This is a genomic window from Maricaulis virginensis, from assembly GCF_027922185.1.
GTDB lineage: Bacteria > Pseudomonadota > Alphaproteobacteria > Caulobacterales > Maricaulaceae > Maricaulis > Maricaulis virginensis.
The window spans coordinates 1-57,671 of the sequence record NZ_BSFE01000009.1; the positions used below are offsets into that span (position 1 = coordinate 1).

A 57,671-nucleotide genomic window follows, 5' to 3' on the forward strand; every position below is an offset into this window, starting at 1 on the left:
CGCAACGCGCTACGAAAAACACGCCGATAACTACCTTGCCCTCGTCAAACTCGCCGCTATCCAGATATGGCTCAGAAATTATGAGTCTGTGTCCTAGGCAACAATGCCCCTTTCATCCCTATGATGCCTAGCTCTAATTCTCGGAAATTCTCGGCCCCGTGGGCGTCGAAAAATTTACCCATCGCTCGGATTTGGGAGCGCCAGTACTTCAATGTTGGGCCAATGCGCACAAAGAGCTCTCCATTATGAGGTGTTAGAGCGCCACCATGCAGCGTCCAGAATTCTCCAGTTTCATCAAACCACATAGAGAGATTGTGAACGAGGTGTTTTCCATCAGCGTTTTGGCCTGCATACCAAACCCGCACGAAGCCTTCTTCACAGATCCCAAAACTGCCTGAAGCGCCGGCGTCGGTTGCTGGCCAAGCTTCTTGATCCTTTGGTAGAGAATGATGAACTGCAACTGCAGGCACTACGTTTTTCCAACCGCTAGGAATGTACCGTAAATACGCCCGCGGCTGATCGGGAATTTCAATCTCTTCCTCTCCGCCGAATGCTCCACCCTGAAAAACAAGATTGCCCTGATAGCTAGACCATATCGACGGGTTCTCTTTTGCCGCGGCAACTTTTTTAAATTCCGTATCCTTCGAAATTTCCTCTAGCGCCACGCCGAGATTACTTTTCAGCGCTGCCGTGAGAGCTTTAATAAGATCGCGTTTTGCTGAAGTACGGTCCTTGGCGCTAGCATCGTTGGCAAGCGTGTAAGTCAGAACGCGCCGATGGCGGATGTCGAATGGCAGATCGTCCGGCTTGAATCCTGAAGCCAAATTCAGAATTGGTATGAGCCTTTCGTACCCTGTTGCGCTCAAGGCCCAGCCCAATTCAATCATTACATTCGGATTTGGTAGCGGCTTCACACTTTTATCTTCGCCATCGCAAGAACTGTTCGAGACCCCGATGGGGGTTACATCTGCTACGAAGACGGCGGCTTCAGATATCTTGCGGAATATCGTAGCGACGATATCTGCCATGCCAGCTTCATTCTTGGTGTCATGATCCAGCTCAGCGCGATCTGCATCTTCCAGACCCAACTCTTCACTGACACTATCAACTGCCTGCTTTAGGGCGTCTCTAATAAAATGCCTGTTTGACTTAGGGCTGTAATCGTTCTGCCATGACCAAAATACTTTCATACTCACCTACCAGGAAGCCTTCTTGCTTTCGGAAATATTGTATCGGATTCAACGCACTGAGCGCCACAATAAGTTGCATTTATTCTTCACAAACGTGGTCACAATGGATACACTCGAAAAATGTCGGGCAAAGATTCCGGTTTCCGTATCCGCGTTGAGCGAGACCTCCGTGAAAAATTCATAGAAGTCTGTCGTGCGCAGGATCGCCCAGCGGCGCAAGTCCTTCGGGACTATATGCGGGCCTATATCCGGAATCACGACATAGCGAACGAACGACCGAAATTGCGGACAAATGAGGAGAAGCCGTGAGCGACATAAAGAGTTTAAGTGGATTTGTATGGTCTATCGCCGAAATTCTGCGCGGCGACTTCAAGCAATCCGAATACGGTAAAGTCGTTCTGCCCTTCGTGGTTCTGCGTCGCCTCGACTGTCTTCTCGCAGGTAGCAAGATAGCCGTCCTCGACGCCGCGAACTCGCTTCCCGAAGGTGCCGATGACGCCACACGCGACATGATCCTCTTCGGCGCGGTTGGTGGCAATGTGAAGGTGTACAACCTTTCGCGTTTCACCTTTGATACCCTCAAGGGCCAGGAACCCGGCCAGCTTCACCAGAACCTGATCGACTACCTCACACAGTTCTCGCCCAACGTCCGCGACATCTTCCTCGACAAATTCCGATTCACCGATCAGCTCAAGCGCCTGAAAGACGGCGGTATCCTCTGGAACGTATTCGAGCGCTTTTGCGAGGTTGATCTTCACCCTGACAGCGTGTCGAGCCTTGAAATGGGTTACCTCTTCGAGGACCTGATCCGCCGTTTCTCAGAGATATCAAACGAGACTGCAGGGGAGCATTTCACTCCGCGCGAGGTCATCAAGCTTATCGTTGATCTTCTTATTGCGAATGACGACGCCAAACTCACGGGTCGCGGGATAATCCGCCAGGTTTACGACCCGGCGTGCGGGACGGGTGGCATGCTCGCGCTGACGGAAGGGGCTCTGAAAGAATTTAACCCCTCAATCCGCGTCGAGTTATTCGGCCAAGAGCTGAACGACGAATCTTTCGGTATCTGTAAATCCGATATGCTGGTCACGGGCCATGACCCGGAGCAGATCGCCTTCGGCAACACACTTACGCAGGACGCCCACGCAAATAAGAAATTCCACTACATGCTGTCCAATCCGCCCTATGGCGTGGACTGGAAGAAATATCAGGACCCGATAAAATCTGAAGCCGAGAATATGGGCTCCGAGGGCCGTTTTGGCGCGGGTACACCACGCATTTCCGACGGTCAGCTTCTCTTCCTTCAGCACATGATCTCGAAAATGCGCGATGACGAGGACGGCTCGCGCATAGGTATCGTCATGAATGGCTCGCCGCTCTTCACGGGCGGCGCGCAATCGGGTGAGAGTGAAATCCGCCGCTGGATGCTCGAAAATGATTGGGTTGAGGCGATCGTCGCTCTACCCACTGATCTTTTCTACAACACCGGCATTCAGACCTATGTCTGGCTTCTCACCAACCGGAAGCCCGCCAGCCGTCGCGGTAAGGTGCAATTGATCGACGCCAGCGGCGAGCGCTTCTGGAATTCGATGCGCAAATCTCTGGGCTCCAAGCGCCGTGAAATCCCGGACGAGGCCCGCGCAGAGATCGTCCGGCTATATGCCAACTTCCTGAATGGCGAGAGCGGCCAAGACGACGTTTCAAAAATCTTCGACACCACTGAATTCGGCTATCGCGAAATCCGGGTTGAGCGTCCCCTTCGCCTGAACTTCCAAGCGAGCGAGGAACGCTTCGCGCGGCTGCATGACGAAAAGGCATTTCAGAAGCTCAAAGATGCTGAGCAGCAAGCGGTGCTCGATGCCTTGGCCGGTCTTCCGGACCGCATCTTCACAAACCGCGATGTGTTCACCGATGAACTGACCGAGGCACTGGCCTCGCTCGACTTTAAGATTGGCGCGCCGCTGAAAAAGGCAATCCTGTCAGCCTTGTCCGAGCGCGATGAAAATTCCGATATCTGCACAGACAACAAGGGCAAGCCCGAACCCGACACAGACTTGCGCGACCATGAACTTGTGCCGTTGGGTGAGGATTGGCGGGAATATATGAAGCGCGAAGTGCTTCCCTTCGTACCCGATGCCTGGGTCGATGAAAGCTATACCGACGCCCGCGACAAGCAGGTTGGCCGCGTCGGCTATGAGATCAACTTTAACCGGTATTTCTATCGCTACGTCCCGCCGCGTCCGCTCGAAGAGATCGACGCCGAGCTGAGAGCACTTGAAGCTGAGATCGCCGGGCTCCTAAAGGAGGTGGCGGCGTGACAGATATTATGACGCTTCACGAGGCACCAAATTGGCAACTCTATCGGCTTGGACAGCTTTTCGACGAACGCAAAGAAAAGGTTAGCGATAAAGATTACCCGCCCCTTTCAGTGACGATGAATGGCATCGTCCCCCAGTTGGAAACCGCCGCGAAGAGCGACGACGGGGACAATCGTAAGCTCGTCAAAGTCGGCGACTACGTGATTAACAGCCGTTCCGACCGTAAGGGGTCTGGCGGAATTTCATCGCATGACGGATCAGTGTCACTGATCAGCATCGTTATTAAACCGAAAGGCGTTCATCCACGCTTCGCCCATCACCTTCTCCGCTCTACAGCTTTTCAGGAAGAGTTCTATCGATGGGGTCACGGAATCGTGGCCGACCTTTGGACAACGCGATACCCGGATATGAAGAATATCCGCCTGTATCTACCAGACCTCGACACCCAAAAAGCCATCGCAGATTTTCTCGACCGCGAGACTGCTCGCATTGACCAACTGATCGAGAAAAAGCAACGATTTCTTACTGTCCTCGATCAGAAATGGGCAGCGACAGTCACCTCCACAGTGACGAATGGATTGGGCTCTGATGTGCGGCTGAAGGACTCTGATTTATCATCGGTCGGAAAAGTTCCTGAGCATTGGACAGTGGCGCGACTTGGTCACATTGGGCGCTGCGCAAATGGGATCAACATTGGCGGCGATGCATTTGGTAGTGGCACGCCTTTCGTAAGCTATGGTGATGTCTACAAAAACGCAGAACTTCCAACTGAGGTCTCCGGATTGGTTCAGGCGACCTCAGAAGATCGATCTCGCTACTCAGTGAAAAAGGGCGATGTCTTTTTTACACGCACCTCAGAAACAGTTGAAGAAATAGGATTTTCGAGCGTCTGCACGCAAGATATGGAGGATGCCGTTTTCGCGGGGTTCTTAATCAGATTCAGGCCGTTCAAGAAAAAACTAGTTCCTCAGTTTTCGAAATATCTCTTTCGCAATCAGGCGCTGCGTTCGTTCTTTTCAAAAGAAATGATGATTGTCACGCGAGCCTCGCTTAGCCAAGGTTTGCTACAGAAGCTTCCAGTTCTTCTGCCTCCGCTAAAAGAGCAGGAAGAAATCGCATCGTATCTGCATCACGTTGAGGCAAAACATCTATCGATTTCTGACAAGACCCAGGAAAGCATAAATGGCTTGAAAGAGTTCCGCTCAGCCCTGATCACCGCCGCTGTCACGGGACAGATCGATGTGACGAGCTGGGGCAAGCAGGGGCAGACCGACCGCCGTCTTGATCAGATTGAAGAAGATATGGCTCTTCGGGAGGCGCGCGCATGCCAGTAAGAGACCCCTATCACCATCAGTTGTTCTGGGAAGGTGACAAAGAATTTCAGCGGGAAGACGAGTGGAGTTTCCCAAAATGCTTTGCATTTGGCGACATGGATGTTCTTGAAGAGCACAATCTTGGGGTCATTTCAGACAACTACTTTCGATGTGCAGAAGCCTTAATCGAGCATATTTACAGAGGCGATATTGAGGATTTTGTCGCGCAATTCCCAATCATTTATTTGTTTAGGCACGCCTTTGAAGTCAAGCTCAAGGAGATTATCAATACGCAAACAGGTAAGTCTGTCGAGCATGATCATAGCCTCCACGGGCTGATGAACAAGATTGAGGGACTAGAAACGTGGGCGCGCAAGCGACTGTTGGAGCTGCATGAAATCGACCCTCGTTCGACTATGCTTCGTTATGGCGGCATTGGAACAAAAGCTCGGAACTTCCTAGGCACGGATGCGCGGTTTTTCCACGAAGCGATGCGCGCGTTGCGCGACTACCTCTCCGCATTCGCGGCAGCCGAGGTAAGGAGGAGTGCCGCATGACTGAACACGCCGCCTCCAATGTTCATAAGGAAGATGTCCTCCAAGAACATTTGATCCAAAGTCTGATCCAGGGCCAAGGCTATGAGCGCCGTGTCGGATCGGAAAAAAGCCGTGCCTATGAAGGAGAAATTCATTTCGACAAGTCGCTTGCGATGGATCGCGAGCTTGTTGTCCGCTTCCTGAAGGAAACCCAGCCAGAATCTTGGGAAAAGTTGGAGCAGCACTACACTGCCTCTGCCGAAGATGTTCTGTTCAAACAACTCGACAAAGCTCTTAAAGATCGCGGGCTTCTCGACGTGCTGCGCCAAGGGATTAAGATCGTCCCCGGCATACCATTCACGCTTTGTTATTTCCGGCCTGCCAGCGGGCTGGAGCCCAAACGGATGGTGGAATACCAGGCAAACATCCTCAGTGTGATGGATGAAGTCGTTTATAGCCAGAAGAATGGCAACCGGCTCGACGTAGTGCTTTTCTTGAACGGCTTGCCCGTCGCATCGATTGAGGCCAAAAACCTTCTTACTGGAACAACTTTCAGGCACGCTGAGCGACAATACAGACAAGATCGTTCGCCGTCAGGCGAGCCCCTGCTCACCTTCAAGCGCGGTGCGCTCGTTCACTTCGCGATTGACGAAGACAATGTGTCTATGACTACGCGCCTTCAAAATGGGAAGACGCGCTTTCTACCCTTCAATCGCGGGCGCGATGGTGGTGCCGGGAACCCGGATGTCGAGGGCGAGCACCGCATTGCCTATCTCTACAGTGATGGCGATTGGGGTTCGGCTATCTTCTCTCGTAGCGTTCTGATCGATGTGATCGGCCAGTTCATTACGCTTGAAGTCAGCGGCAAGAATGAAGTGATGATCTTTCCGCGCTTCCAGCAGCTCGATGCGGTGCGCAAGATCATGGCGCACGCCAAGACGTGTGGCGCAGGAAAGAATTATCTTGTCCAGCACTCTGCCGGTTCAGGAAAATCGAACACGATCGGCTGGCTTGCTCACCATGCGATCAATCTGCATGACCAGGATGACGCGCAGGTCTTTCATACCGCGATAATCGTAACCGACCGCGTGGTTCTCGACCGGCAACTTCAGGGGACGGTGGCTCAGTTTGAGCAGACACAGGGCGTTGTTAAAAAGATCGACGGCACATCACGCCAACTCAAAGACGCGATCGCCAAGGGCGCGCGTATTATCGTCACAACAATTCAGAAATTTTCGACCGATCACCTCAAGGCGCTATCCGGCCAGGGCAAACGAAACTTCGCCGTGATTATCGATGAGGCGCATTCAAGCCAGTCAGGAAAGAGCGCCCAGGCAATGACCGATGCGCTCACGCGTGAAGCGACTTCTAGCGACGACATCGAAGACCTCATCGCCGAGTATCAAAAAGCACGTGGTCCGCAATCCAACATCAGCTTCTTCGCCTTCACGGCAACGCCCCGTAATGTGACACTGGAGCGCTTTGGGGTTCCTGGGCCGGACGGCTTGCCGCATCCGTTCCACCTCTACTCGATGCGCCAGGCGATTGAGGAAGGGTTCATTCTGGACGTTCTCCAGAACTACATGACATACAAAGCCTATTATCAGCTTGAAAAGACGATCGAAGATGATCCCGAGCTGAGTGGACGGCGCGGCCAGCGTAAAGTCGCTCGCTATGCGAACCTGCATGCTACCGCGATCGGGCAGAAGGTTGAGATTATCGTCGAGCACTACCGCCGCCACGTCATGGGCATGCTGAATGGTCAGGCGAAGGCGATGATCGTAACGCAGAGCCGCGAACACGCGCTCAAATACTATTTTGGCGTCAAGAAATACATTCGGGAAAACGGCTACCAAGACCTGAAGGCGCTTGTTGCCTTTTCGGGTGAGCTTGAGTTGGACGGCCAGACCTACACCGAAGCCGACCTCAACGATTTTTCTGAGACCGAGCTTCCTGGACGTTTTGATGGCTTCAAGCCGGACGGTACGCCCTACCCAGAGAGCTATCAAATCCTGATCGTTGCCGAGAAATACCAGACTGGATTCGACCAGCCTAAGCTTTGCGCAATGTATGTGGATCGCAAGCTGGCTGGCCTTCAAGCTGTACAAACACTCGCGCGGCTTAACCGAACTCGCGCAGGCAAGGATCAGACGTTTATCCTCGATTTCCAGAACACGATTGAGGACATCCAAGAAGCCTTTAGGCCATTCTACGAGGCAACCACTGTCGAGGCGATCTCCGACCCGAACATGGTCTATGACTTAGAAGGTCGTCTCTACCGATTTGGATATCTCGACAAAGACGAAGTCGAACGGTTCGCTCAAACGTACTTCAAAGGACCTTTGAGCGGTGCTGATCGAGCGCTTCTTGAGGGGCTCGTTAAGCAGGCTGTGGCTCGCTTCGAAACAGATGACGACGAAGGTCGCCAGGAAGAGTTCAGACAGCTCCTAAGGAGCTACGGACGATTCTATGCCTTCATCGCTCAGGTGATGCGCTTAGAGGATACAGACCTAGAAAAGCTTTCTGCTTACGGCAACTGGCTCTCACGCCTATTGCCTAATCGTGAAGTGCCACCGGAGATCGAAATCACCGACGACATGGTCAGGCTCCAAGCCTTTAAGGTCGAGCAGAAAGAAGACGGTGATGCATCGCTTAGTGCTGGCGATACCCAGGCGCTAAAAGCCATCAGTGAGTTTGGGGCGAAGCCTTACACCGAGGACGAGAAGAAAGAATTGTCGGAGATCGTTAAAGCCTTCAACGATCGTCACGGAACAGAATTTTCGGAAGCAGACATGATCCGCTTTGAACAGGTCAACCGCGAGATCATGGATGACGATATGACGGAGATGCTCCGAAATAATCCACCAGATGTAGTCTATGCGGCTTTCCGTGATGCTTTCTTCCAGGGAGCCATCAGAATGTTTCAACGCGACAATGAAATGAAGAATATCGTGCTCACGGATGCGGAGGCACGAGACAAAGCGACGAGGCACTTCTTCAATCGAGCGATAAGGGAGGCAAGGGAAACAATATGACCTCTCTCCAAGGCGATATTGTCAATCGAGTAAAGCGCTTCCCAAAGCCATCACAAGCTGCGGAAGCGCTGCAACCGGTTTTTGAGGCAGTAAGCAATGCCCTTCATGCGATCGAGGACCAGCATGGAGAGAACTTTCAGGATAAAGGTCGAATTGTAGTAACCTTTGCCAATGTGAGCGACGCTGACAAAATAGAGATTACGGTTTCGGACAACGGCATCGGTCTAGATGGTGACCGCTTTGATGCCTTCTGCAAGACAGATACCCCCTTTAAATTTGATCGCGGCGGAAAAGGCGTAGGGCGGCTTTTGTGGCTAGATGCATTCAATGAAATTTCCGTAGTCAGCCATTTCGAAAACGACGGTCGCTTATATCGCCGGAGTTTCAAGTTTGGTCTCCGAGATACCGATCAAATCTATGAAGAGGAACTGACGGAGATTGGCTCTGGCTCGATCGAAGCCGGGACGGTAGTTAAGTTTTCGGGGCTTCGTGAAAGCGCATATCGGGGAAAATTTCCTGTTCAGCGCGCTACTATCGTGAAGCATTTCGGCTCCCATTTTTTTGCCGATTTCATTCTTGGTCGTTCCCCTAACATCGTCGTCGATATAGATGGTGAAAGCGCGGAGTTTCCTGAAGAAATAAAGAAGCTTCAGGTGGAAGATCGAGGTGTCGCAAGCCTCGAAACCGAAGAATTCGGTGAGCTCAATCTAGCAAGCTTTATCTGTCTTAAGCAGGCTAGCGCGAATTTCGATGGCCAACACCAACTTCATTTGGTTGCAAATGGCCGTACAGTTACTACGCGAAAGATTGATGGTCTAATTGGCATTGGGCGATTTGGCTCGGATTCTGACCAAGTATACCATGGTTGTATTTCTGGTGAATTCCTCGACGCCAGAGTCAATCAGGAGCGAACACAATTTAATTTTGATGAAAACATAGTCGATCAGATCGTCAAAGAATGCGCCGAACATGTTCGGACCAACGCTCTTCACGAAGAAATAGATCGTTTCGACTCTGAACGATTGGGCGGCCTGCGAGAATTTATCGGTGATTATCCTTCGTTTGGGTTTGAAGAAGCTGAGGCTCTTCTCACTCGAGTTCCGAAGAATGCTGTTAAGGACGAGCAATATGCACAGGCGCTAATCCCGATACGCATCAGACGGGACAAAGAACGTAATCAGAAGATTCAGTCCATAGTTTCGCAACTCGAAGCTGGAGAGGACGTTCCTGATAACTTCGCTGAAACCATACAATCTGCCGCGAATGAAGTCCGGGCAGAGGAGCAAAGGCAACTTACAGAATATGTTCTGAGAAGAAAAATCGTTCTTGACGTGATGCACGTTCTCATAAGGCGAATTCGTGATCGCGGGGATGACAAAACTGATTTCCACTTGGAAGAAACGCTTCACAAATTTATTTGTCCGATGCGAATGAGGGGCGATGATCCAAGCCGCGTTGAAAGTGCGGAACACGATCTGTGGGTGATAGATGAGCGCTTCACATTCACGAAGTATTTCTCATCGGACATGGAATTCAGAGACATCATCGATGAAGAAACCGGCCGTGAGCGTGCCGACCTACTTATTTATGACCGCCTTCACGGCCTGGGCGCAGAAGGAGAAGACCCGCTTCGCCGTATGATGCTCGTGGAGTTTAAGAAGCCAGGCCGAAAAGACTATTCTGAAAGATATTCCCCACTCAATCAGGTTAGCGAGTACATCTCTAAGCTGAAAAACAATGAAATCGAAGATTACCGCGGTAGTCGCATCAGGATTGCAGATGACTGTGTGTTTTACTGTTATGTTGTAGCGGATATCGTTGGCAAACTGGATATTCATACAAGTACATGGCGTACGACTTCGAATGGGCGAGGTAGAATTCAACCTCTTGAAGGGAAATTTCGTGGTGTAATTGAGATCGTCGAATGGGCCGATCTCCTCGATGATGCGCGTCTCCGCAATCTCGCTTTTCTGGATGCCGCTGGGCTTAATTTTAAAACCTAGCTGCGTACTAGGAGAGGTCATCTCTCAGGGAGCGTTTTGCGTTTTTGCCGAATTTCACAAGCTCGTTTGGCTACCGTTCCCTGTCCAGATTCCGCGATGATCGTGCTTTCCTGGAGCGTTGCAGATGCATGCGCATTTGCTCATATCTACGTTGATCATCAGTGAGAGCACGTTTCACGTCCGCCTGATGCTGATGCTGTTGTTTCTGCTCACGGTTCAATTCGTGGCGCTGCTCCAAATGCTCGAAGATAAGTGCATCCAATTCGGAACGGTCACGAACCTGGCACTGCCAAGCCTCTAGTTCATTTTGTTTTTTAAGCCGACGCGTCTCGCCCCTTAGCATGTCCCACATACCAGCGATTCCGGAGCGATAGCGGTCTTGCCGTCTTTGGGATTCGACAATCGTCCGCTTGCGATGACGTTCCTGTAGCGCTTTCCTTTCCGCGATTTGAGTGCGGACAAGCTCTTTGCGCTGCTTGTTTAGAGCCTCACGCTCCACTTTCGCCTTGGCGCGCCGTTCAGCTTCCAGGCGTTGCATCGCCGGTGTCATGGCCAATGCGATCTCGGCCTTAGCCGCCTCGACGCTCTTTAGAGCGGCAGAGGGTCCGACCTTTTCGCGAACGGCCTTCGTTTTGATGCCAAGCCACTTAGGCAGGGAATAAATTTCGCAGTCCCGATCGAGGACAACAAAACCACGTCGATCGCCTTTTGCGAGGGTGAACCCCCGTTCTCCAAGCGCTTGCAACAATGCCAACTTGGAATCAGAGATGGCCCAAGCATCTTGCAGCGCTGATTTGATCGCTCGTGGGTCCTTCCCAATGCGCCGAGCCTGTTGCCATTCGGCGAGCGAGAAGTTCTTCGGATCACGGGCGTCGCGATCAACGAGGCCGGAAGGCAACTCCCAACCATGTTCTCTGTAGATTTCACGGGATACGTCTCGCAGCTTTCGATGAGAATGAGAAAGCTGAATCGCTTTCATATTGATTGTGTCGATCCGGCTCCACACAGCATGAGCATGACGACGCCCATTCTTTTCGTGAAAAACGATGGCGCGAGGCTGGCCCTCCAGTCCAAGCTTTTTCTCGACCTTATCGATCGCGGCCTCAAACTCTGAAACTGCCACCAATTCCTTTTCGGGTGGATTCAGGCTCAGCGAAAACAAGAACTGTTTGCAACGCGTGCCCTTGCTGATCGCCTGTGCTTCACCAAAAGCGCCCAGCAGGTCATCGGCGACAAAGCCGCGAAGCTCATAAAGCTCCACGTGATCGTTCTCCTCTTTCATGAGGTGAACCGCCAGGTCTTTCGCGCCGCCGCGTTGATTGCCATTGAGGATCATGACGGCCCCCCAGTGCCCGTCCGAAGTGCCCTCATGAGTTCTTCGCGCATGGTCTGAATATCAGCGCATGCGCTTACCAGTTCAGCTTCAAGATCAGGCCCCAACGGCAGTGTTCCGTTGTTGATGCCTTTTGCAATCTGATTGAGATTGGAGGCGAGGCGTGAATTGCCCAAGATGCTCAACGCTCTTGCCAGAGCTATACGGTCAACAGTTGGCCTGCGTTGGCGTGACTTTCGCGGCTCTGCATCATCACCGAACAGGCGCTTTCTCATGTAAGCGCCGAGGGACATGCCATTGGCCATGTGTTCGAGCTTTGCGCGCTCTCCAACGGTCAAGCGCAGGGAGAATGGCGGTGCGGGCTTGGATTTGTCTTGTTGCGCCGCAGCAGTCTTGAAACGGGCGCTAACGCCCATCTTTGCTGCTTTCTCTAGGCCGCTCATAGGTGCGGCCCCTTTGGCTTCTCAGAGATAGCCTTGAAGTCTATCTCAGAGTGTTTGAGTTGGTGCTCCCAATCCTGTAATGTTTCAAATAGCGCGTTCGAAGAATTACCTTCAAGGCGCGCCATTTTTCTGATCTCACGACAGTTCGCTTCGCGAACGTCTCCGATGGGGCGGCCTGACCGGCCGGCGCGCGGTCGCGCTTGCGAACCCTTTGGGTTCGGAATGGCTCCTTCAAGGCGCGCCATCTCTTTCTTTGTTCCCGTTCCGCTCGACCCGAGCCTGTCGCCGATCCCGGCGTCGGGGTCGATGCTCACATGGAACGCGCTCAGGGCTGCGGGATATGGGCTCGATCTCGCCCGATCCGCCATCTCTTTCTTTGTTCCCGCTCCGCTCGACCCGAGCCTGTCGCCGATCCCGGCGTCGGGGTCGATGCTCACATGGAACGCGCTCGGGGCTGCGAGGAGCGCACCCGTCGGGTTCGGAAGCCTGCTTCTTTCCCCCGTTTGACCTGACCGAAAAAGAAACGGCGGGCGCATGGCCCGCCGTTTCCCAGCCCGGTGCCGCCGTCAGGACCGGCGGCATCCCCCCGGTCTAGAAGGTCCAGCTCAGTCCGAAGCGGACAGAACGCGGCGCCTGATAGGTCCGCGGCGCGCCATAGTTCGGATCCGGCACGTTGAGCGCCGTCTCGCCGATTTCGCGGATGTCGGTGACGCCCGAGCTGTCGAAGACATTGAAGATGTCCATACGCAACACGGGTTCGCCGCCCAGCGGCAGGTCCACCGGCCGGTAGATGAAGGCCAGATCGACATTATAGATCCAGTCGCTCTCCAGCTGGCTGCCGCGCGGGGTCGGCTGGCTGTTGCAGAAGAAGGACTCGGACTCGTAGGCCTGCGCGAAATCGTCCGTCGGGTGGAAGCCGATACAGCCGAAGCGCCGCGGCGAGGTCGCCTGCATTGCCGCACCGACGGAGAACTGGTCGGTGAAGGCATAATTCCCCCACAGCTTGATCTTGTGGGCGCGGTGGTTGGGCAGCAGGCCATCGGAATTGTCGGTCAGACCCGGCTGGTCGAAGGAGGTCGTGATCCCCGCATCGTCCTGGCCATTGTCCGACTTCACCGTCCCCTCGTAATTGCCCTCGCTGCGCGACAGCGTCCAGGACCCGTGCAGGTCCCAGCCATTATCGAAGGCCCGGTCGAAGGTCAGCGTCAGGGCTTCATAGGTCCGCGTCGGCGTGGGATAACCGAGATCCGCGGCGCTCAGGTCGACGGTCTCGTCCAGCTCGGGCAGGTAGACCCGCATGTCCTCGCCGGGGTTGGTCAGCACATACTGGTGGAAACCCGTCCAGACATCCTCGCAGGGCGTACCGCCCACCGTGATACCGTTGGCATTGCAGTAGGCGATGACGGCAGCATCGATCGCCACGTCTTCCAGCGTCACGCCGAGGTCGCGATAGGTGTAGCTGGCGCTGAAGTCCCACAGATCGTTCATCATCCAGCGCGCACCGATGATGAATTCATCCACATACATCGGATCGAGATACTGATCAGTCACCGCCCGCGTGTCCGGCACCGTCCCGTCACCGAACAGCTCTTCCAGGAACGGTCCGCCTTCGAGTTGCGGTACGTCGTTCGCGTCCAGCCCGGTGAACTGGTACCAGTCCTGGGTGAAGAGCTCGGCGCCCGCCATGCGGATATTCGTGTTGGTGGCGACAGGCAGGAAGTAGCGGCCATAGAAGCCGAACAGCTCCAGCGATCCGTCTCCGAAATAGTCGTAGGACACGCCCAGGCGCGGGGCCAGCTGGTCCTCGATCCGGGTGAAGGTGTCGCCACTGGCATTGCGATTGTCGAAGGTCTCGTTGCGCAGCCCGATATTGACGTTCAGCTGATCCGTGACCTGCCAGGAATCCTGGATGTAGAAGGCCGTCTGGATCGTCTCGAACGACCCGCCACGATCAAGCTGGCGAACGCGGACACATTCGCGCCCAGCCTGACCGCCCTGGGCTTCGCAGGACACAGGGTCATAAAGACGATAATAGACGCCGCCCGAGTAGAAGGAGCGGTCTTCGGCCGTCAGCGTCTCCCGGTCGACGCCGATGCGGATGTTGTGCTCTCCGAAGAAGTTCGCATAGATGTCGGCATCGGCCCGGATCAGTTCGCGCGTGTCATTGCCTTCGGCCGGGACGAGCTCACCCCAGTTGCCCAGCTGAATGACCGGGCCGCTGGTATCCCGGGCATCCAGGATCGCCGGATTGCCATCCGTGCTGCCCGCAATGGTCTGGTTGAACGTCTGGCGGCCAGCCGTCACGGACACGGTAAGCCAGTCGGTCATGGCACCGGAATAGCGCAGGATGTTGACATCCCCGCCTTCCAGGAAGTTGGTCTGGGCGACGGGCGTGCGGCTTTCGATTTCGGTCCGGTCTGCGTTGAAGGTGACATCGCTGGCCTCGCGCACCGTTGCACGATCGTCGGAAAAGCTCGTCCAGGCGAAGGTATGCCCCTCGAACAGATTCACATCGAGACGGAAGCCGAAGAAGGGGTCGTCCGTGCGATCGACTTCCTCGCGGCCGGCCTCGGTGATGTTGATCGCCTCGATCAGGCGCGGCGAATACAGGCCGTAGATGAAGACCCGGTCTTCAATGATCGGCCCGGAAACCCAGAAATCGCTCTCCAGCGTCATGCGCTGATCGAACTGGTTGGCCTGGGCATAGGTCGTCGGCGAATCCTCGCGAAGCTCGTCCGGCGAGTAGAAGATATTGAACCCGTAGTGCCATTCATTCGTGCCGGAGCGGGTCACGGCATTCACCACCCCGCCGGTCGAACGCCCGAACTCGGCCTGATAACCGCCGGACTTGATCTCGAGCTGGTCATACAGCTGGAAAGGCACGGCCGACGCACCGAGGAAGTTCCGGAAGTCGGTGATATTCATGCCGTCGACATAGAAGGCATTCTCGCCCGGCGAAGCCCCGGAGATCGAGGCGAAACCCGTGCTCAGCCCCTCCTCGAAATCATTGTCGCCGATCACCGTGCCTGGTGCGAGCAGGGTGAGCGACGTGACGTCACGGCCGATCGGCACCTGTTCGAACACCGCCTGGACATCAATGTCCAGCCCGGTCTCGGAGGCCTGGAACACATCGACCTGCACCGCCTGACCCGTCACGGTAATCACGTCCTCGGCCATCCCCGCCGGCAGGACAAACTCGTAGGCTGCCGACGAGCCCACCGAGACCCGGACACCATCATCGGACACAGTCTGGTAACCGGCCCCGGCGGCCGTCAGTGTGTAATTTCCAACCTCCAGGCGGCCGATGAAGAAGCGGCCATCGGCGCCGGTCGTGACGGTGCGCGTCGAGCCCCGGTCGCTGGACACGGCAGTGACGGTCGCGCCGGACACCGGATTGCCGGCCTCATCCAGAACCGTACCGCCAACACCCCCTGTTGTGTAGGACTGCGCCAGCACTGCCGGTGCAGTCATGACGGAGACCCCGGTCACGGCCGAAAGGGCGAGCCCGAAACAGGCAGTGGTGCCCAGAAGCGTTTTTTTGATCGCGTTCATATTATCCCCCGAGGCCGGTCGGGCCGGCACTCTTGTTTGCTGGTCGATGGCCAGCGGGCCGGGGTCCTTTCGGACATGCGGACGGGCGCTGGCGGGTCGATCCGACCAGTGCGGGTGAACACGTCTCAATCTGAATGGGTCGAACGGGAGCGGTGCGTTGCCGGCAACGGGCAAGGATGCGGATGGGAGGTCAGGCTGACGAAGCGGCCGCCGTGCTATTCAGAGCCGCCATCAGCGCCGCGCTTCCGGTCGCGCTGACGGGAAGAACCTGGCCGCTGCGAAGCCGGACCGATGCGATCCGCTCACGGCGCTGTTCGGTCGAAACGACATCCGAGGGACGCACGAAATGCGATCGGTGCACCTGGACGAAACCCTGTCCGTCGAGCATCTGCGCCATCTCGATCATGGTCGCACGGTGCAGCACTTCACGCCCTGAGCGGTCGACAAGGGCTACATAGTTGCCCTGTGCGGACACAATAACGATATCATCCAGTGCCACATAATCGGTGCGTCCGGCCGACCGTACGGCCAGGCGCGCCGTCCGGCCTCCCCGCGTCGTGTCGCCACTGCGCTGAACCAGGCCCTTCAGCTGGGCTCCGGCCAGATAGGCCATCCCCGTGAAGGTCGGCAGCATCAGCCAGAACAGGGAGGGTGTGGATGCCACGAGTGTCTGGGCCGGCACGCCTGTGTAGGCAGACAGAGCCAGCACCGTCCAGAAATAGTCCGCCATCGAGAATATCGCGACGACGCCGGCCGCTTCGACACAGCGGCGCCAGGCCGGACTGCCTGCAAGCGCGTGACGCAGTCCCACCAGCGCACCTGCGATGATCGCAGGCAGGGCAATCGCGGAAAACACGGATTGATGCCGGACGCCCAGCGCGAAGCTGGGCGGGGCGCCGTCGGACACGGCTTCCTGGTACTGCACGGCGACGAAGACAAGAACGAGAACCGCCCAGACGATGCAGCCGCCGGCGACAACGCGCAGCGTCCAGCGCATCGGGACACCCCTGCCATGTAGATCTGGAAACTGCGTCGCCACGCCGCGCCTCCCCACGCCTTCAACCGCCCTGAACACCCCGCAGAGCCTGTCATCCGGAGCATGACGGCGACCACGCGGGGGGCTTACATTTCTGTCACGTCGCATGCCCCGCACGTAGCAAGGGAGAGGCGCCGGCCCGCCCGCAATTGCGCCGAATTACGGCCACCTGTTGCGAGCGGCGTCGGATAACGACGAACGGCGGCGCCCGGGTTTAACCCGCCAGCGCCTGTGACGAACCCGGACACCCTGAAAGCCGTCACTTGCCCGGGATGGGCATATAGGCATGCCCGAAACAGCGCGGTAGCCAATCCATCACGTTATTCAGTGCGTTATGTGGAGGACTGCCATGCGCTGCCTCATCCTTGAATGCCGCGATCTGGCCCGGACACAATTGCAGCGGCAACTGGACCGTTTTGCGGACACCGTCTGTGTCGGCGCCCGTCCGGCCGCCGGCCAGGATGACCCCTGGCACGGCACATCGCCGGATATGGTGTTCCTTGGCAGCGACCAGCCAGGGCTCGAACGTCTTCTGTCGCGCCCGGCGGGCACCGGAGAGGACGGCCCGGTCATTGTGATGATGGGCGACCTGCCGATACACGCGCTGACCGCGTTCGAGCTGCAGGTGACCGACTTCCTGCTGCGGCCGGTGGAGACGCTGCGCCTCGAGGAATGTCTGCGCCGCGTACGCACCGAGCTGCAGCAACGACGCGACCTCGCGCGCGTTGCCATCCTCAGCGAGACATTGGCCGGGATCCGCCAGGGACACGCCACCGATGCGGGAGCGCCGGTCTACCGGGATTTCTGGATCCGCTGCCGCAATGAAACCGTGCGGGTGCCCCAGTCGCAGATCGTCTGGATCGAGGCCGCGCGCAGCTATGTCCATTTCAACCTGCGCAACCGGCAGCTCCTGCACCGGATCTCGCTGCGGGAGCTGGAGGAGCGGCTGGACCCGGCGGACTTCCTGCGCATTCACCGCTCGGCAATCGTCAATGTGCATCACATCGAACGCACCCATGCCGATCGCCACGGCACGCATTCGGTCGAGCTGGCCAATGGAGAAATGGTGCGCGTGGGACGCAAATACCGCCTGCAGCTGGCCGAGTTCATGGCGAGCGGCCGGGTACCGCCGCGTCAGGACGTGGCCGCCTGAAACCCGGCCTATCCGCCCGGCTCACCCCGGGATGACACGACCTCGACGCGGTAGCTGTCATGGCAGGCGATGCAGGTATACATCGCCGAAGCCGCCGCGGCCTGGGCCTCGGCGACCGGCGTCCGGTCGGGCAGAGCGGCAATCGCCGCCAGGTCCTCCCGCAGCACCTGCCCCATGCCCCGGAAACTGTCCGGCAGTCTGGCTCCCATTCCCGGCATCATGGGGCGTGGCGTGGCCATCTCCGCGGCGGCTTCCCGCAGCCGGTCGAGATCGCCCTCGCTGCCCGCCTCCATGATCGCCTGGCTGCCCGAAAGGAAGATGCGCATCGTCTCCACGATGTGCCTCTGCTCCTCCGCGGTCAGCCGGATCGGGGTTCTCGGATCGGCATCGTCCGGCACCCCTGTCTGGGCATGTCCGGACGTTGCGATTGCCATCCCGGCGGCCAGGATTGCCGAACCTGCCATGACGAAAAGCGTGGCGCGCATCCCTGCCCCCTCAGAAGGTGAAGAACCGCGTGCGCGGATCCGCCATGATGGCCGCGATCTCCGGCGGGGTCGCCACGCCGATTTCACGGCGCAGGTCTTCCGCGCTGTGGGTCGAGTTGGGCAGGTAGATCGCGCAGACCTGAACCGTCACGCCATCCTCGATCAGGGTTCCAAGCAGACTGTGCGGCGACATGTTCCGCGGCGCGAGCGGCCGGGTGGCGGCTTCCGGCGGCTCGGCCAGCGCGAGATCGCCGGCCTTGTCGCACAGGAGAACGCGCACCGGCACGCCCTGCTGGGCGCTGGCGCGTGTCAGGATCAGCGCCATGAGCTGGGTCTGCGGATCCTCGCGGGTCAGCACCGTCAGCACAGGCGCTGTCTCCGGTGACGGTGCCTGCCTTGTTTCCTGGGCCGGTGCCGGCGCTGCGGCGGCCGCCGCCAGGACCAGGCAGGACAATATGATCTGCTTCATTGCGACATCTCCTTGATGATGGCCGCGCTCGCGCGTCGCGCTACCGGCAAGCCCGCTGGGTCTTCCGGCAGCGCTGCCGGAGCCGCAAACCGGTCTGCACCGGTCTGACGGCCTCGCCGCCGAAGCCCTGATCACGATCTCCGGGCCAGCCGTGTGCCCCGGTCTCCCTGCAGCAGGTCGCGTGTCCGTCACCGCGACGCCTCTGTCTCATTCGGCGCATTCCAGGTCCTCGCAGTCTTCCGCATCCGGCGTAAATTCCAGCCAGAGCGCGTTGAGAATTCCAAAGCCGAGGGCGGCGGCAAGACCCAGTATCCAGGTAAAATACCACATGGTTCCAAGACCTCCGGTCAGTAGGAGCCGGGCGAGGTGGCCTGCTCGGACGTCACACGCCCCCACAGCACCTTGAACACCCAGCCGGTGTAGAGAAGGATCAGCGGCACGAAGATCACCGTCATGATCAGCATGAAGAACAGCGTGCCGTGGCTGGACGAGCTGTCCCACACGGTCAGGCTGGCGTCGGGATTGAGCGAGCTCGGCAGGATGAAGGGGAACATCGACACGCCGGCAGTGGCGACGACGCCGAAGACCGACATGGCCGACCCGGCCAGGCTCGCCGCATTACGCTTCTTGCCCAGGCTGACGGCAGCCAGGAAGGCCCCCGCCACGGCCATCAGCGGCGCCAGCACCATCCAGGGATAGCGCACGAAATTGTTGACCCAGGCGCCGGCCTCGACACTGACGGCCTTGCGCATCGGATTGGACGGGCCGTCGAGCAGGACGTCCGTCGTGATCGTGTAGCCGGGCAGCAGCGTGGCGGTCCAGATACCGGCAATGACGAACAGGCCGATGGTCAGCATGGCCGCGATCGATCCGAAGCGGGCCGCCCGGTCGCGTACCGGTCCCTTTTCGGCCTTCACCACGATCCAGGACGCACCGTGCATGACCAGCATGGCGACCGAGACCAGGCCGACGAGCAGGGCAAAGGGGTTGAGCAGGCCGAACAGGCCGCCTTCATAGGTGGCCCGCAGCATGCTGTCGAAGTCGAACGGGACACCGCGCAGCACATTCCCCACGGCGACCCCGAAGATCAGCGCCGGCACGAAGCCGCCGATGAAGAGCGCCCAGTCCCAGCTGCTGCGCCAGGCCGTGCTCTCCCGCTTGGAGCGGTATTTGAAACCGACCGGCCGCAGGATCAGCGCCGACAGCACCACGAACATGGCGAGATAGAAGCCGGAAAAGCTGACGGCATAGACATAGGGCCAGGCGGCAAAGATCGCGCCGCCGCCCAGGATGAGCCAGACTTGGTGGCCCTCCCACATCGGGCCGATCGTGTTGATCACGAGCCGGCGTTCGGCATCGGTCTTCGCGACGAAGGGCAGCAGGGTCGCAACACCGAGGTCGTAGCCATCGGTCAGGGCGAAGCCGATCAGGAGGACGCCCAGAAGGCCCCACCAGATGACGCGGAGCGTCGGATAGTCGAGAGGCAGTTCCATGATATGCGTCTCCTATCGGTCGTAGAGCGGTGCCGGCACGGCTTGGGGGAAGCCGCCGGACGCGGGCTGGTGTGTCATGGCCGGCTTTTCTGACGCCGGGCCCTTGCGGATCGCCCGGACCATCAGCGTCACCTCGATTACGGCGAGCGTGCCGTAGAGAAGGGTGAAGCCGACCATCGTCAGGATCACCTGGCTGGCGGACAGGCTGGACACACCCATGAAGGTCGGCAGCACGCCATCGATCACCCAGGGCTGGCGGCCGGTCTCGGCCAGCACCCAGCCCAGCTCTGCGGCAATCCAGGGCAGGGGAATGATCGCGACGGCCAGGCGCAGGAACCAGCGCGGGAAGGGCCGGCGCAGGCTCACCAGGTAGAAGGCCAGGGCAAAGACCGCGATGAAGAAGAAGCCGAGGCCCGCCATGATGCGGAAGGACCAGAAGGCCATGGCGACGTTGGGAACCGTATCCCAGGCGGCCTGCTGGATCTGGTCCGGCGTCGCCTCGCGCGGATCGTCGACATAGCGCATCAGCAAAAGGGCATAGCCCAGATCCTGCTTGGTCAGCTCGAACTGTTCGCGTGCCGCCACATTCTCCGGATCGGCATTGAGCCGCTGGACCGCATCATAGGCCGATATCCCGTTCTCGATCCGGTCCTGGGCGATGGCGACGAGCGGCAGGATGCCTTCGACATCGCCGTCGATGCTGCGCGTGGCAATCAGGCCCAGCAGCCAGGGCACCTGGATCTCGTAGCGGGTTTCCTGCGCCTCCTGGTCGGGCAGACCGACCAGTGTCAGCGGCGCCGGCGCCTCCTCGGTGTGCCACATGCCCTCGAGGGCCGCGAGTTTCATGCGCTGGTGATCGGTCAGCGTATAGCCGCTCTCATCGCCCAGAACGACAACCGACAGGGCCGAGGCCAGGCCGAAGGACGCCGCGACCGCGACCGACCGCTTGGCCAGTCCGCGATGACGCCCCTTCAGGAGGTAGAAGGCCGAGATGCCGAGCACGAAAACCGAGGCGGTCACATAGCCCGCCGACACCGTGTGCACGAATTTGGCCTGGGCGACCGGGTTGAAGAGCACCTCCATGAAGTTGGTGATCTCCATGCGCATCGTGTCCGGATTGAATTCCGACCCGACGGGCGCCTGCATCCAGCCGTTTGCGATCAGGATCCACAGGGCCGAGAGGTTCGAGCCCAGGGCGACCAGGCCCGTGACGAGCCAGTGGACCGGACGCGACAGCTTGTCCCAGCCGAAGAACATCAGGCCGACAAAGGTCGCTTCCAGGAAGAAGGCCATCAGGCCCTCGATCGCGAGCGGAGCTCCGAAAATGTCGCCGACATAGTGCGAGTAGTAGGACCAGTTCGTGCCGAACTGGAATTCCATGGTGATCCCGGTCGCAACCCCGAGCACGAAGTTGATCCCGAACAGGTTCATCCAGAATTTTGTGATGTCTTTCCAGACCTGCTTGCCGGTCAGGACGTAGGCGCCTTCCATGATCACCAGGATCATCGAAAGGCCGAGGGTCAGGGGTACGAACAGGAAGTGGTACATCGCCGTGAGCGCGAACTGCCATCGCGAAAGGTCCGCGACCAGTAAGTGTTCCATGGTTGAACTCCGGTTCCGACGCGTTAACTTGCACTTGAAATACAAGTTTTATAGACGGGCGCAACGGGCGAAACGTCGCACATGGAATCCGCACGGGCTGCATGACCGCAAAAACCGATACGCAAACGGCGGCCGCTGCCCGCGTGAAAGGCTGGACACGCGCTGTGCAGCGCGATGTGCGGCTGGCGGAACTGGCGATCCTTCTGGACACGCTCGCGGCCATCGCCTTTGCGCTGGGTTTTGCCACGGCGATCCCGGCCCTTGTGGACGGACGCAACGCCCTGCCCGCCCTCCTGGTCGCGGGCGCGGCACTCATCGGCCGCGGCGGTTTCAACTGGCTTCGCTCGCAGGCTTCCGAGCGCGCCGGACAGGGACTGGTCGCGGCCGCGCGGCAGGATATGGCGGGTCTGGCGGCAAGGACCGGCCCGGCCCTGTTCGACGGTGCGCCCGGCGGTGAACGCACCGCGCAGCTGGTCGATCGCACCGCCATCCTTGCCGGTCATGCCGCCCACTGGCTGCCGGGCCGGACCGCCGCCGTGCTCGTCCCGGTCCTCATCGTCATCGCCATTTTCACCCAGAGCTGGCTGGCCGGCGCGCTGATCCTGGTCTCGACCGTGATGCTGCCGGTCTTCATCTGGCTGACCGCATCGGAAACCGCCGCGCTGGCCCGCGCCCAGCAGGGCGCTCTCGATACACTCGCCGGAACCTTCGAGAGCCGCGTGCGGATGGCCGGGACGATCCGCGCCTTCAACGGCGTGACGCGCGAAGCCGGTGTGATCGAAACGGCCGCCGACGAGCTGGCCCGCCGCACCATGGCGATCCTGCGGGTCGCCTTCCTCTCGACCGCCGTGCTGGAGTTTTTCGCCTCGATCTCGATCGCGCTGGTGGCCGTCTATGTCGGTTTCAAGCTGCTGGGGGTCTTCCCGTTCGAGACTTTCGAGACCCTGACCCTGCGGGAGGGGCTGGCCGCCCTGGTGCTGGCGCCGGAATTCTTTGCGCCCGTGCGCCAGCTCTCCGCGCTTCACCATGCGCGCAGCGACGCGCGCGCCGGGGCCGAGTCCCTCGCCCAGCTTGCCGAGACCGGAGATGCAACGCCCATCGTCCGGCTCGACGCGCTCGGGCAGGCGCCACGGATCGCCTGGCAATCCGCCGATCTGGCCCGCAGCGGGCAGACCGTTGTCCGGGATTTCAATGCCGTCGCCGAACCGGGCCGGATCACCCTCCTGTGGGGGCCGTCCGGATGCGGCAAGACATCGGTGCTGATGTCGCTGCTGGCCCTGGCCGAACCGGTCCGCGGCGAAATCCGTATCGACGGGGAGATCCTGCCGGCCGGCCACTCGCTGGCCAGCTCCATCGCCTGGATCGGACAGAAGCCCTGGGCACTGGAAGGCACGATCCGCGACAATCTCCGCCTCGCCGTTCCGGACGTCGACGATGCTGCTTGCCTGGCTGCGCTCGATACAGCCGGATGCGACTTTGTTGCGGACCGGCCGGACGGGCTCGACATGCGGATCGGACCCGGCGGCAGCGGACTGTCCGGCGGCGAACTGCAGCGGCTTGCCCTCGCCCGGGCCCTGCTCGCAGGCGCGCCTGTCCTGCTGTTCGACGAACCTGCCGCCCATCTCGACGCCGAACGCCAGGATGCGCTGCTGACAACCCTTCGCCGGCTCACCGCCGGGCGAACCGTGATCATGGCCAGTCACGACCCTGCCGCGCGCGACATCGCCGACACCGTCATTGCGATGGAGCGCCGCTCATGATCGCGCTGTGGACCCGGCTGGGCCGGCCATTCCGTGGCCGGATCGCGCTGGCCTTTCTGCTGGCGACCGCCGGCGGCGCGATGGCAGCGCTGCTGCTGGGCGTATCGGGCTGGTTCCTGACCGCCAGCGCCATCGCCGGCGCCGCCGGCAGCGCCTATGCCTTCAACCATCTCTATCCGAGCGCCACGGTGCGCGGCACCGCGATGGGACGCATCCTGGCGCGCTATGGTGAGCAGCTGGTCGGGCATGATGCCACGCTGCGCCTGTCGGCGCGGCTGCGTCGCCACCTGTTCGAGGCCGAGGCGCGCGCCCGTGCCGGGCTGGCCAGACCGGCATCGGACAGTCTGGCCGTTTTCCTGGATGATGTACACCTCGCCGAGGGCGCCCTGCTCCGCCTGTGGCTGCCCGCCGCGAGTGCCGCCGCGGCCTCCCTGATCGCGCTGGTATTCGCCGGTCTTGCCGGCTGGGTACCGCTCGCGGTCGTTGCTGGCGGATTGGCGCTTGCGCTGGCAACAGGCCGGTTCGGCATCGCCGAGCAACGCCGGATCGATGCCCGCCTGCAGACACTGAACGACCGCTACCGCCGCGAGGCGGCCAGCCTGGTGGAGAACCGGGTCGAGCTGGAAGCGCTGGGCCGGTTCGGCGATGCGGCCGCAGCGCTGGGATCCCTGTCCGCTGAAACGGCGGGGCAGGCGCTCGCTGCCGGGCGGCGCACACGGCTGGCCGGCGCCTTCATCGCCATGCTGGGCGGCCTGTCGGCGACGCTGGCCGTCATGCTGGGCAGCGGCGCCACAGTGCCGCTTCTCGCCGGAACGGCGCTGTCGGTGCTCGCGGCACACCAGAGCCTGGCTATCGCGCTGGGCGCGCTGACGGCTTATCCGGCGACCGAACTGGCCCTGTTGCGGTTGAATACGCGCATTGCCGCGCCCCCGGCGATAGCCGAGCCGGCCGATCCCGCGCCGGCGCCCGGGACGATCCTGCCGGTCAGAACCCGTCAGCTGCAGATCGGTTTTCCCGGAGCGGCGCCGCTGTGCGAGGTGCCGGATCTCGATCTGGCGGCCGGCAGCGTCACCGAGATCACCGGCCCGTCGGGGTGCGGCAAGACCACGCTGCTGGAAACCCTCGCCCGCCTCCGCCCGCCCCCGGGCGGGGCGCTGGACTATGCCGGCATCGAGGCTGCAGACCTGCGCGCGGCCGCGATCCGCCAGCACACGGGCTTTGCCCCGCAAATGCCCGACACGATGCGCGGGACACTCGCGGATGCGCTGCGGCTGGCCCAGCCGGATGCCGACGATGCGCGCCTGCTGGAGGCCTGCCGGACCGCGCTCTTCATGCCGGTCGTGACGCGCTCGCCGGAGGGGTTGTATCAATCGCTCGAGGAGGGCGGCAGCAATCTGTCCGGCGGCGAATTGCGGCGTCTGGCCATCGCCCGGGCCATCCTGCGCGGTCCGGAGCTTGTGCTGCTGGACGAGCCCTTCGCGGGCCTGGATGCGCCCATGCGCGAGACACTGGCCGCGAACCTCGGCGCGTGGGCGCGCGGCCATGCTGCCGCGATCGTGCTGGCGACCCATATCCCCGCCGCGGGGCTCTGGCCGGGCCTGACCTATCGGCAGGTCCCGCTGACACTGTCATCGAAGCGTCACACGAGTGGCTGACGCCCGCAAATTGCGGTATGGTTTTTACCGGTATTTCAAAGGCAGGATATGCGGCTCACCAGTTTTACCAATTACGCCTTGCGGATGTTGCAGTACACGGCGCTGCGCGGCGAGCGCATCAGCCGGGTGACGGACATCGCGATGATCCACCAGGTCTCGGTCCACCACATGGTGAAGATCGCCAACCTGCTGGGCCGCGAGGGCTATCTGGAAACGATCCGGGGCCGCAGCGGCGGGGTTCGCCTGGCCCGGCCTGCCGACACGATCACCGTCGGCGAGGTGGTCCGGCTGACCGAAGCCCCCCTGGAACTGGCCGAGTGCTTCAATGACGACTCCAACACATGCCCGCTGATCGGCGTGTGCCGGCTGTCGAAGACCTGGCGCAAGGCACTCGATGCCTTTCTGGAGGTGCTCGACGGCGTGACCATTGCCGACATCGCCGGCAATCGCGGCGAGCTCACACAGCGGCTCGCACTCGATGCGGACGGGGGTTAGCCGGCGACCAGCCGCTGCAGATAGGCGCCGTATTCCGTCTTCAGCATCGGCTGGGCCAGACGCAGCACCTGCTCGTCATCGATGAAGCCCTGACGCCAGGCGATCTCTTCCAGACAGGCGACTTTCAGGCCCTGCCGGGTCTCGATCGTCTCGACGAACTGGGCCGCCGCCAGCAGTGACTGGTGGGTTCCGGTATCGAGCCAGGCATAACCCCGGCCCATCAGATGGCCCTTCAGCAGGCCGTCATGCATGTACATCTCGTTGAGCGTGGTGATTTCCAGCTCGCCGCGGGCCGAGGGGCGCACCTCGCGCGCGCGGTCACAGACGGTGTTGTCGTAGAAATACAGCCCCGTCACGGCGAAGTTGGACTTCGGCTTCAGCGGCTTTTCCTCGATCGAGACAATGGTCTGGCTATCGTCGAACTCGGCCACACCATAGCGTTCCGGATCGGCCACCTGGTAGGTGAAGACCTCGGCGCCGCGCGTCAGGCGGGACGCGTCCTTCAGGAGACCCTGGAGGCCGTGCCCGAAGAAGATATTGTCGCCCAGGACAAGAGCACACGGCTCGCCGCCGATGAAGTCCTCGCCGATGATGAAGGCCTGGGCCAGGCCTTCCGGGCGCGGCTGCACCGCATAGGAAAAGTTCACGCCGAGGTCCGAACCGTCGCCCAGCAGGCGCTGGAAGGAGGCCTGGTCTTCCGGTGTCGTGATGATCAGGATGTCGCGGATACCCGCCAGCATCAGCGCGCTGATCGGGTAGTAGATCAGCGGCTTGTCATAGACCGGCAGGAGTTGTTTCGACACGCCCCGGGTCACCGGATACAGGCGCGTCCCCGAGCCCCCGGCCAGCACAATACCTTTCACCAAACGTCTCCTGCTTGCATTGGCAGCCGCGACCAGTCCCGGCGGCACGGTTGTCTAGCCCCGGATGCCCGTCTTCCGCAACCATCCGTCCACCTCGTCGTCACAGAATGCCCAGACGGAAAGGGTCTGTCGCATCATCGATCAGCCGCGTATCGGCGAATACATGGGCCGTTCCGGTGATGACCGGAACGATCCCGCCCGCCGGCGCCGGCCGGTAATGGCCCGAGAACCGGCTGCCGATAATGCTTTCCTGCACCCAGATCTCGCCCGGTGCGAGGCGATCGCGGCGCGCCAGGCAGGCCAGTTTGGCACTCGTGCCGGTCCCGCAGGGCGAGCGGTCATAGGCACCGCCCGGGCAGAGGACGAAGTTGCGGCTGTCGGCACCGGGCGCGGCATCTGCCCTCGAGAAGAACTCGATATGGTCGATCTCGACGCCGCCCAGGCCTGTCAGGCCCTTCTCGACAAGCGCCTGACGGACCGCCCGCGCCGCGCGGGTCAGGGCGGGGATGTTTGCGGGCACCAGCGGCAGCGGAGCGTCCTCGGTGAGGAAGAACCAGTTGCCGCCCCAGGCGATGTCGCCGCGCACCCGGCCCAGATCCGGCACGTCCAGTTCGACGTCTTCGGCCATGCACCGGCTTTCGACATTCTCGAACTGCACGGTATTGGCATCAACGAGCTGGAGCGCGATCACACCGACCGGCGTGTCGATCCGGTGAAGACCGGGCGCCATGCGGCCCATCCAGGCCAGGGTTGCCGCCAGCCCGATCGTGCCGTGTCCGCACATACCCAGATAACCCGACGTGTTGAAGAAGATGACGCCAGCCGAGCAGTCGGGCGCGTCCGGCTCGCACAACAGCGCACCGACCATGGCATCCGAACAGCGCGGCTCCAGCACTGCCATCGTGCGGTAGTGGTCGAAGCGGGTCCGGAAACGCTCCAGCCGGTCCGACAGCGGTCCGGTACCCAGGTCCGGACCGCCCTCGACGATCACCCGCGTCGGCTGGCCACCCGTATGGGAATCGATGACCCGCATCGCGGCGGCCCTCAGGACGCGGCGCCGGGCCAGCCGGCCCACCAGGCGCGGAACTGTCGCCAGGCATTGTCGATGAAGGCCGTCTGCGATGCGCCCAGCCTGTCCTCGGAATAGAGCTGGTGCTCGTAGGCCGCGTGCCCTTCCAGAACCATCAGGCGCTTGTAGTAGAGAACAAGGTCCGGTCCCTCGTCGAACCGCGCCAGCACATCCAGCGCCTCCGACAATTCCCGGGCCAGGCGCCGGCTGTCCGGATCGCCATCGGCCGCCCGGCCGCAAAGCTCTACCAGGCGCAGCACCTCGACCGGCAGGGCATTGCCGACCCCGGTAATGGCACCCGTTGCGCCGCAATTCACGTAGCCGTGGAAGACCTGGGTATCCACCCCCACCATCAGCGTCAGCGCGTCATTGCCCGAGGTGATGGTCTCCGCGGCATAGCTCAGCGCGCCGGCACCGCCGAACTCCTTGAAGCCGACGAGGTTGGGATAGCGGCCGTGCAGTTCGAAGAAGAGATCGGCCCGCGTCTCGAAGCCGTAATAGGGACTGTTGTAGATCACGGCAGGCAGGTCATCGGCCGCTTCGAGGATGGCCGAGAAGTGCGCATGCTGGGCCGCCGGTGCGCTTCCGCGCGACAGGACGCGGGGAATGACCATCAGGCCTGCTGCCCCGGCGTCGACCGCATGACGTGTGATTTCGACCGCGCGCCGGGTATTCTGTGCGCCGGTGCCGACAACAACAGGCAGACCGGCGTCACACAGACGCGCCACGCCTTCGCATCGCTGTTCGTCGGTCAGCAGCGGCCAGTCGCCCATCGAGCCGCAATAGACCACGGCATCCATGCCGGCAGCCACAAGGCCGCGGCCTGTTTCAACGAGCGCATCCCAGTCCGGAACCCCGGCGGCGCTGCAGGGTGTCATCAGGGCCGGCATGCAGCCGGAAAAGATCTGCTTGTCGACGCTCATACGACCCTCCCTCCAAGCCTCGGAGCGGGGAGCCTAGCCCGGATTCTCCTGTGCGAATACGGATTTTGGCCAGCGCCGGCAGCCGCCATGGCGGGCCTTGCTGCGGACACCGGCAGAGGTGCTTGTCCTGCAGAGTATCAGCGAGTATGGTTATGAAAGTTTAATTGGAGAGCCCGCGTGTCACAGTCCGAGATCGCTGCCCGCCTGAAAGCCCGGATGCGCCTTCCGGCCGTCGTCGCTCCCATGTTCCTGGTGTCCGGCCCGCAGCTGGTCGCCGCCGCGCGGGCAGCCGGGCTGATGGCCTCCTTCCCCTTCCCCAACGCACGCACCATCGATGTGCTGGAAGAATGGCTGGCCGCGACCCATGCCGACAATGCGCGCGCGCCCTTCGCCGCAAACATGGTCACGCACTCGACCTATGGCCGGTTCGATGCCGAGCTGGATCTCGTGAAGCAATACAGGCCCGATGCGGTGATCACTGCGCTGGGCGGGCCGGGGCGTGTGGTCGACGCGGTCCACGACTATGGCGGCCTGGTCTTTGCTGACGTCAACAATGTCAAATTCGCCCGCAAGGCGATCGAGCAGGGCGCTGACGGTCTCGTTCTCGTCGCCGCAGGCGCGGGCGGACACACCGGCACAATGTCCAGCTTCGCCTTCGTCACCGCCGTGCGCGAATTCTTCGACGGCCCGGTCATGCTGGGCGGTGCCATCAGCAATGGCCGCGCGGTGCGGGCTGCGGAAGTCCTCGGCGCCGACTTCGCCTATATGGGCACCCGTTTCATCGCGGCCGGGGAAAGCCTGGCCGACGCCGAATACCGCGACATGCTGATTGCGGCCGAGTTCGAGGACCTTGTCCTGTCCGACAAGCTGACCGGTGCGCCGGCCCATTATCTGCGCGCGAGCCTGGAAAAGATGGGTATCGGTACAGACGGTTCACGCGGCAGCGGACCGGACTTCGCCGACAGCGAGAACCAGGTGAAGGCCTGGCGCGATGTCTGGTCGGCCGGTCACGGCGTCGGTTCGGTCAAGCGCACCCAGCCGGTCGCAGAGATCGTGGATGAACTCGCCGCGGAATACGCCGCCGCTTGCGCCACACCGGTTCACGACACGAACATGCAGACGACAGCGGCGGCCCTGGCGGGCTGACCGGAAGGAGATACCCCATGACCATGATCCAGACCGAATTCGAGCGCGACGAGCTGACCGAACTCAACCGGTTCAACCCCTATCTCAAGGGCATTTATGCCCCGGTCCGCAAGGAAGTGACGGCGCTTGACCTCGAGGTCGAGGGCGAAATCCCGCGCGACCTCTACGGCGCCTATCTGCGCAACGGACCGAATCCGCTGAATGCGCCGGAGGGGATGCACCACTGGTTCGACGGCGATGGCATGGTGCACGGCATCTTCTTCGAGAACGGCAAGGCGGAATACCGCAACCGCTATGTCCGCACACGCGATCACGAGGCCGAGCGGGCCGGCACGCTGGACGCTGGCGGCATTCTGGAGCCGATCCGCCGCGAACGCAGCGCGCTGACCACCTACAAGGATACCGCCAACACCGACATCCTTATCCACAACGGCACGGCGATGGCGCTCTGGTATGTCTCGGGCCAGCCGGTACGCATGGATCCGCGTACGCTGGAGACCATCCGGACCGAGACCTTCGCAGGCCGCCTTCCCAAGAATGTGTCGGCGCATTCCAAGGTCGATGCGCAGACCGGCGAATTCCTGTTCTTCGACTACAATCTCTACAATCCGGTCATGTCGGCCGGCGTTGTCTCGGCAGACAATGAGCTGAAATGGTTCCGTGAGGTCGAACTGCCCGGCCCGCGCCTGCCGCACGACATGATGATCACCAAGAACTACATGATCCTGATGGATCTGCCGGTGGTGTTCACCGAGGCCGGCCTGCGCAACGGCATGTGGCAGATCCACCAGCCCAAGAACCAGCCCGCCCGCTTCGGCGTCGTGCGACGCGACGGCACGGGCGACGTCAAATGGTTCGAGACCGAGCCCTGCTACATCTATCACGGCTGCAATGCCTGGGAGGAAGGCGACAAGATCGTCTTCTACGCCTGCAAGATGGTCGATAACGGCCTGCCGCCGAACCCGGAATTCGGCCCCTATGCGCCTATGGCCGCCGTGCTGGCCTTGCAGGCTGAACTGCACCGCTGGACTTTCGACATGAAGACCGGCCAGACCACGGTCGAGCATCTCGATGACCGCCGCACCGAATTCCCGGTCGTCAATCTCGACCTGATGGGACACAAGACGAAATACGCCTACCACGTCACCATTCCCAACACGCACACCCAGGTGTTCGACGGGCTGGTGAAGTATGATCTGGAAAGCGGAAACGGCATCGAGCACCGCTTCGCCGACGGCGTTTACGGCGCCGAGCCGGCCTTTGCGCCGCGGGTCGGCGCAACGGAGGAAGATGATGGCTATGTCATCACCTTCCTGACCGACAGTGCGACCGGCCGGTCCGAAGCCCTGATCCTCGATGCGCGCGATTTCGGCGGCCAGCCGCTGGCGCGTGTGGAACTGCCCCAGCGTGTGCCGGCCGGTTTCCACGGCACCTGGGCGCCGGGCGATCAGATCGCCGTGGCATCCTGACCGCAAAGACAGGGATCAGCGGGTGGAGAACACCTGCTGATCGCCGCCGTCGACAGGTTCAATGGTGAAGTCGACCTCGGTGGGATCGAGCGGCTTGTGGCAGTTCGAACAGGCCATGACGGGCTTGAGCGGCTCGCCGCTGTCGCGATGGAAGAGCAGCAGCGGCGGCCCCTCCGGCGTCAGATACCAGCGATCGCCCCACACCATCAGCATCACCAGGACCGGGTAGTAGTCGATCCCCGCTTCCGTCAGCCGGTATTCATAGCGCGGCGGCGCATCGGAATAGGCGCGCTTGTGGATCAGCCCCATATCGATCAGCCATTGCAGCCGGTCGGCCAGGATATTGGTCGCGATCGCCGCATCCTTCTGGATTTCGTCATAGCGGCGGAAGCCGGTGAAGATGGAGCGCAGGATCAGCGAGGCCCAGCGGTCCCCCAGTACACGCAGGATGACATCGAGCAGATTATTGTCCGCGCCCTGTTCCTCGCCGCGCGGCTTGCGCCGGCGGCTGTGCCGCGGCGTCACCCAGCCCATGCCCGGACCGTGCTTCCAGCTGACATCGCGCGCATTGAATTCGCGGCCGGCCGACAGGCTGAAGGGTAAGGGATCGATATGATCGCCACCGCAAGCCCGGTGCGTCAGGCGCACCTTGAACTTGGCCTTGGCGGCGCCCCATTTCTGCTCCCAGCGCAGCATGGCGAGGGCGACCCAGTAAAGATCGCGCCCCTTCTCCGTCATGATGTACTCGTAACGGGGCGGCCGTTCGCAATAGAGACGCTTTTCCAGCAAACCTGCCGCCACCATCTGTTTCAGCCGCTGGCTGAGCAGCGCCTTGAGCAGACCGGTGCGCTTCTGAAAGCCGTCGAAACGCCGCTCTCCAAGCCAGACAGCCTCAAGGATCAGCATGGTCGGCACATCGCCGATATCCTCAAGCGCACGCCAGATCGAGCAACATCGGACGAGCTTCAGGTCGGCTGGCGGACGGGTCATCATGTGGGTCATCCGTCACTTATATAGTCAAACTCACTTGGGCGTAACACCGGGTCTGTGCGACAGTTTGCCGGCTGCGCGGAAGAATGCACTTGGCAGATGGCGCGGGAATTGGTTTGATTAAGCAAGTAACAAGAACAGACCGAGACGGGAGGAGCCGCAATGACGGCCACGACGCGAGAGGCGCGCCATCGCCAGTACCGTGACAAGGGCTGGTGGGGAGACGAGACGCTCCACACCGCCTTCGACAAGGCTGTCGCAGCAGCCCCGGGCCATGTGGCCATTGTCGATCCGCCGGATTGCCGCACACTGATCGGCCGGGATCCGCAACGGCTGAGCTATCAGGATATTTCCAACGCCTCGCACAATCTCGGGGCGCGGCTTGCACAGAGGCGAATTGGCCGCGGCGATGCCGTGCTCGTCCAGCTCCCCAACACGGTCGAGCTGTCGGTTCTCTATCTCGCCCTGTCGCGCCTGGGGGCGATCATCAGCCCGGTGCCCATGCAGTATGGCCGGCATGAGATCGGCCACATGTCCCGCGAGCTGGACGCGAAGGGCTTTGTCGGCATTGAAAGCTTCAAGGGCGAGGCCGCGGCCGCGCGCATGACCGCGGCACTGCCGGAGACGGTGCCTGTCCTGACGTTCGGCGGTTCGGGCGAGGGCGCGGACGCCCTGGCGGTCGACACGTCCGAGCCGCGCATGCTGATGCCGTCGGCCGGTGAGGCGGACGATGTCTTCACCGTGTGCTGGACATCGGGCACCACAGGCACACCGAAGGGCGTGCCGCGCACGCATAATCACTGGTTCTCCCAGGTCATCGCGATCGAAGACACCGTGCCGCTGGAGCCGGGCTCGGCGATGCTGAACCCCTTCCCGATGACCAATATGGCGGCGCTGTCCGGCTTTTTCTTCTACTGGCCGCTGATCCAGGCGACGCTGGTGCTGCACCACCCGTTCGACCTGCCCACCTTCCTGACCCAGCTGACCACCGAAAAGGTCGCCTACACGATCGCACCGCCGGCCGTGCTGAATCTCTTCCTGCAGAACACCGACCTGCACGACAAGTTCGATCTGTCGGCGGTGAAGTATATCGCGTCCGGCAGCGCACCGCTGGACCCGTGGATGGTCAAGGGCTTCCGCGACAAGTTCGGCATCGAGATCATCAATTTCTTCGGCTCCAACGAGGGGATCGGCCTGTGCGGCGGCCCGGCCGAAGTGCCGGATCCGGAGCAGCGCGCCACGTTGTTTCCGCGTTTCGGACACGAGGGCATCGACTGGGACAACCGTTTCGGCCAGCGTTTCGAGACCAAACTCGTCGACTGGAACGACAATGACCGCGAAATCCTCGAACCCGGCGTGCCCGGCGAAATGCTGATCCGCGGCCCCAATGTCTTCAACGGCTATCTCAACGATGCCGGACAGGATGTCTTCGATAGCGACGGCTATTTCCGCACGGGCGATCTGTTCGAGATCGCCGGCGAGGGCGATCTGGCGCGCTATTACCGTTTCAAGGGCCGCCGCAAGGAGCTGATCATCCGGGGCGGCATGAATATCTCGCCGGAAGAACTGGACGGTCTCATCAGCGCCCATCCGAAAGTCCAGGAAGCCGCCGTCTGCGGCTATCCCGATCCGGTGATGGGCGAAAAGGTGTGCCTCTTTGCCGTGCCGAAGCCGGGCGAGAGCCTGACCCTCAAGGACGTCACCGGCTTTCTGGAAGCCGAAGGCGTGGCCAAGTTCAAATGGCCGGAAAAACTGGTTCTGGTCGATGCCCTGCCGCGCAATCCGCTGAACAAGGTGGTGCGGTCGGAACTGCGGGAGCAGCTGGAGCCCGCATGACCCGGATCTGCATTGCCGGCACCGCGATGACGGCGATGGGCAAACAGCCCGCCGCCAGCGTGAAGTCGCTGACGGCGCAGGCCGTTTCGGCAGCCCTTGCCGATGCCGGTATCGATGCCGGGCGGATCGAGGCGGCCTGGTTCTCCAACACCCGTCAGCCCATGCTGGAAGGCCAGAACACGATCCGCGGCCAGATCGCGCTGCGTGCTGCGGGGATTGAGGGCATTCCGGTCAGCAATGTCGAGAATGCCTGCGCCAGCGGATCGACGGCGCTGTGGCAGGCGGCAACCGCGATCCGGGCCGGCCTGTTCGAGACCGTGCTCGTGGTCGGGGCCGAGAAGATGTTCTTTCCCGACCGGCCCGGGGCCGTTGCGGCCGCCTTCATGGGCGGCACGGACATCCACCGGATCGACGACATCCACGCCGCCGTCTCGAACCTCGCCGCCGGTCTCATTCCGGAAGAGCTGCGCGGCGCGGGCACGGCGGGCCGCAGTTTCTTCATGGACAGCTATGCCGCACTGGCCCGGCTGCACATGCAGACTTTCGGCACGACCCAGGCCCAGCTGGCTGCCGTCGCCGCGAAGAACCATGACCATTCGGCCCACAACCCCCTCGCCCAGTACCGCACGCCGATGAGCGTCGAGGCCGTGCTGGCCGATCCGCTGGTTGTCTGGCCGCTGACACGCGCCATGTGCGCCCCGATCAGCGACGGGGCGGCGGCCGTCGTCCTGATGGCCGAAAGCGCTCTGCCTTCGACGGCGTGCGCCCGCGCCGTCACGCTCCGCGGCCAGGCACTCCTGAGCGCGACCGCGCGCGATGCGGCGGACTTTGCCAACCATATCGGCGCCCGTACCGCGAAGGCTGCCTATGAACAGGCCGGGATTTCGCCGGCCGATATCGATGTCGCCGAAGTTCACGACGCCACGTCCTATGCCGAGATCCAGCAGGTGGAAAATCTCGGTCTCTGCCCGATCGGCGAGGGCGGCCCCCATGCCGAGGCCGGCCATACGCGCCTCGGCGGACGCACACCCGTCAATCCCTCGGGCGGGCTTGTGTCCAAGGGCCATCCCGTCGGTGCCACCGGCCTGGCGCAGATCCACGAACTCGTCATGCAATTGCGCGGCGAAGCCGGGACGCGCCAGGTCGAGGGCGCACGCATCGCCGTCGCGGAGAATGGCGGCGGCTTTCTCGATGTCGAGGAAGGCGCGACCGTCGTCTCCGTGCTGGAGGGCGCGGCATGACGCCGGTCGTCCTCGCCTTTCTGGAACAGGCCCGCCGCACACCGGACGCGGTCGCGGCGTCCGACGACACAGGCGCAACGGAGAGCTATGCCTCGCTGGCCCGCCGGGGCTGCGCACTCGCCGCCGGGCTGCAGTCCAGGCTGGGCACGGACACCGGCCGCATCGTCGCCATCGCCGCGAAAAACCATGTCGAACACCTCGTCGCCCTGATCGGGGTCTTCCTGTCCGGCCACACCTGGCTGCCGCTCAACCCGCGCAGCGCCCGTCCGCTCAATGACGGTGTGCGTGAGCGCCTCAACCCGGCCCTCCTGATCTGCGACACGGCCTGCGCCGATTGCATCACCACCGATGCCTCGACGCTCTGGTTCGAGGCCGGATCGCCGGACGGTCTCAACGCTCTCTCGTCCGACGCCGGCAACTGGCGCCAGCCGGCCCTGGCGCCGGACCATGTGATGAGCGTGAAGCTGACCGGCGGCACCACCGGCACACCCAAGGCCGTCGCCCAGACGCAGGACATGATTGCGACAGTCGTCAGCGATCTGGTTTCCGTCTTTGCCCTCGGGCCGGCCGACACCAATCTGGCCGTCGCCCCGCTGTCGCACGGCGCCTTCCATCTGCTGTTTCCCCTGCTGACGACGGGCGGACGGCAGGTGATCCTGTCGACGTCCGGCACGGAGGACGTCCTCGACACGATGGAGCGCGAAGGCATCAGTATCGCCTTCATGCCACCCACCCTGATCAACAAGCTGGTCGCCAGCGGCGAGGCCCGGCCGGACCGCTTCCCGGCCCTGCGCCAGCTGATCTACAGCGCCGCCCCCATGCCGCCGGCGCAGATCGAGGCGGCACAGGCCGCCTTCGGGCCACGCATCGCCGCGCTCTATGGCCAGGTCGAGGCCCCGATGGCGATCACCGCCATGACGGCCGCCGAGATGCAGCCCGGCATCCGGTTGCAAAGCGCCGGCCGCCCCTGCCCTTCGACACAGGTGCGGATCAAGGATCCCGGCCCGGACGGCACCGGCGCGATCCAGGCGCGCGGTCCGCTGGTCGCCACCCGCTATCTGACCGGCGAGCCCTTCCCCCTCGACGAAGGCTGGCTGGACACGGGCGATCGCGGCTTCCTGGACGATGAGGGCTTTCTGCACATACGCGGCCGCAGCCGCGAGATGATCATCACGGGCGGGTTCAACATCTATCCGGCGGAGATCGAACGCGTGCTCGCCGGTCTTGGCGGTGTGCGTGAAGTGTGCGTCTTCGGCGTGGCCGACGATTATTGGGGCGAGCGGATCGAGGCGGCCATCGTCGCCGACCCGCATGTCAGCGATACCGCCCTCGGCGATGCCGTGCGGGCCGCCATTGGCGCCGTTGCCGTGCCCAAGGCGTGGCACCGCACCGATGCCCTGCCCCGCAATGCGGTCGGCAAGGTCGTCCGGCGCGAGCTCGCGGAACGGTTCAGCGCGGCCGCGGCGTGATCATCATGCTCGCCGAGGCGCGCGCATGCACCCGGCCTTCGCCCGTTGTCATCTCGCACTCGGCCACCGCCATGCGCCGTCCCTTGTGGACAATGCGCGCCTCGACGGCCAGCGGACCGGCATCCAGCGGCGCCGCCCTGAGATAGCGGATCTGCAGGTCGGTGGTCGCGAACTGCTCGTCCGGCCCGACCAGCGAGAGGAGCGCGCAACCGGTCGCGGCATCGGCCAGACCCGCCATGACACCGCCATGCACGCCCGCCATCAGGTTGGCGTGCCGGGCGGACACCGGGCACTCCAGACGCACTGTCCCCTCGCCGAATTCGACCACCTGGAAGCCCAGCAGCCCGGCAAAGCCGGGCGCCAGCCCCTCGTCGATCCAGCGGCGCAGGATTTCCGCACCGTCCAGACCGTTGCGTATGGCCAGATCGAGACTCATTGAGCCGCCTCCGCCGGGCGCGGCTCGCGGAACTGCACGATCCGGAAACGCTGGGCGACAAAGGCGAGGTCGGCCAGACAGGCATTGCCGGCCGGGTTGAGCCCGGTGACGTGATAATCCGAATAGGCCGCCGCAAAATTGATCGGCATGCGCTGGTCCATGTTGATCCACAGGGAGGCACCGGCATCGGTAAAGGCATCCTGCGCCTGCCCGATGAAGTCGCGGTCCGAGGAATAGAGATAGGAGGAGATGGCGCCGCGCGTTCTGGCCAGTTCCGCGGCATGCGCCAGCGCCGCGTCACGGTCCGGCTCGCGGATCAGGAAACAGACCGGCGCAAACAGCTCTTCGCCGAACAGCTCGGTCTGCGACGCATCGACCTCGACGACGAGCGGCGTTGCCGTCCGTGCGTCCGGGAAGTCCGGATGGACATAAGCGCGGCTTTCCAGCACCACCCGGCCGCCGGCCGCGAGAACACGGCTGCGGATATCCGCCAGGATGTCGAGCGATTGCTGCGCCTGGACCGCACCGCACAGGGCAGCCGCCCGCGCGGGATCCGCCGTACGCGCCGCGATCGTGTCGGCCAGCGCCTGCCCGAAGGCTTCGAAGCTCATCGAACCACCGCCGGGCAGCCCGACGCCGTCAGCAGGGATATGGACGTTTTGCGGGCTGGTACACATCTGGGCCGAGAAGCCGCAGAACCCGTTTGCCAGCCCGCCGATCATGCCGTCAGGGTCGGCGAGCGACTCCATCACGACGCCGTTGCAGCCGGCCGTTTCGGTGTAGACCAGCCGGTCACGGCAATTCTGCTCGATCCACAGGCCGAAACGCTGGCTGCCGGTATAGTCGATGATGGCACAGTCGGGGTGTTCCAGGAGGGCGATGGTGACCGGCGCCTCGCGTTCGTCGGCCGCCATCAGCACCATGTCGGGGTCGAGACCGGCCTTGACCAATGTCTCGCGCATCCGCTTCACCGCCATCGCCACCGGCAGGATACCGTTCGGATGCGGCTTCAGGATGACCGGATTGCCCGTCATCAGATTGGCGAACACAGCCGGATAGGCGTTCCAGAGCGGGAAGGTGGCACAGCACACCACGACCGCAACGCCGCGGCCGCGCGTGCGGTAGGACTTGTCCAGCGACACCACACCGCCCCGGCCGAAGGATTTGCTCCAGCCCGCACTGGCCGGCACATCCCGCAGTGCCTTGCAGGCATAGACCAGGGCCTCGACGCCCCGGTCGAGCGCGTTGGCGCCGCTGCCGGAGAATGCCATCAGATAGGCCTGCCCGGCCGTATGCATGGTGGCGTGGGCATTGGCAAAGGCCTGTTCTTCCAGCGCAAAGGCCATCTCGAAGCAGACCCCCGCCCGTTCCTCCGCATCCAGAGCCTGCCAGTCCTTCATCGCCCGGCGTGCCGCAGCGAACAGCACATCCGGGTCGCAATCGGGATAGTCGATGCCCAGCGGCTGGCCGGTATAGGGCGACACTTCGTGGCCGATCCGCCCGGTCTCGCCGGGCTGGCCGAGATCATAGGGTTTGCCCAGCAGGGCCTGGAAGCGCGCCAGCCCCTCCTCGGCCCGCCCCGGTGCGTGCAGCTTGCCGCTCGGCGACTCGACAAAGGGGCTCCAGTAGGCCCGGCTGGCACACGCGGCCAGCCCGGCCTCAAGATGCGGTTTGTGCTGTTCGTAGAGAGCCCGCGCGGTGGAAGACGCCATCATTCATGTCCTTGCAGCCAGACGCCGGAACTCCGCCGCCCAAGTGAGTATGGTTTTGCAAGCAACATATACGGGCAGACCACCCCTCCGCAAGAGTTCGACGCCAGTCGCTAGGGCGTCTCCAGTTCCAGACCGGCCGTGCCGATGCGGGAGCGGGCGGTCAGGAGGCGGGAGGCGGTGTAGTCGCGGTCGCGCACCGTGCTGACGCCAATATAGTCCGCCTCGATCTCGTCGCGGCGCGCGGTGATCAGGATGAAGCCGCGATCGCGTACATTGGTGAAGCGGATATCGCGATTGGTCTCCACCAGCGCGCGCTGGGCGATGGCGTAGATCGTGTCCTTGTCGCCATTGATATAGCTGTAGCCAGTCGGCGAGGTGATGCCGGTGGTGCCGAACTCGACGCCTACCCGTTCGCCATCGGCCGGATGGTGCAGCTCATTGGCCCAGAACATGTGGCTGTCGCCAGACAGGACAACCAGATTGGCGTCTGCCGCCCGGGCCGCATCATAGAGGCGGGTGCGCGCCGCCGGATAGCCGTCCCAGCTGTCCAGACCGATCGGCAGGCCAAGCCGCGAGCGTTCCAGCCAGGCCGCGGCATAGCCGCCGGCCTGCAGCGTCGCGGTCACCACATCTTCCGGGAAGTGGCGCATATAGTCCGGCGAACGCATCTGGGCCATCACGGTCTGGTTGGCCAGGATCTGCCAGGCGATGCCGCGCTCGCGCGAGGCCCTCATCTGTGCGGCCAGCCAGGCTTCCTGCGGCGCGCCCAGCATGCTGCGTGACGGATCGGCAAGCACCTCGCGCTCGAACCGGGCGATATCCGGCTCGCCGTCGAGCACGGGCATGTCGCGGTCATAGCTGAGCTGCGCATCGCGGCCGGTCAGGCGGCTCTCGATCACCAGCACCGTGCCGACCTGGCCGAAATCATAGACCCGGTTGAGGCGTTCGGCCGCCTGGCCGGCCTCGGGATCGCGCATCGGCATCCATTCGAAATAGGCGGTCAGCGCCGCATCGCGGCGGGCCAGCCAGCGGCCCTCGGTTTCCGGATCATGATTGCCGGCGCCGTCGGCCCAGCTGTTATTGGCCGTCTCGTGATCGTCCCAGATGGTGATGAAGGGCGCGGCGGCATGGGCGGCCTGCAGGTCCGGATCGCGGCGATAGAGCGCAAAGCGCGCGCGGTAATCGTCCAGCGTGACGATTTCGTGCTGCGGCTCCAGCAAACGGCCGAGCTCGCGCCCGGTGGCGCCGTCATACCCGTCCTGGCCGTACTCGTAGATATAGTCGCCGACATGGATCACGGCGTCGAGCTCGCCGGCTTCGGCGATCTCGCGATAGGCGTTGTAGAAGCCGGAGACATAGTTGGCACACGAGGCCAGCGCGAGGCGGACCGGTGCATCCCCGCCAGCCGGCAGGGTCCGTGTGCGGCCGGTGGCCGATACGGCCCCGCCGGCATGGAAGCGGTAGAAATAGGTGCGCCCGGCAGCCAGGCCGCGCACGTCCAGCTTCACGGTGAAGTCGCGGGCGGCGGAGGTTTCCGCGGCACCCTGGCGCACGATGCGGGAAAAGCCCTCATCCTCGGCCAGTTCGAATCCGACGGTGAGCGAGCGGACATCGTCTTCCGGCACGGCCCGCGTCCACAGGACGACACTGTCGGACCGCGGATCGCCGCTGGCCACGCCCCAGTCGAAACGCGCCGGGCTGTCGGCTTTTGCCTGCGAAGGCAGTCCGCCGCCCAGCACGGCGAAGCCGCCGCCGAGAACACCCAGCACGCCGCGGCGTGTGGCAGACAGGAAGGCAGGAGAGGTCGGACGGGAGCCGGTCATGGCAGTCTCCGGAAGTCGTGAAGGGCAAAGGAAAAGGCGGGCCGGGCGGCAAAGCGCCCGGCCCGGCCGGATCAGAAGTCGTAGCTGAGATTGATGCGGAAGATGCGGGGCAGGCCCGGCATCACGGCCACTTCCTTGTAGACCTCGGCCGACGGCGTGAAGTAGCGCTCGTCGAAGAGGTTATCGATATTGGCCGAGACGGTGAATGCGCCCACTTCCAGGAAGCCGGACATGCGGGCCAGCGTGTAGGCCGGCAGTTCGATATCGCCGGTCATGATGCCGCCGGTTTCCGAGACATAGGTCGCACCGGCCGTGATGCCGGCGAGCATGTCGTGGCCGCCATAGCTGAACGGGTCGGTGGTGTAGGTCCCGAACAGGCTGAGCACGGTTTCCGGGATGGTGTTCAGCTCGTAGCCATCGGCGAGATCGGCGAAATAGCCGGCATTGTTGAAGGCGAAAGTGCCGCCATAGCCGGCCACCGGATCGACACCGAACAGGTCCGGACGCACCTGCAGGTATTCGCCATTGCCGGCGCCGGGCGCATCGACCCGCGTCTGCTGGATGGTGGCCGAGCCGATGAAGGCCAGATTGTCGGTTGCCAGCCAGTGGACCTCGGCCTCGAAGCCCTCCGCCGTGGTGCCGTCGATATTGCCGAACATGTCGGCCTGGCGGCGGTGCTGCTCGTAATAGGCCAAGCCGCCGAACAGATTGCCGTCCAGCAGCGAGAACTTCACGCCGACTTCGCGCAGTTCGGACGGCGAGATGTAGAGACCGGACTCGATGGTCCCGACGCTGACACCGCCGGTCTGGGTGGATTCCAGCGCGCGCGGCTCGGCATAGGTGATGTAGGGCGTCAGACCGAAGGGCGTCTCGTAACGCACCGACAGCGACCAGGTCGTGGCGCCGTCGCTGTCCGAGACCAGCGTATTCGCCGTCCCGAACACCGTGGCGCCGGTATTGATCGCCTCGACGTCGAAATGGTCGTAGCGCAGACCGGCCAGGACGCTCAGGCGCTGGAACAGGGTGATGTCGGAGACGGCGAAGACCGCCTGCGAATTCCACTCCATGTCGTGGCGCGAGTCCCAGATGATCTCGCCGCTGGCATCGCGCGGCAGTGCGATCCGGTCGGTCGCCGTCGGGCCCTGCGAGAGATCGCGGCGGTCCAGGGCGATATAGCCCGACAGGAAGCTTTCATACTGTTGGGCTTCATGGGTGCGGTAGGCGGCACCGACCACGCTGTCGGCGCGCACGTTCTCGCCCATCCCGGTGTGGAAGCTGTAGCTGCCGCGCAGTTCGATCGCCGTTGCGTCATAATCGGCGCCGAAGCCGAAGCTGTTATAGCGCTGGTTCTCGATGTGATCGCGGAAGATCTCGACGGCGAAACGGTTGCCATTGTCCGCCTCGTGCGCCAGCGAGGCATAGCCCGTCAGGGTCTCGCTGTCATTGTAATCGCCCGGATCTGCAAAGATATGGCTGCCGTCCAGCGTCGTCGTGCCGACACCGGTATCCAGCGCAAACTCGGGACGGTTGGCGCCGCCGAATTCCTTGATCTGGCGCAGGTTCGACAGGCCCCAGCTGGCGCCGACTGCCGCATCGATCTCCGAATAGCTCAGATAGCCATCGCCATCGATATCCTGCAGGTCGGTGTCGCGGCCGGTGATATAGGTGCCATCATCGATCAGCGCCTGGGTGACGCGGTTCCAGCCCGGCGTCTGGATCTGGCCGGACTCGTCGAAATACATGGCGTTGAGCTCGACGCTCCAGTTGCGGCCCAGATCGGACACATAGGTCGCCTGGATATTGGTGTGCTCGGGCTCGATGAAATTGTAGTAGGAGCCGGAGTCCTCGAACTCGCCGAACAGGTGGAAACCGCCCTGGCCGGCCGGGATGGCCACTTCGCCCGATACGACGCGGCGGTCATGGGAACCGCCGGACACGGTCACCGAACCGGTCACCGCATCGACATAACGCCCGTCGACGCCGTCGCGGGCCGTGCGTGGAATGAAGTTGAGCAGACCGCCCACCTTGCCCGGACCATAGATCGGCGAGGACGGGCCGCGCAGCACTTCCACATAGGCTGCCGCGCTGAGATTGGACGAGAAATTGCCGCGGTTCTCGATGCGCTTGAAGCCCTGGAAATAGGTGTCGGCCAGGGTGCCGCGCACATTCAGATTGCCCGGAACGCCGAAGAAGCTGGCCGTGAACGTGCCCGGCACGGCGGCCAGCAGATCGTCGACATCTTCCATGCCGAAACGGTCGATGGTGATCTCGCTGACGCGGCTCGCCGAGCGCGGCGTTTCCAGCAGGGAGCGGGAAAGACCGGTGAGCGAGTCGGTGGCCTCGGTCTGCAGCTGGTTGAGCGGATCGACGCGGGTGCCGGTGACCTGGATCGCCTCGACCTCGTTCTCGCGGATCTCGCGCGAGGGCTGGGCCGTCAGCGGCTCGATCACCACGGCGCCGTCAGCGGTGACCCGGTAGCCCAGATTGGTCCCGCGCAGCAGGATACCCAGTGCCTCGAACGGCTCGGACACGCCGGACACAGAGGCCGAGCGCAGCCCGTCCAGCAGCGGCCCGGGCGCAACAATCACGAGACCGGTCTGCGAGGCCAGCGCATCGATGGCGCTGTCCAGCGGCTGGGCCGCGATACGGATCTCGGCATTGACCGCCGGAGCATCCTGCGCGGCAGCGCCAGTCGCTGCCAGCAGCGCGGCGGCCAACGCGGTGGAAAGAAGCCGGACGCGCCGTCCCGTGTGTCCGTTACTCATGGTGAAACCCCTCTCAAAAGGAAGCCCGGCGGGCTTGATCGAAACCAGGCAGACCGGCCTTGCCGTCCGGTCCGCCCCCTTTTGACGGGGAGCTGTGTCAGCTCTTTTCACGTGCGGGAGAAGTTTCGCAAAAACTTCTTATTCAGCGGTCCCGGGACGCCGGATCACGAAGCCCCCATCCCCGGTCCGCACAAGCTCCAGACCATGGCTCAGCGCAATGCCGGACAGGGCGGTTTCCAGCTGGTCGATGCGGAAAGAGGAGGTCACGCGCAGGGCGCCGAGATCGGCACTGCCCAGGCGCACACCGCCGGCATGATAACGGTTCACGTCGGCGACGATGTCGGAAAGCGGCGTGTCGCGATAGGCCAGCCGGGTCTGCATCCAGCGGGCGGCCTGGTCCGGCTGCATCTGCTCGCGCTGCCAGGGTGCGCCGGCCTCGGCAACAATGCGGTCGCCGGCCTGCAGCACGGCATCGCCGCCGCCCTGCCCCTGCACCCTGACCCGGCCTTCCACGACGCCCACCGCGGTCGTGCCGGAGGAGCGATTGACCTCGAACACGGTGCCCAGCACCGTCGCCGACAGGGTGCCGGCCTGCACGGTGAAGGGCCGGCTCTCGTCGCGCGCGACCTCGAACAGCGCGTCTCCGCCCGCAACCAGGCGCACCGCCCGCGCATCGCGGCCGAAATCGACCCGGATCGCCGTGCGCCCGCCCAGCGTGACCCGGCTGCCATCAGCCAGTTCGACCTCGCGGATTTCACCGATGGCGGTCTGATAGACCTGTGTCTGCCCGGCGCCCGGCCCCGTCACAAGCGGATCGCCCGGCAGGGTGAAGAACACCGCCAGGGCCAGCGCCGCAGCCAGCAGGCCCGCGCCGCCCGCAGCCAAGAGCCCCCGGGGACGCAGCACCGCCTGCAGCCAGGACCGTATGCCACCGCCGCCACGCACAGCCCGCCGTTCGCGCGCCGCAGCGCGGTCCAGCGCCTTTGCATTGAGTATCTCGTCCCAGCCCAGGTCCGACCACAGCGCCCCGACCTGCTCAAAGGCTGCGGCATGCGCCGCCGACGCATCGAGCCAGTCGCGCAGCGCGTCGGCCTCGGCCGGGGTCAGCCCGCCGAGCTGCCGGACATGCCAGTCGCGCGCCTGCGTGACGATCAGGGTTTCCTCGGCTGCGTTCATTCTTCCTCATCCGTCGCGAGTGCGGCCTGCAGGGCCGTCAGGGCCCGGGCGATCTCGCGGCTGATACCCGCTTGCGACAGGCCGGTCTCCTGCGCAATCTGCCGGTAGCTCAACTCCTCGATACGGCTCATCACGATCAGTGTGCGCTGGCGCTCGGGCAATGCCCGGATCGCCGCGTTGAGACGCGAAAACCGCTCCTTGGAAGATAAGACGTTTTCAGCCGTCCTTTCTTCCACCCGGGCAAGCAGCGGATCGGTTTTCTGCCGCTCGGCATGGCGCTGCCGCACGCCCATCTTGCGCAGTTCGTCGATCATCCAGTTGCGCGCCATGGCGAACAGGAAGGCCCGCGGGCGTTCGACACGCGCCGCCGCGCCCAGCTCGATATATTTTTCGAAAGCGATCTGGATGGCGTCGTCGGGATCGGGCGGGCCGTCTCCGAAACGCCAGCGCAGCGCCTGGCCAAGCGCGGCGCTGTGCTGTGCGTAGAGACGTTCCAGTGCGGCCTTCATGGACAGGGCTCCCGCCGGTCGCGCTGCCCATATCAAGCCGCCGCACCGCCTGCAATGGCGGCGTCAGGGGTATCGCACCGGCGTGCAACCCCCTGATGTCAGGCGCTCCGCCGTCTTATCCGCGCCAGTCGAGCATGATCCGGCCGGTCTCGTCGTCGCGCGCGGTCTCGAGCGGATAGATGGTCGTCACCGCCGACACGAAATTCTCGACCGAACCGGCCCAGAAACTGCCACTGACACGCAGATCGCCCAGATCCTCGTCCGCAAGAGCGATCTGCTGGCGCGAGTAGCGATTGACTTCGGCGACAGCGGCCGAGAGGGGTTCGTTCTCGAACACCAGACGCCCGCGCCGCCAGCTCATCGCCCGGTCGAGGCTTTCCGCATCGACCTGTTCGGCGACAACATCGCGTCCGGCCAGACGCTGGCCCGGCTCCAGCTCGACCACGCGGCCGGCCTCCTCACCGTCACGGGTGACGACTTCGGCCACCTCGACACGTCCTTCCAGCAGCGTCACCGACACATCATCGCCATCGATCCGCACCTCGAACTCGGTGCCGATGGCGGTGATCCGGCGATCGCCGGCCAGCACCACGAAGGGACGTTCGGGATCGTGCGAGACGTTGAAGACGGCCTGACCGCGCAGCATCACGATCTCGCGCTGTTGCGGGCTGAAGGCCAGCCGGACCTCGGTGGAGGTGTTCAACTCGACCTGCGAACCGTCTTCCAGCGGCACCGTCGAGCGTTCGCCGACAATGGTCTCGATCGTATGCTCAGGTGACGGCATGCGGATCGATGCCGTCTCCGCGACGACGGTCTCGTCAGCACCGCCCGCACCGACGCCCATGCGCCAGCCCGGCTGCATGAAGAGCGCCGCACCGATCATCATCACCAGACCGGCCGCCAGGGCCATCGCCCAGACCGGCGGGCGCGCACGCCGGCGCCGTACGCTCTCGATCAGCGCATCGCGCCGCAGCGCTTCGAAGGCCGGTGAATGCTCGAGCGCGGCGCTGGCGCTCCAGGCATGACGCACAGCGTCATAGGCCGAGCGGTTGGCGTCGCTTTCCTCGATCCAGATGCGGAACGCCTTGCGGGTCGCGGCGGAACAGTCGTCCTTGCGCATCTGGACGAGCCAGTAGGAGGCCTGTTCGTGCCGGTCGGCGGCGGGATAGTTCACGGCCGTGCTCATACCGTCCGTCCCTTCATGCGACGGGTGATGGCAGCCAGTGCCTTGATCATGTGCTTTTCGACCGTACTCACGGAAAGACCCATTGCATCAGCGATTTCTCGATACTTCAGACCGTCCAGACGATGCAACAGAAAGATTGTTCGGGTCTTCTTCGGCAACCTCTGGAGAGCCGCCTCGATCCGGCGCAGATCGTCGCGCACGACGGCCATCCGCTCCGGCGACCCGCCCCCTTCGCCGTGAAAGGCCTCGTCGAAGGGTTCGTGCATCTCGCTCTGGCGGACCCGCGCCCGGCGCGCCTTGTCGCGCAGGAGATTGACGGCGATCTGGAAGATATAGGCCTGCGGATTGTCCATCCGCGAGGCATCCTCCATTTGCGCGAGGCGGGCAAACACCTCCTGGACCAGATCCTCGGCATCGGACGGCGATCCGGTGCGGCGCAGGAAGAAGCCGTTCAGCGCGCCGGAATAGTCCGCAGCGACGGCTTCCAGCCAGCGCCCGGACGTTCCCGGCATTGCTTGTGTCAGTCGTGGCGCCTTCATTGCCGCCGTCCTTTTTCCCTGCGCCTGAAAGCGCAAGTCAGCGCGGGCCGGAAAGCCCACGCTGACAATGCTTGCGACCGTATACCCGGTCTCATGATCGGTCTCCCGGACCGCATGCGGTCAGAAGGTAGCGCGAACGCCCACCGTGATTGTCCGGCCGCCATTGAACTGCAGACGGGTAGGGAAGAAGAAGTCCGGGGACCCTTCACCACCGTAGGACCCAGTCCCGTTCGTGACTTCCGCATCATCGCCGCTGGCGAGCAGATTGTCGCCCTCCAGGAAGAAGATGTAGCGCGCTCCGCCACGCTCGAGCGTGTAGCTGGCCATCAGGTCCAGCGTCTCGAACTCCGGCACGATCGTATTCAGATTGAATTCGTCATACGAGGTCACGAGCTCGGACTGATAGGTGTAGAGCAAACGCCCGGAGAAGCCGCCAGCCTCATAGCCGACCGAAAAATTGCCGGCCCATTCGGCCTGGTTGGCCAGCGGCCGGTCGAGATTGAGCGAGATCGTGTCACCGTTCTCGTCCCGCGCCGACACATCGGTTCCGAAGGCTGCCTCGGTCCAGGTGACATTGCCCATCACCTGAACGTTTTCCAGGAAGGCCGGCCAGCTGGCGGGCAGGAAGTCGAGATTGGTCGCGGCCTCCAGTTCGAACCCGTAGATCTCGCCGCCTTCGCCATTCTCCGGACGTTGCAGGTAGAACTGTGTGTCGGGCGACAGGGCCAGGTCGGGGCGAACGGCCACAAGCGGCTGCAGGAAGGCATTCACGCGGTCTTCAACATCGGCCAGGCCGGCCACCTGCAAAACATTGGTGATATTACCGGAGATGTCCTTGTAGAAGATCGCGCCTTTCACATAGGCCGGGCGGTCGCCGAAATAGCGTTCCAGACCGATCTCGAAATTATCGTTGATCTCCGGATCCAGCTCCGGATTGCCTTCCCGGATCGTCGCCGTCTCATTACCCGGCCTCTGGTCGATCACGACAGTCAGCGGACGGTTCACGGCAATCAGGGACGGGCTGAAAATGGTCCGGTTATAGGCAAAACGCCCGACCCAGTTGTCACCCGGACGATAGGTGGCAACCACACTCGGCAGGAATTTGTCGTTCTGGCCGGAATTGTCGAAATAATCGATCAGACCGGTATCCATGAACTCGCCGCGGTCCACATAGACACCATTGGCCTGGCGGTAGATGGGCGAGCTGATCGCATTGCCAACGGTCTCGATCTGTTCAAAGCGCGCACCGCCGGTCACCGTCAGATCGCCGATCTCGACCTCGGCCTGAAGATAGGCCGCAAGCCGTGTTTCGTCGGTACGGGCAGTCGACAAGGCGCCAGCGCTTTCACGCGGATCTACACGATTGTCGGTGACGCGGTAGGAGCCAGGATTGGCCGCCGCGTACGCAGCGACACCGTCAAAGATTGTCCGGGCAGAGCCGCTGCGCAGGCTCGGCAGGACCAAGCCGCCGGCGCCGATAACGCCGAAATCATAGTCGCCGAAAATCCCCCCGCCAAACTCGCTGATACCCTGACGCGTCGAGCCCGTGCGTGAATAGTAGAAAGCCGTCGGCGCATTGGTCGACAGAACGTCATCCGAGTTGGTGCGAGAGGAGTCGTCGTACTTGACGCCCGCCTTCATACTGCTCAGAAAAGTCGAGACAAAGTCGTACTGCACGTCGAAGGCTGCGGTGAACAGTTCGGACGAATTGCTGCCCTCGTTCTCGGTCGCGGACGTGACGTAGTGCGTGTCAGGATCGAACAGCAGTTCCCGGCCCGCCTGCGAGAGCGCGAGTGCGGGAATACCATCGCCGTAGAAGTCGACCACGCCACCGACGATCCGGTCCGTACCGTTGGCGTCGGGATTGACGACATAACTGCCAGGATCCAGCAGGTTGAACACGTCGGTGTTGATGTCCGCGAGCGTAGCAATGGTGGTTCGGCTGATATCGCGGGTCGTGTTGGAGTAGCCGGCCTTGTACTCGAAGGTCCAGCGGTCGAACACCGTATCGCCGCGCACGCTGAACACGTCGGTGGTGGTGGTCTCGACCGAATCGGCAATTCCCATCGTCGGGCGCAACGCGCGAATATAGGTCCGGCGGCGCTCCTCACCGCCCAGTTCCGGTATAGGCATATCGGTCGACGAGGTCAGGGTCGACGAGGTCATCCGCGCAACGCTGCTCGTGTCCTCGTTGGAAATATGCTGGTACTCTGCCCGCAACCGCGTGGAATCATTGACGTCCCAAGCTGCAAAGACAGATCCGGTCATATTCTCTACGGAGCGGTCGCGGATGAAGTGGTTCGCACCGGTAATCAAACGGTCCGGAAGGGCTTCATCGAAGGGAAAGTTGTAGGTGTAGGGCAGCGAATAGAAGCTGGTGTAGCCCGCAGGCAAGACCGGAGCATCCACACCGATGAAAGCCACGTCGAAATTGCGCCGGTCGGAATTGCGGTACTGGACATTGCCGCCGATACCGATCCGGTCGTTGATCTGGAACACCGCCGACGCATTGTACTGGCTCTCATTGCCGAACACGTCGCCATCGGGCATTTCGTGCTCTGCGCCGACACTGAAATGGCGCTCGCCATAGTCCAGCGCGCTGCGTGTCTCGATCTCGATCAGGCCGCCATTGGCCGTGCCCTCGTTTTCCGGCAGCAGGCTCTTCTGGATGGTGATCTGGCTGATATTGTCGGCGAGATAGCCGGTCAGGTCGACGGCGCGCTCGATGCCCGTGCCCTGCAGCTGCAGCCCGTTCAGCTGGATATTGATCGCTTCGGACGTGATGCCGCGCACCGACACCCGGTCGCCCTCGCCCGTCTCGGAATCCCGCTCGAAGGAGATGCCCGGAACCCGGCGCAGGGCCTCGGCGACGGACTCGGCGGGAAACGTGCCCAGCAGGTCGGCCGAGATGACCGTCTGGTTGTTCTCCGCATTGCGCTGCTGGTTCAGGGCCTGCAGAAAGCCGCCGCGATTGCCCAGCACGACAATGGTTTCAGCGCCGCTGGGATTGAGCGTAAAATCCTGGTCGACCTCCTCGCCGGCCCCGACCCGGATCGTCAGGCTTTCCTGCCCGGCGCCGACATACTCCGCGACGATCTCGTAGTTTCCCGGCGGCACGGCCGGCATGCGGTAGAAGCCGCGCTGGTCGGTCACCGTGCGGATCGAGGTGTTGGCGAGACGGATCACCGCACCGGCGAGACCGGTCCCGGTATTGCGGTCGGTCAGGCGCCCCTCGATGGAGCCCGGTGCACCGGTTTCCTGAAACGTGGCCGCCTCTTCCTGCTCCTCCGGGCCGGTCCGGGTAGCGGCCGGCGTGCGCGCATTGCCGCCGGTTTCCGGCGGATCGGTCACCACAAAGACATCAGGCCGCGTCTGCTGTACCGCCAGGCCCGTACCGGCGAGCATTTCCTGCAGCATGGCTTCCGGCGAGGCGCCGGCGGAGACAGAACCGGCGTGCTTGCCCGCAACGACGTCGGGAGAATACAGGATCTCCACATTCTGCGTGTTCGCCACACGGTTCAGCGCCGCAGCGAGATCCTCCCCCTCGCGCACGTCCTGACCGAAAGCCGGCGCCAGCGTGGCAAATGTCAGAGAACCCGCCAGTGCCGTCGAGGCCAGGAGTTTGTTGAAAGCAGCCATTATCAGTCCCCATTTATCTGTAGCTGACCCCCTGAAACGCGGCGTATGCGGAATACCTCCATTTTTTTTCGCGGCGGCTGCAGGCTTTTTGCACCGGGCGCAGTGTCGATGAAGATTTTGTGGAGGGAAGTACGCGATGCAGCGTCTTGGTGGGCATCCATACTGAAACGACGCTTGTACCCAAGGAGTCCCGATGTCGCCTTCACGATCCCTCGCCGCCCTGCTCGCGGCGACGACGATGCTGACCGCGCCTGCCCTCGCACAGGATGCCTCCGCCGAACGCCCGGGCTTCGCCCATATCGGCAGCGACCTGCCGCACGATCCGCGCATTCATTATGGCGAGCTGGACAATGGCGTGCGCTATGCCGTGATGCAGAATGACAGCCCGTCCGGCACGGCCTCGATCCGCCTGCGCATCGCCGCCGGTTCACTGGCCGAAGCCGAGGGCGAGGGCGGTATCGCCCACTATCTCGAACACATGGCCTTCAACGGGTCGGAGAATTTCGAGGAAGGCGAGATGGTGCGCACCCTCGAGCGTCACGGCCTGTCCTTCGGCGGCGACACCAATGCCCATACCAGCTTCGACGAGACCGTCTACAAGCTGAACCTGCCCAATACCGACGAAGACACGTTCGACGTCGCCATGATGCTGATGCGCGAGACGGCCGAATACCTGACGCTGGCGGATGAGGCGATCGACCGCGAACGCGGCATCATCCTGTCGGAAATGCGCAGCCGCAACACGCTCCAGTATCGCGAGATCCTGGCCAACTGGGCCTTCCTGACGCCGCAGAGCGGGCTGGTGGAAAGCATGCCGATCGGCACGCATGACTCCGTCTCCGGCCTGACCTCGGAACAGATCCGCGGCTTCTACCACACGCACTACCACCCGGAGCGCGCCTTCGTGGTGATCGTCGGCGACCTGCCGGTCGAGCGGGCACAGGCCTATGTCGAGCAATGGTTCGGCGACTGGGAAAGCCCGCGCGAACCCGGCCCGATCGTGCGCACATCCGGACCGTCGACAATGACGCCCGGCGCCGTGGCGCAGTTCGCCGATCCCGACGTCATGCCGTCGGTCTCGATCGCGGTCCAGCACCCCTATGCCGACGAGCCGGACAATGCCGCCACGCGCCGCCAGACCCTCGTCGAACAGCTCGGCAACCGCATCCTGTCGCGCCGCTTCCGCGTGCTCTCGCACGAGCCGGATGCCACCGTACAGCGCGGCTTCGTGCGTTCCGGCAAGCTGCAGGGTTCGGTCGAGACCGCCACGATCGAGATCGGCGGGCACCAGGAGAACTGGCCGGCCAACCTCGCCATCGCCGAACAGGAGCTGCGCCGTGCCCTGGAGCACGGTTTCAGCGAGGCGGAACTCGAGCGCGAACTTGTCGAACTGCGCGCCCACTATGAGAGCGAGGCCGATGCCGCCGATTCCGCCGAGACCCATTCGCGGTTCGGCGGCCTGACGCGCGAGATCATCCAGGCCTATGACAGCGACCGGGTGATGATGCACCCGGCCGACCAGCTCGCCTGGTTCGAAACGGCCTCGCAGGATGTCACTGCCGAGGAGGTGACCGAAGCCTTCCGGGCCAACTGGACCGGCTACGAGAACCCGCTGGTCTTCCTCTCCACGACGCAGGAAGTGGAGGATCTGGAGACGCAGGTCGCGAACATACTGGCGGAAAGCCGCGCGGTCGCCGTGGAGGCGCCCGAGGATGATGGCGATCTGGAGTTTGCCTATACCGATTTCGGCGAGCCGGGCACGGTCGTGTCCGATGTCACGCTGGACGAGGAGGACGCCCGCCTCGTGCGCTTTGCCAATAATGTGCATCTCAACATCAAGCGCACCGACTTCACCGAGGGCGAGGTGCAGATCGTCGCCCGCGTCGGCGACGGTGCCCTGTCGCTGCCGCGCCGTGACGAGGGCCTGCGCCGGCTGGCACTGAACCTGCTCAACAGCGGCGGTCTGGAGGCCCATACCAGCCTCGAACTCGACCGCATCCTTGCCGGGTCCGGCATCGGGTCGCGCCTCTTCTTTGCCGAAGACAGTTCGAGCATCCGCCTGTCCGGCACGGCGCCGGTCGACCGCATGCCCGACCTGCTCAACCTGCTCACCGCCTACACTACGGCGCCGGGCATGCGCGAAGATGCCGGCGAGCGCTACAAGGACCGGCTGAGCACCTGGTATCCGACCCACGACTCCACGCCGATGGGTGTGGCGAACCGCGAGATCCCGCGCCTGATCCGGTCCGGCGACCGGCGTTTCGGCTTCGACGATCTGGACAACTTCCTCGATGCCGACCACGCCGAAGCGGCCGCCTGGCTCGAAGAGCAGCTGACCCGGGGCGCCATCGAACTGACCGTGATCGGTGATGTCGATCCCGATGCCGTGATCGCCGAGGTCGCGCGCACCTTCGGTGCGGTCAACACCCGCCCTGAAGCACGCGGAAGCTACCCCGAGCAGACGGCGCTGGTCTTCCCGGACGGCAATGAAACCCCGGTCACCTTCACCCATACCGGTGAAGCCGACCAGGCCCTGCTGCGGGTCTACTGGCCCACGCCGGACGGAACGGATCTCCAGACGGGCCGCGCGATGCGTGTCCTGCGCGGGCTGGTCCGCAACCGCATGGTCGACGAGATCCGCGAGCGCACCGGCGCGGCCTACTCGCCGGGTGTCGGCATGTATTCCGATCCGGAATTCCCGGGCTATGGCTACATCTTTGTCCACCTGGAACTCGAGCCCGAAGGCGTGCCCGGCGTGCTCGAACAGGTCGACATGGTAGCTTCGGAGCTCCGCACCGGCAGCATCGGCGAGGACGAATTCCAGCGGGCGCTCCGGCCGATCGTGGGCGATCTGGAATCCTCCACCCAGAGCAATGGCTATTGGGACTATGTCCTGTCCGACGCCCAGTCCGGCGGCTGGGGCCTCGACGATCACCGCACACGGGCCTCCGGCTATGAGGCGGTGACCCTGGAGGACGTGCAGGAACTCGCCCGGCAGGTCTTTGCCGAGGGCAATGCCGTGCGTGTGCAGATCCTGCCCGAGGACACAGCTGGCGATGCCGGCGACAGCGCCGACGGCGTCTACTGACCCCCACGGCCGTCACAACGGCCACGGAAGGCCCCTGCCGCACCCTCCGCGGCAGGGGCTTTTTTTTCGGGACGAACGGGTATCGAGGCCGCAGCTAATCCTGCGCGGGCTCCCGCGTGACCGTGCGGAAGCCGATATGGCTGGCGGAAAAGTCCCATTCCTGGGGCTGGCGCGCGGCCGGGCGGAAGCGGGCACAGAAGTCCGGGGCGCACAGATAGGAACCGCCGCGGATCGTGCCCGCCGCGCCGCTTGCGTCGAAAGGGCTCGCCGTCCACTCCCAGACATTGCCGATCATGTCGAAGGCGCCGAACGGATTGGCCTCATAGCAGGCGACCGGCGACAGTCCGGCGAACCCGTCATCGCCGCGATCGATGACCGGGAAGACGCCCTGCCAGGTGTTGGCGCGCCAGTCCCCGCCGGGCCGGAATTCCTCGCCCCAGGCATAATCGGTACCGTGACCGCCGCCGCGCGCCGCGATCTCCCACTCATCCTCGTCCGGCAGGTCGGTACCGGCCCAGTCGGCATAGGCGCGCGCATCGGCATAGGCGACATGGACCACCGGATAGCTCCCACGGCCCTCGATATCGCTGCCCGGTCCCTCCGGATGACGCCAGCTCGCCCCCGGCACGAAGCGCCACCAGTATCCCGTCCCGGCATCGACACCGAACACGGCCGAACCCGGCTCCAGCAGGGCCGGATCGATATCGGGATAGTCGGCCGGGTCGGGCTGGCGCTCGGCAATCGTGACATAGCCCGTTGCCGCCACGAAAGCCGCGAACTGGGCATTGGTGACCTCGTGCGCGTCGATATCGAAACCGGGCGTGGTGACGGTCCGCTCGGGCCGTTCCTCCGGATTGCGCACCGGCCCGCCGATCACATACGCCCCGGCCGGAATGGCGACGCGCTCGCCCGGTGTCACCGGGCGACAGGCTTCGGCGTGCGGCGCGGGCGCGGAGGAGCCACCCGCGCCGCATCCCGCCAGCACACAAGCCAACACACAGGCCAGGCCCAGGACTGGCGGCAGGCGGGAGATCATCGCCAATGCGCGAACTCCACGGCATCCGACCCGGCCGGCAGCCGGATCACATCGCCGTCGCGGGCCAGGCGCACCGGCCCGTCAAACCGCGCCCGCGCCTCGCGCAGGAAAGCCGGCTCCATCAGCCGCGACGGCACCGGCGGCACGACATGGGTCAGCACGAGGGCGCGCGTGCCGCTGGCGGTCGCGGCCTCGGCGGCGCCGGCCGGCGTGGTGTGATAATCGAGAATATCCACCGTGATCGTCGCCAGACTGGCCAGACCGCGATCCGATGCGGCCTGCGTGATCGGGGCGACCATGCGCGGTTCCAGCGCCTCGACGATCAGCACGTCGGCGCCCTCTGACAGGACCGCAAAGCCCGGCGATCGCCCGGCATGCAGATCGCCGCTGATCACCAGCGAACGGCCGGCATGGTCGAACCGGTAGGCCACGGCCGGATCCGCCGGCGCATGATCGACCCGCACCGCACGCACGGCCAGACCATCATCCTCATAGACCGTGACAGGCGCGGTGCCGTCGCCGGGTTCGAAGACCGAGGCCGCCAGTCCGCGTCCGGCGGGCGGCGCGATGGCGGCGCCGTGATGGCCGGTGCGATAGGAGCTGTCGAGCGCATAGGCGGCGTTGAACCCGTCGACCACGCCCTCGACCCCCGGCGGACCGTATACCGGCAGCGGCGCTTCGGCGGCCCGGCCGATCCAGCGCTGCAGGCCCAGATCGCCCAGATCGCTGACATGGTCGGAGTGGAAATGCGTCAGGAAGGCCGCCTCGATCGCGCCGGCCGGCAGGCCGGACAGGAGCAGGTTCGCCACCGATCCCGACCCGCTGTCGACCACGAAGATCCGCTCGCCCGCGATCACGGCAACACAGGCCTGGGCCCGCGTCGGATCGGGCAGTGGCGAGCCGGTGCCGCAGAACATCACGTGCAGCCCGTCGGGCAGTTCGCCCAGCCGGTCGCGGCCCACGCGTTCGGAGACTTGCCGGGCGAAGGCGCGCTCACCCAGGCCGGGCAGGAAGGCCCTGGCCGACACGGCCAGCAGCGCCAGCACACCCAGAACCACCGCCGCAATAAGGATCAGACGTTTCATGTGCTGTGCTCCGCCATGTGTTGAAGGGCGTCCTCGACGACCCAGAGCCGGTCCTGCCCCCAGACAGCGCAATCGCCGGCCCGGTAACTGGGCACGCCCCACAGGCCGAGCCCGGCGAGTTCGGTGCGATGCCGTTCGGCCACCGCCCGCCAGCTCTCGTCCGCCAGGGCGGCATCGACATCGGCGCGGTCCAGCCCGGCACGCTCGGCCATGATCCGCAGGCCGCGATCGCTGCCGCCATCAATGCCTTCCGACCAGGCCCCGCGCAGGAAGCTCAGCAGGAAGGCCTCGCCCTTGCCCTGCCCGATCGCGCGATGCAGCACGGCCAGACCGCGCTCGGTCGGCCGCCCCAGCGGATCGGAGATATCGCCGAAGGGCAGGCCGAGCCGCTGCGCCTCGCGGGCGCAATCCTTGAGGAAATAGACGCCCTTGCGGCGCGGCACCGGCAGGCTGCGCATCACCATGGGCAGGACGAAATGGATATCGACCTCGACATTCCAGCGCCGCGCCAATGCAAACACGCGTTCGGCAGCGAGATAGGTGTAGGGGCTGCGCAGGGAGGGGTAGAAGGTCAGCCGCGCACCCCCGCAATCGCCCGTGCGGCCGCTCTCGTGCAGCACGGGGATTTGCGGCGTGAGGCCCGCATCGCCCGCCTCGCAGATCAGCCGCGCCTCGAGATGGTGCAGCCGGTCGGCCGCCCAGTACCATTCGCCCTCATACCAGAGCGTCGCCGACTGGAAATGCCCCAGCCGGTCGCGCAGGGCTTCGCCCGCCTGACGGGCCGCCGCGGCCCTGCCCCCGCCCGGCGGCAGATCCCCGCCGTTCCACAGGGCCGTATCGATGGCGGCAATGCGCTCCAGCGCATCGGGAGCACCCAGACGTTCGGCCGCCGCCGCTTCGGCTGCCGCGATCCGGTCTGCAGACGGCGGATTGGTGAGATCCGGCACGTCCAGCCCCAGACGCTGCGCGAGCCGGGCACTGTCGGCGAGGGCGAAGGCGTCGAGCTGGTCCGGTTCCGGCGCCACAGCCGCTTCCGGCAGGCCCACGAGATGGCAGACGACATCCGCATCGAAACGTTCGGCGAGCGCGCGCACGAGGCCCGGCATCAGCACGCTGGCCGGATCGCCGAAGCGGTGGAAGTAGAGGAATTGCCGCCCTTCCCCCCGCGCCTCCCGTTTGCGCTGTGCCGACCGGCGGGCCGCATCGCGCCGCTTCAGGCTGGTGATCCGGCGATAGACGAGACGTTTGAGCCCGTTACGCATGGTGATCCTCAATTGGGCCAGTGGACGTATTCGTCGTCCGCCGTGCGCGGCTCCAGGAGGTGCCGGTCGATGAAGACGGGCGGCTCGACGAGGCTGGGCCAGATCGGCTCGGCCTGTTCTGCGTCCAGCGCCTCCAGCCGTGCCATCATCGCGGCCAGGCGCGCCGGCTCGGCGTCAGCCAGATCGGTCTGCTCGGTCGGGTCTTCGGCCAGGTTGAACAGCCAGGTGCGCTGCGGATGCTCGGAGACCTGCAGCTTCCAGCCCTCGTGCAGCAGTACGCGATAATGGCCGGACCGCCAGAACAGGGCCCGCTCGGGCGCCGGACCGCCCGTGGCGACATCGATGAGATCGATCCCGTCAATGGTCCGGTCGCCCGGCAGGTCGGCCCCGGCGGCACGCGCCGCCGTGGTGAAGAGATCGACATGGGCAGCGGGCGCCTCGATGACGGTACCCGGCGTCACCCGCGCGGGCCATTCCACCAGCATGGGCACCCGGATACCGCCCTCGAAGAAGGTCGCCTTCCAGCCGCGATAGGGGG

General features: G+C 63.3%; 43 protein-coding genes (1 of these 43 running past the window's edge). 16 read left to right on the forward strand and 27 right to left on the reverse strand.

From position 1 onward, the window contains the following. Window positions 1-71: 71 nt before the first annotated feature. A complete protein-coding gene (locus PKE71_RS13770) occupies window positions 72-1,196 on the reverse strand; it encodes a hypothetical protein (RefSeq protein WP_271187567.1) in 1,125 nt (374 codons plus the stop codon). Between the two features lie 114 nt (window positions 1,197-1,310). On the opposite strand from PKE71_RS13770, the gene PKE71_RS13775 reads away from it, so the two are divergent. The 6 genes from PKE71_RS13775 to PKE71_RS13800 are packed head-to-tail and all read left to right on the forward strand — an operon-like array spanning window position 1,311 to window position 10,395. Continuing rightward, the gene (locus PKE71_RS13775) at window positions 1,311-1,499 is read left to right on the forward strand and encodes a hypothetical protein (RefSeq protein ID WP_271187568.1); all 189 of its coding nucleotides are present in this window, start codon (window positions 1,311-1,313) and stop codon (window positions 1,497-1,499) included. Beyond that, window positions 1,496-3,508: a type I restriction-modification system subunit M gene (locus PKE71_RS13780; protein ID WP_271187569.1), complete on the forward strand. Its 2,013-nt coding sequence runs from the start codon at window positions 1,496-1,498 to the stop codon at window positions 3,506-3,508. Before PKE71_RS13775 ends, PKE71_RS13780 begins: the two co-directional genes overlap by 4 nt. After that, window positions 3,505-4,842: a restriction endonuclease subunit S gene (locus tag PKE71_RS13785; protein WP_271187570.1), complete on the forward strand. Its 1,338-nt coding sequence runs from the start codon at window positions 3,505-3,507 to the stop codon at window positions 4,840-4,842. Before PKE71_RS13780 ends, PKE71_RS13785 begins: the two co-directional genes overlap by 4 nt. Continuing rightward, window positions 4,833-5,378, forward strand: a complete 546-nt coding sequence (locus PKE71_RS13790) for a hypothetical protein (RefSeq protein ID WP_271187571.1) — start codon at window positions 4,833-4,835, stop codon at window positions 5,376-5,378. Before PKE71_RS13785 ends, PKE71_RS13790 begins: the two co-directional genes overlap by 10 nt. After that, on the forward strand, window positions 5,375-8,392 hold the full coding sequence (locus tag PKE71_RS13795) for a type I restriction endonuclease subunit R (RefSeq protein WP_271187572.1): 3,018 nt from the start codon (window positions 5,375-5,377) through the stop codon (window positions 8,390-8,392). Before PKE71_RS13790 ends, PKE71_RS13795 begins: the two co-directional genes overlap by 4 nt. Beyond that, window positions 8,389-10,395 carry an ATP-binding protein gene (locus PKE71_RS13800; RefSeq protein WP_271187573.1) on the forward strand — a complete coding sequence of 669 codons (2,007 nt, stop codon included), beginning with the start codon at window positions 8,389-8,391 and terminating at the stop codon, window positions 10,393-10,395. The genes PKE71_RS13795 and PKE71_RS13800 overlap by 4 nt, the downstream gene beginning before the upstream one ends. A gap of 70 nt (window positions 10,396-10,465) precedes the next feature. Here PKE71_RS13800 and PKE71_RS13805 read toward each other — a convergent pair whose 3' ends face one another. The 4 genes from PKE71_RS13805 to PKE71_RS13820 all read right to left on the reverse strand — a co-directional run bounded on the left by PKE71_RS13805 (window position 10,466) and on the right by PKE71_RS13820 (window position 16,720). Then, window positions 10,466-11,731 (reverse strand): relaxase/mobilization nuclease domain-containing protein, encoded by a 1,266-nt coding sequence (locus PKE71_RS13805; RefSeq protein WP_271187574.1) that lies wholly within the window; start codon window positions 11,729-11,731, stop codon window positions 10,466-10,468. Next, complete coding sequence (locus tag PKE71_RS13810; protein WP_271187575.1) at window positions 11,728-12,171, reverse strand: hypothetical protein; 444 nt, start codon at window positions 12,169-12,171, stop codon at window positions 11,728-11,730. The genes PKE71_RS13805 and PKE71_RS13810 overlap by 4 nt, the downstream gene beginning before the upstream one ends. A 591-nt stretch (window positions 12,172-12,762) precedes the next feature. Beyond that, window positions 12,763-15,723, reverse strand: a complete 2,961-nt coding sequence (locus tag PKE71_RS13815) for a TonB-dependent receptor (protein WP_271187576.1) — start codon at window positions 15,721-15,723, stop codon at window positions 12,763-12,765. Window positions 15,724-15,913: 190 nt separating this feature from the next. Further along, window positions 15,914-16,720, reverse strand: coding sequence for a LytR/AlgR family response regulator transcription factor (locus tag PKE71_RS13820; protein WP_271187577.1), 807 nt, complete (start codon window positions 16,718-16,720; stop codon window positions 15,914-15,916). A gap of 388 nt (window positions 16,721-17,108) precedes the next feature. Between PKE71_RS13820 and PKE71_RS13825 the strand changes: the two genes are divergently transcribed. Beyond that, window positions 17,109-17,912 (forward strand): LytR/AlgR family response regulator transcription factor, encoded by an 804-nt coding sequence (locus PKE71_RS13825; RefSeq protein WP_271187578.1) that lies wholly within the window; start codon window positions 17,109-17,111, stop codon window positions 17,910-17,912. An 8-nt stretch (window positions 17,913-17,920) separates the two neighbouring features. Here PKE71_RS13825 and PKE71_RS13830 read toward each other — a convergent pair whose 3' ends face one another. The 5 genes from PKE71_RS13830 to PKE71_RS13850 form a co-directional block, all read right to left on the reverse strand. Next, entirely contained in the window at window positions 17,921-18,397 is a 477-nt protein-coding gene (locus PKE71_RS13830; RefSeq protein WP_271187579.1) for a hypothetical protein, read from the reverse strand. Window positions 18,398-18,407: 10 nt separating this feature from the next. After that, window positions 18,408-18,866, reverse strand: coding sequence for a hypothetical protein (locus PKE71_RS13835; protein ID WP_271187580.1), 459 nt, complete (start codon window positions 18,864-18,866; stop codon window positions 18,408-18,410). 207 nt (window positions 18,867-19,073) lie between these two features. Continuing rightward, entirely contained in the window at window positions 19,074-19,196 is a 123-nt protein-coding gene (gene cydX / locus PKE71_RS13840) for a cytochrome bd-I oxidase subunit CydX (RefSeq protein WP_271187581.1), read from the reverse strand. A gap of 17 nt (window positions 19,197-19,213) precedes the next feature. Continuing rightward, a complete protein-coding gene (gene cydB / locus PKE71_RS13845; RefSeq protein WP_271187582.1) occupies window positions 19,214-20,359 on the reverse strand; it encodes a cytochrome d ubiquinol oxidase subunit II in 1,146 nt (381 codons plus the stop codon). Between the two features lie 12 nt (window positions 20,360-20,371). Continuing rightward, window positions 20,372-21,961: a cytochrome ubiquinol oxidase subunit I gene (locus PKE71_RS13850; RefSeq protein WP_271187583.1), complete on the reverse strand. Its 1,590-nt coding sequence runs from the start codon at window positions 21,959-21,961 to the stop codon at window positions 20,372-20,374. A gap of 101 nt (window positions 21,962-22,062) precedes the next feature. On the opposite strand from PKE71_RS13850, the gene cydD reads away from it, so the two are divergent. The 3 genes from cydD to PKE71_RS13865 are packed head-to-tail and all read left to right on the forward strand — an operon-like array spanning window position 22,063 to window position 25,871. After that, window positions 22,063-23,721: a thiol reductant ABC exporter subunit CydD gene (cydD, locus tag PKE71_RS13855; protein ID WP_271187584.1), complete on the forward strand. Its 1,659-nt coding sequence runs from the start codon at window positions 22,063-22,065 to the stop codon at window positions 23,719-23,721. Further along, entirely contained in the window at window positions 23,718-25,376 is a 1,659-nt protein-coding gene (locus tag PKE71_RS13860; RefSeq protein WP_271187585.1) for an ATP-binding cassette domain-containing protein, read from the forward strand. Before cydD ends, PKE71_RS13860 begins: the two co-directional genes overlap by 4 nt. A 48-nt stretch (window positions 25,377-25,424) precedes the next feature. Then, a complete protein-coding gene (locus PKE71_RS13865) occupies window positions 25,425-25,871 on the forward strand; it encodes an Rrf2 family transcriptional regulator (RefSeq protein WP_271187586.1) in 447 nt (148 codons plus the stop codon). Here PKE71_RS13865 and rfbA read toward each other — a convergent pair. From rfbA to PKE71_RS13880, 3 genes are all read right to left on the reverse strand, one after another. Further along, entirely contained in the window at window positions 25,868-26,734 is an 867-nt protein-coding gene (gene rfbA / locus PKE71_RS13870; RefSeq protein ID WP_271187587.1) for a glucose-1-phosphate thymidylyltransferase RfbA, read from the reverse strand. The genes PKE71_RS13865 and rfbA overlap by 4 nt on opposite strands. A 100-nt stretch (window positions 26,735-26,834) precedes the next feature. Then, window positions 26,835-27,767, reverse strand: coding sequence for a proline racemase family protein (locus PKE71_RS13875; RefSeq protein WP_271187588.1), 933 nt, complete (start codon window positions 27,765-27,767; stop codon window positions 26,835-26,837). 11 nt (window positions 27,768-27,778) lie between these two features. After that, window positions 27,779-28,726, reverse strand: a complete 948-nt coding sequence (locus PKE71_RS13880) for a dihydrodipicolinate synthase family protein (protein ID WP_271187589.1) — start codon at window positions 28,724-28,726, stop codon at window positions 27,779-27,781. Window positions 28,727-28,903: 177 nt separating this feature from the next. On the opposite strand from PKE71_RS13880, the gene PKE71_RS13885 reads away from it, so the two are divergent. Both PKE71_RS13885 and PKE71_RS13890 read left to right on the forward strand, forming a co-directional pair. After that, window positions 28,904-29,872 carry an NAD(P)H-dependent flavin oxidoreductase gene (locus PKE71_RS13885; RefSeq protein WP_271187590.1) on the forward strand — a complete coding sequence of 323 codons (969 nt, stop codon included), beginning with the start codon at window positions 28,904-28,906 and terminating at the stop codon, window positions 29,870-29,872. Between the two features lie 17 nt (window positions 29,873-29,889). After that, complete coding sequence (locus tag PKE71_RS13890; RefSeq protein WP_271187591.1) at window positions 29,890-31,341, forward strand: carotenoid oxygenase family protein; 1,452 nt, start codon at window positions 29,890-29,892, stop codon at window positions 31,339-31,341. Window positions 31,342-31,356: 15 nt separating this feature from the next. Here PKE71_RS13890 and PKE71_RS13895 read toward each other — a convergent pair whose 3' ends face one another. Further along, entirely contained in the window at window positions 31,357-32,334 is a 978-nt protein-coding gene (locus PKE71_RS13895) for a winged helix-turn-helix transcriptional regulator (RefSeq protein ID WP_271187592.1), read from the reverse strand. Window positions 32,335-32,493: 159 nt separating this feature from the next. Here PKE71_RS13895 and PKE71_RS13900 point away from each other — a divergent pair, with 159 nt between their 5' ends. Genes PKE71_RS13900 through PKE71_RS13910 form a run of 3 tightly spaced genes read left to right on the forward strand, consistent with a single transcriptional unit; the run spans window position 32,494 to window position 36,877 of the window. Then, window positions 32,494-34,167 (forward strand): class I adenylate-forming enzyme family protein, encoded by a 1,674-nt coding sequence (locus tag PKE71_RS13900; RefSeq protein WP_271187593.1) that lies wholly within the window; start codon window positions 32,494-32,496, stop codon window positions 34,165-34,167. After that, a complete protein-coding gene (locus PKE71_RS13905) occupies window positions 34,164-35,408 on the forward strand; it encodes a thiolase family protein (protein ID WP_271187594.1) in 1,245 nt (414 codons plus the stop codon). The genes PKE71_RS13900 and PKE71_RS13905 overlap by 4 nt, the downstream gene beginning before the upstream one ends. Next, window positions 35,405-36,877, forward strand: coding sequence for a class I adenylate-forming enzyme family protein (locus PKE71_RS13910; protein ID WP_271187595.1), 1,473 nt, complete (start codon window positions 35,405-35,407; stop codon window positions 36,875-36,877). Before PKE71_RS13905 ends, PKE71_RS13910 begins: the two co-directional genes overlap by 4 nt. Here the strand turns inward: PKE71_RS13910 and PKE71_RS13915 are convergent. From PKE71_RS13915 to PKE71_RS13955, 9 genes are all read right to left on the reverse strand, one after another. Beyond that, a complete protein-coding gene (locus PKE71_RS13915) occupies window positions 36,858-37,313 on the reverse strand; it encodes a PaaI family thioesterase (RefSeq protein WP_271187596.1) in 456 nt (151 codons plus the stop codon). The two genes, PKE71_RS13910 and PKE71_RS13915, sit on opposite strands and share 20 nt — an antisense overlap. Next, on the reverse strand, window positions 37,310-39,025 hold the full coding sequence (locus PKE71_RS13920; RefSeq protein WP_271187597.1) for an aldehyde dehydrogenase family protein: 1,716 nt from the start codon (window positions 39,023-39,025) through the stop codon (window positions 37,310-37,312). The genes PKE71_RS13915 and PKE71_RS13920 overlap by 4 nt, the downstream gene beginning before the upstream one ends. A gap of 110 nt (window positions 39,026-39,135) precedes the next feature. Further along, the gene (locus PKE71_RS13925; protein WP_271187598.1) at window positions 39,136-40,848 is read right to left on the reverse strand and encodes an alkaline phosphatase D family protein; all 1,713 of its coding nucleotides are present in this window, start codon (window positions 40,846-40,848) and stop codon (window positions 39,136-39,138) included. A 71-nt stretch (window positions 40,849-40,919) separates the two neighbouring features. Continuing rightward, complete coding sequence (locus tag PKE71_RS13930) at window positions 40,920-43,613, reverse strand: TonB-dependent siderophore receptor (RefSeq protein WP_271187599.1); 2,694 nt, start codon at window positions 43,611-43,613, stop codon at window positions 40,920-40,922. A gap of 138 nt (window positions 43,614-43,751) precedes the next feature. Continuing rightward, window positions 43,752-44,789, reverse strand: coding sequence for a FecR family protein (locus PKE71_RS13935; RefSeq protein ID WP_271187600.1), 1,038 nt, complete (start codon window positions 44,787-44,789; stop codon window positions 43,752-43,754). Further along, a complete protein-coding gene (locus PKE71_RS13940) occupies window positions 44,786-45,298 on the reverse strand; it encodes an RNA polymerase sigma factor (RefSeq protein ID WP_271187601.1) in 513 nt (170 codons plus the stop codon). Before PKE71_RS13940 ends, PKE71_RS13935 begins: the two co-directional genes overlap by 4 nt. Before the next feature lie 115 nt (window positions 45,299-45,413). Then, window positions 45,414-46,484 carry a FecR family protein gene (locus tag PKE71_RS13945; RefSeq protein WP_271187602.1) on the reverse strand — a complete coding sequence of 357 codons (1,071 nt, stop codon included), beginning with the start codon at window positions 46,482-46,484 and terminating at the stop codon, window positions 45,414-45,416. Further along, the gene (locus tag PKE71_RS13950) at window positions 46,481-46,996 is read right to left on the reverse strand and encodes an RNA polymerase sigma factor (protein ID WP_271187603.1); all 516 of its coding nucleotides are present in this window, start codon (window positions 46,994-46,996) and stop codon (window positions 46,481-46,483) included. Before PKE71_RS13950 ends, PKE71_RS13945 begins: the two co-directional genes overlap by 4 nt. A gap of 147 nt (window positions 46,997-47,143) precedes the next feature. Next, window positions 47,144-50,662, reverse strand: a complete 3,519-nt coding sequence (locus PKE71_RS13955; protein ID WP_271187604.1) for a TonB-dependent receptor — start codon at window positions 50,660-50,662, stop codon at window positions 47,144-47,146. 193 nt (window positions 50,663-50,855) lie between these two features. Here PKE71_RS13955 and PKE71_RS13960 point away from each other — a divergent pair, with 193 nt between their 5' ends. Further along, window positions 50,856-53,750: a M16 family metallopeptidase gene (locus PKE71_RS13960; protein WP_271187605.1), complete on the forward strand. Its 2,895-nt coding sequence runs from the start codon at window positions 50,856-50,858 to the stop codon at window positions 53,748-53,750. 94 nt (window positions 53,751-53,844) lie between these two features. Here the strand turns inward: PKE71_RS13960 and PKE71_RS13965 are convergent, their stop codons facing one another. The 4 genes in view from PKE71_RS13965 to PKE71_RS13980 are tightly spaced (at most 8 nt apart) and all read right to left on the reverse strand, a layout consistent with a single transcriptional unit that may run on beyond the window. Beyond that, window positions 53,845-54,786, reverse strand: a complete 942-nt coding sequence (locus tag PKE71_RS13965) for an SUMF1/EgtB/PvdO family nonheme iron enzyme (protein ID WP_271187673.1) — start codon at window positions 54,784-54,786, stop codon at window positions 53,845-53,847. After that, complete coding sequence (locus tag PKE71_RS13970; RefSeq protein ID WP_271187606.1) at window positions 54,783-55,871, reverse strand: MBL fold metallo-hydrolase; 1,089 nt, start codon at window positions 55,869-55,871, stop codon at window positions 54,783-54,785. Before PKE71_RS13970 ends, PKE71_RS13965 begins: the two co-directional genes overlap by 4 nt. Next, entirely contained in the window at window positions 55,868-57,133 is a 1,266-nt protein-coding gene (locus PKE71_RS13975; RefSeq protein ID WP_271187607.1) for a DsbA family protein, read from the reverse strand. The genes PKE71_RS13970 and PKE71_RS13975 overlap by 4 nt, the downstream gene beginning before the upstream one ends. Before the next feature lie 8 nt (window positions 57,134-57,141). Further along, window positions 57,142-57,671, reverse strand: the end of a protein-coding gene (locus PKE71_RS13980; RefSeq protein WP_271187608.1) for a sulfatase-like hydrolase/transferase. Its footprint extends 1,114 nt past the window's final position; the window shows 530 of its 1,644 coding nt (coding positions 1,115-1,644); its start codon lies off the right edge, out of view — the gene reads right to left on this strand; the stop codon is at window positions 57,142-57,144.

Excerpts from the sequence above, each read along its gene's own strand:
- PKE71_RS13775 (WP_271187568.1), top strand. The coding sequence starts at position 1,311 with ATGTCGGGCAAAGATTCCGGTTTCCGTATCCGCGTTGAGCGAGACCTC.
- PKE71_RS13790 (WP_271187571.1), top strand. The coding sequence starts at position 4,833 with ATGCCAGTAAGAGACCCCTATCACCATCAGTTGTTCTGGGAAGGTGAC.
- PKE71_RS13795 (WP_271187572.1), top strand. The coding sequence starts at position 5,375 with ATGACTGAACACGCCGCCTCCAATGTTCATAAGGAAGATGTCCTCCAA.
- PKE71_RS13800 (WP_271187573.1), top strand. The coding sequence starts at position 8,389 with ATGACCTCTCTCCAAGGCGATATTGTCAATCGAGTAAAGCGCTTCCCA.
- PKE71_RS13805 (WP_271187574.1), bottom strand. The coding sequence starts at position 11,731 with ATGATCCTCAATGGCAATCAACGCGGCGGCGCGAAAGACCTGGCGGTT.
- PKE71_RS13810 (WP_271187575.1), bottom strand. The coding sequence starts at position 12,171 with ATGAGCGGCCTAGAGAAAGCAGCAAAGATGGGCGTTAGCGCCCGTTTC.
- PKE71_RS13815 (WP_271187576.1), bottom strand. The coding sequence starts at position 15,723 with ATGAACGCGATCAAAAAAACGCTTCTGGGCACCACTGCCTGTTTCGGG.
- PKE71_RS13820 (WP_271187577.1), bottom strand. The coding sequence starts at position 16,720 with ATGCGCTGGACGCTGCGCGTTGTCGCCGGCGGCTGCATCGTCTGGGCG.
- PKE71_RS13825 (WP_271187578.1), top strand. The coding sequence starts at position 17,109 with ATGCGCTGCCTCATCCTTGAATGCCGCGATCTGGCCCGGACACAATTG.
- PKE71_RS13830 (WP_271187579.1), bottom strand. The coding sequence starts at position 18,397 with ATGCGCGCCACGCTTTTCGTCATGGCAGGTTCGGCAATCCTGGCCGCC.
- PKE71_RS13835 (WP_271187580.1), bottom strand. The coding sequence starts at position 18,866 with ATGAAGCAGATCATATTGTCCTGCCTGGTCCTGGCGGCGGCCGCCGCA.
- cydX (WP_271187581.1), bottom strand. The coding sequence starts at position 19,196 with ATGTGGTATTTTACCTGGATACTGGGTCTTGCCGCCGCCCTCGGCTTT.
- cydB (WP_271187582.1), bottom strand. The coding sequence starts at position 20,359 with ATGGAACTGCCTCTCGACTATCCGACGCTCCGCGTCATCTGGTGGGGC.
- PKE71_RS13850 (WP_271187583.1), bottom strand. The coding sequence starts at position 21,961 with ATGGAACACTTACTGGTCGCGGACCTTTCGCGATGGCAGTTCGCGCTC.
- cydD (WP_271187584.1), top strand. The coding sequence starts at position 22,063 with ATGACCGCAAAAACCGATACGCAAACGGCGGCCGCTGCCCGCGTGAAA.
- PKE71_RS13860 (WP_271187585.1), top strand. The coding sequence starts at position 23,718 with ATGATCGCGCTGTGGACCCGGCTGGGCCGGCCATTCCGTGGCCGGATC.
- PKE71_RS13865 (WP_271187586.1), top strand. The coding sequence starts at position 25,425 with ATGCGGCTCACCAGTTTTACCAATTACGCCTTGCGGATGTTGCAGTAC.
- PKE71_RS13875 (WP_271187588.1), bottom strand. The coding sequence starts at position 27,767 with ATGCGGGTCATCGATTCCCATACGGGTGGCCAGCCGACGCGGGTGATC.
- PKE71_RS13880 (WP_271187589.1), bottom strand. The coding sequence starts at position 28,726 with ATGAGCGTCGACAAGCAGATCTTTTCCGGCTGCATGCCGGCCCTGATG.
- PKE71_RS13890 (WP_271187591.1), top strand. The coding sequence starts at position 29,890 with ATGACCATGATCCAGACCGAATTCGAGCGCGACGAGCTGACCGAACTC.
- PKE71_RS13895 (WP_271187592.1), bottom strand. The coding sequence starts at position 32,334 with ATGATGACCCGTCCGCCAGCCGACCTGAAGCTCGTCCGATGTTGCTCG.
- PKE71_RS13900 (WP_271187593.1), top strand. The coding sequence starts at position 32,494 with ATGACGGCCACGACGCGAGAGGCGCGCCATCGCCAGTACCGTGACAAG.
- PKE71_RS13905 (WP_271187594.1), top strand. The coding sequence starts at position 34,164 with ATGACCCGGATCTGCATTGCCGGCACCGCGATGACGGCGATGGGCAAA.
- PKE71_RS13910 (WP_271187595.1), top strand. The coding sequence starts at position 35,405 with ATGACGCCGGTCGTCCTCGCCTTTCTGGAACAGGCCCGCCGCACACCG.
- PKE71_RS13915 (WP_271187596.1), bottom strand. The coding sequence starts at position 37,313 with ATGAGTCTCGATCTGGCCATACGCAACGGTCTGGACGGTGCGGAAATC.
- PKE71_RS13920 (WP_271187597.1), bottom strand. The coding sequence starts at position 39,025 with ATGGCGTCTTCCACCGCGCGGGCTCTCTACGAACAGCACAAACCGCAT.
- PKE71_RS13925 (WP_271187598.1), bottom strand. The coding sequence starts at position 40,848 with ATGACCGGCTCCCGTCCGACCTCTCCTGCCTTCCTGTCTGCCACACGC.
- PKE71_RS13930 (WP_271187599.1), bottom strand. The coding sequence starts at position 43,613 with ATGAGTAACGGACACACGGGACGGCGCGTCCGGCTTCTTTCCACCGCG.
- PKE71_RS13935 (WP_271187600.1), bottom strand. The coding sequence starts at position 44,789 with ATGAACGCAGCCGAGGAAACCCTGATCGTCACGCAGGCGCGCGACTGG.
- PKE71_RS13940 (WP_271187601.1), bottom strand. The coding sequence starts at position 45,298 with ATGAAGGCCGCACTGGAACGTCTCTACGCACAGCACAGCGCCGCGCTT.
- PKE71_RS13945 (WP_271187602.1), bottom strand. The coding sequence starts at position 46,484 with ATGAGCACGGCCGTGAACTATCCCGCCGCCGACCGGCACGAACAGGCC.
- PKE71_RS13950 (WP_271187603.1), bottom strand. The coding sequence starts at position 46,996 with ATGCCGGGAACGTCCGGGCGCTGGCTGGAAGCCGTCGCTGCGGACTAT.
- PKE71_RS13955 (WP_271187604.1), bottom strand. The coding sequence starts at position 50,662 with ATGGCTGCTTTCAACAAACTCCTGGCCTCGACGGCACTGGCGGGTTCT.
- PKE71_RS13960 (WP_271187605.1), top strand. The coding sequence starts at position 50,856 with ATGTCGCCTTCACGATCCCTCGCCGCCCTGCTCGCGGCGACGACGATG.
- PKE71_RS13965 (WP_271187673.1), bottom strand. The coding sequence starts at position 54,786 with ATGATCTCCCGCCTGCCGCCAGTCCTGGGCCTGGCCTGTGTGTTGGCT.
- PKE71_RS13970 (WP_271187606.1), bottom strand. The coding sequence starts at position 55,871 with ATGAAACGTCTGATCCTTATTGCGGCGGTGGTTCTGGGTGTGCTGGCG.
- PKE71_RS13975 (WP_271187607.1), bottom strand. The coding sequence starts at position 57,133 with ATGCGTAACGGGCTCAAACGTCTCGTCTATCGCCGGATCACCAGCCTG.